This is a genomic window from Serpens gallinarum (assembly GCF_014836765.1).
GTDB classification, from domain to species: Bacteria; Pseudomonadota; Gammaproteobacteria; order Pseudomonadales; family Pseudomonadaceae; genus Serpens; species Serpens gallinarum.
This window is the reverse complement of the sequence record NZ_JACSQG010000003.1, coordinates 288358-345295: the sequence shown is the minus strand read 5'-3', so window position 1 is coordinate 345295 and position 56938 is coordinate 288358. Positions and strand designations below refer to the sequence as shown.

The window sequence follows — 56938 nt, the reverse complement described above, 5'->3', positions numbered from 1 at the left end:
CGTAACCGACACGCTAGGCGTTGCGCTCGACGCCTGCGATGGCCCAGGCCGCGCGGCGTCCGTTGAAGATGCAGTTGCTCAGGAAGGTTCCCTCCAAGGAGCGTATTCCGCTGATCCCGCCGCCGCCAAAGCCGGCGGCTTCGCCAGCCGCATACAGGCCGGCAATGGGTTGCCCTTGGCCGTCCAGCACCCGTGAATCCAGGTCGGTCAGCATGCCGCCCATGCTCTTGCGGCTGATGATGCGCTCGCGGATGGCGATCAGGGGACCGGCTTTGGGGGCAAGAATCGGCTGGGCGCGGCAGGTGCGCAAGCGATCGCTGCGCCACTGTCGCAGATGGTGAATGCGGCGGATCTGGTCATCGTTGTGCAATGCCGGTCCGCGCGCCAGCATGGCGTCGTAAGCCTGGATATCAGTCTGCATGCCGTGCAGGTCAACCGTCATCGGCCCCAATGCGGTCATGCGTTCGGCCAGTTGCTCCAGGGTGTCGGCGCTGATCACGTCCGGGCAGTGATCCAGCATCCAGCGCACCAGTGCCTTGTTGCCGGTGAGGGTCTGCCAGATCAGCGACACGAGTTTACGGTCGCGGAACAGCGGGTTGCTGTCAGTACCGGAAATGGCCATTTCCTTGATCGCGATGCGCCAGTTCATCACCTGCCAGCTGTATTGATCGGGCAAATGGCCAATGCGCTTGCACAGATCATGGGTGTCGAAGCCAGTGACCAAGGGCTGCGGGCCGATGCGTCGGCCACGGCTGTCCAGCCACAGCGCAGAGCGCGGTGGAATCAGGCTCAGGCCATGATCGGGGTACTGCGGCTCGGGATGGGCAATGCCGGCGGCGTAGTTCCACATCTGACCGAGATTGACTACCTGACCGCCCAGAGCCTGCACGCGATCGTGCAGGGCGCCATCGGCGCTGGGCGGAGTGCCCATCAGCAGATCGCTCGGGCAGGGACCGTAGGTTGTGCTGTCCCAGTGCTGGCGCACCTTGGCCGGATTGCCGTTGATGCCGCCGCTGCAGATCACTACATGCTCGGTCTGAACACGAAAGTCGCCGTGCGGTCCTTTGCCGGAACAGCCGACTACGGTTGAGCTTTGATGCTCCAGGGCTTCAACCCGGTGATCAAACAGGCACTCCAGCAGGTGCGCCTGGGGATGATTGAGCAAACGCTGGGCCAGCGTTTGCACCACGCCGCGTCCGCAACCCCAGGCCACGTGGTAGCGGGGCAGCGAGTTGCCATCGCCGTGATTGCCACGCTCCACCCACTGCACGGCAGGGAAGAAGCGAATGCCGTAACCGTGCAGCCAATCGTAAATATCGGTGCGGTTACGTTCGGCATACAGCGCCGCCCAGCGCGAGCCCCACGGGTCATTGCTGGTAAATTGCGCGGCGCGCAGCCAGTCTGAATAGAGCAGCTCGGCCGAGTCGTGGATGCCGTTGCGTTTCTGCTCGGGCGTTTCGCTGAGCAGCATGCCGCCGAATGCATCGTTGGCCTGGCCGCCGCAGGCTTGGCGCGTCGCGGCATCGAGCAGTATCACGCGCTTGCCTTGGTCAAGCAGTTCCAGGGCCGTACTGATGCCGGCGAGTCCGGCACCTATGACCAGCACCTCGGTGCGGTACAGGGTTTCGCTCATAACCACTTCTCTATTCTTGTTGTGCTGCGAGCATAGGCAGAGCCCTTGAGCACGTCCTGACATTTCGCGAATGGAAAGTTGACATTTTGCGAAGAGAAGGGGAGCGTGGTGGTGTCTTCAGCTCAGGTGCAACCATGACTCAGATCGCCCGCAGCGCGGTTTTCATCGGCTTCGATAGCCTGTGTCGCGATAACGGCCTCAACCCCTACGACGTGCTCAAGCGTTGTGCGCTCGATCCGGTGGTGCTGCGCCGCCGTGATCTTTACGTGCCCTATGCGCGCTTTGCCCAAGCCCTGAGCCTGGCGGCCACGGAGTCCGGCAATCCGCTGTTCGGCTTGCAGCTCAGCCGCTATCACGACTATTTGGTGCTGGGGCCCTTCGGCCTGTTGCTGGCCCAGGCGGAAAGCTTTCCCGAGGTGCTCAAGCTGACCCAGAAATACGTGCACTTGCACGCCCAGGGCATTGAGTTGTCGGTGGTGGAGCAGGAGGACGCCCTGGAAGTGCGTTATGCAGTGGCGTTGCGCGAGCGGGTCGATCTGCGTCAACTGCTGGAGCTGGGCATGGGTGTGGTGCACCGCTCGCTGGCCAGCCTGTTCGGTGATGCCTGGCGACCGGGCAGGGTGGGCTTAAGTCATGAAGCGCAGACTGAGCCCTGCCACTACGAGGCGTTCTTCGGCTGCGAGGTGACGTTCGCGCAGCCGCATAATGGCTTTAGCGCCGAGCCGGCGATTATTCATCAGCGTCCGGTGGAACAGCGCAGCCAGCTTAAATCCCATCTGATCGGCCAATTCACCGATGCCGACAGTGCGCCCCAGGATGTGGTGGCACAGACCAGTTTTGTTCTGGAATCGATTCTGACCACCGGCGAAGCCAGCCTGCCTGTGGTGGCGCGCCTGCTGGGCCGCCATCCACGCATGCTGCAGAACGCGCTGCAAGCGCAGGGACAGACGTTTCGCCAGGTTCTGGATCAGGTGCGCTATGGCGAAGCGCAACAGCAATTGCGCCACTCGGAACAGTCGATCACCGAATTGGCCTTGCAGTTGGGCTATGCCGATGAAACGGCATTTTCACGGGCTTTCAAACGTTGGAGTGGCAAGTCGCCACGGGCGTGGCGGCAAGCGGCAGCTGACAGTGAGCTGTGACGCCATGAACGCATGAACGCATGAGCGCGGAGCGTCGGTACCGCGCGAGAGCGGGGTGGTTCAGTCGAAACCGCCAGGCCCGGCTTTAATGCGGGGCCTGGCGTTGAGCATTGATCAGCCGTTAATGGCGTCGTTCAGCGCCTTGGCCGGCACGAACTTGACCACTTTCTTGGCGGCGATGGACATGGTCGCGCCGGTTTGCGGATTGCGGCCGGTACGAGCCGGGCGTTCGCTGACCTTGAGTTTGCCAATCCCCGGCAGCGTCAGCTCTTCGCCGTGTTCCAGGGCATCACTGACAATGGCGCTGAGCTGTTCGAGCATGGCGCGCGCAGTAGCCTTGGGGACGTCGGTGGACTCGGCGATATCGGTAAGCAATTGGTCTTTGGTAATGGCCATGGGACTGAGCTTCGCTTCGGTTAAGTGAGCGCGAAGTCTACCCTGCACATAGTGGCTCGGGAATTCAAAAAAAAACGTGGTGCGAGGTAGTGGCCCTTCGCGGTGACGGCTGAGCGCGCAGGCTACTCTACGACAGGATTCTTCGAGTTGGGCTGCCACTCAAGAGCAGCAGTGATCGAACCATGGGAGATGCACCATGAGCCTGCAGGCTAAAGCCGTTGCGTTTCAAAGACTTCACGCGGAGAACCCGCCCCTGATTTTGCCCAACCCCTGGGACGCGGGCAGTGCTCGCCTATTGACCGCCATGGGATTCAAGGCGCTGGCCACAACCAGCGCCGGATTGGCCTTTAGTCTGGGAGTAAAGGATTCGGCGGGGATGCTGACCAGAGCGCAAGTGCTCCAAAATGCCGCCAGCATCGTTGATGCGACGTCGCTCCCGGTCAGTGCAGACTTGGAAAACGGCTTTGGCGATTCACCCGAAGACGTCGCACAGACCATCAGGATGGCCGCTGAGGCAGGTCTGGTAGGGGGCTCGATTGAGGACGCGTCCGGAGAGAAATATCACCCCATTTATGACTTCAACCATGCGGTGGAGCGCATTCAGGCCGGGGTGGAAGCTGCCCGCAACTTGCCTTTCCCGTTCACCTTTGTTGCCCGTGCAGAGAATTTCAGCGTGGGCCGCTGTGATCTGGACGACACGATTCGCAGGCTTCTCGCCTTCGAGAAAGCGGGCGCGGACGTGTTGTATGCGCCTGCATTACCCACGCTTGAGGCCATACGTATGGTCTGTACGGAAGTCCAGCGGCCGGTCAACGTGGTGATAGGGTTTGGCGGAATCGTCTTTAGCGTCGCCGAATTGGCTGACGCGGGCGTGCGCCGGATCAGCTTGGGAAGCTCGTTGGCCCGGGCTGCCTTGGGAGGCCTGGTGCGGGCGGCACAGGAGATCCAGCAAACGGGCACCTTCGCGTTCATGGCCGAGGCGATCACCTTCGCTGAAGTGAATGACCTGATGGCACCCAGCAACGAGTAGCGAAGTCCCGAGTGGGGTGGGTGCCGTTACGTTGCTGTTTGATTCGCAATGCTCACCAGTGTCAATAGCTGGCTTTCCAGCTCGGCAAACTGCCCCTCGACCTCCGTTCCCCGCACCCACTCCCCATTCAGACTTTTCAGCAGGCCCAGGCGCAGTCGCCCGGTGGGCGACCACTCCAGCACCTGCGCGTCCTGAAAGTAGAAGCGCTGCCCCACAAGGGGATACAGCGCCTTGAACAGGCTTTCTTTCGCGGAAAAGGTCAGGCTGATCAACCAGGGGTGTAACGCCGGATCGAGCTGTTGCAGGCGCAACAGTTCATGGCTGGTGAGAATTTCCCCGGCCAGGCGCTGGCTGCGCTCGGGGCTCAGCAGTCGCTCCAAGTCCATGCCGAGGCCGCGCCAGTTGTTGGCATGGGCCACCAGGGCGGCGGCATGGCCGGCGCTGTGAGTGATGGAGCCGACGATGCCCGCTGGCCACTGTGGCGCGCGGTCCTCACCCACGGCAGGAACGCTGGCGTGCCCGGTCAGCTGCCAGAGGGCGTGCCGGGCACACAGGCGTCCGGCCAGGTATTCGCACTGGCGTTTGCTGGCGCCCGGAACGGCGGGGATCTCGCAGCGGGCGAAATCGTCGGCGCTCAGCCGACTCGCGTCGAAGCGGGTACTGACCAAGTAGGCGCCGGACAAAGGCTGGGGAAGCGGCCAGTGAGGTTGCAGCGGTTTACAGCAGTCAGGAATCAGTGTGTTCATGGGTGAATTTTGCATGGCGCCGTTCAAGACGTCACCGCGCTCTGTCGGTGGTTGCGGCGAAACTCGCCCGGTGTCTGCCCACACCAGCGCTTGAAGGCGCGCTGAAAGGCTTCGGCCGAGGAAAAGCCGAGCAGGTAGGCGATTTCGCCAAACGTCAGCTCGGTATCGCGGATGTAGGTCATCGCCAGATCGCGGCGGGTATCGTTGAGAATGCTGCGAAACTGCGAGCCTTCCTCGGCCAGCTTGCGGCGCAGTGTCCAACTGGGCAATTGCAGGCGGTTGGCGACTTCTTCGAGGTCCGGCTCGCGGCCATTGAGCAGCGGGCCGAGCAACTGGCCGACGCGCTCGGTCAGGCTGCGGGTGCGGGTCAGTTGCTGCAGCTCGGCTTCGCAGATTTCCAGCAGGTGATGCCAGGTGCTCGGACAATGGGCCGGGTTGCGCAGTGCCAGTGTGGCCTGGTTCAGACGCAGGCGGTTGTGCTCGGCGGCGAACTCCACAGGGCCAACGAACAGTTCGGCGTAACGCTCGGCATAGTCGGGTGCAGCAAATTCGATGTCGACTTTCTCCGCTCGCAGCGGCTGGCCGGCCAGTATTCCCAGCTGGGTCAGCCAGCCGGCCAGCAGCGAGTCGACCACGAAGCGGTTGTAGGCGTTATAGGGGCTGATCGAGTAGAAGCTCAGCCAGGCGCCGCCGGCGTCTTCAACGAAGCTTGATTGACCACGATAGTTTGAGGCGTACAGCGGTTCGAAGCGAATCAGCGTGCGCGCCGCCTCGCGCACCGTAGGCGCCTGGGCGGCGGTGACACCGGCCAGACCGACCTGGCCGATATGGCTGAGACGGCCCATGTCCAGGCCCAGGCCGGGTTGCCCGCAGAGCTGGATGGCGGCGTGGCCGAGGCGCATGTAGCGCGGAATCGACAGTCGTGCGCGCGGTACGGCCAGGCGCGCCGCATCCAGTTCGTATTGTTCCAGCAGTGGGGCGGGATCGTGGCCATGCAGGCGGACAGCGGCGGCGAGACTGTGCACGCTGCCCACCGAGAGATCCCCGAGGCGCACCCGCTGCAGTTTCACGGCCTGACCCACTGGTTGAGGACATGGCTGCCGGGGGCCTGGCTGGCTTGCGGCGCCTGCTCAGGCGTGAGTTGCACGCTGCGCGGCGCGCCGCCGATCGGCCAGCTCAACTGGCCGCGCAAAAACAGCGGTGGGCTGCTGCGCCCATCCGGCAATTGCACCTGGCTCTGTGGCCAGCCGGGCTGCCAATCGCGTTCGATGCGGTAATGCAGGCCGGCGACCACCACGTCCTGCACGTCGGTGGTGCGCGACTCCCAGGGCCAGTCTTCTAGGTAGGGCTGGCCGCTGATGCGCCCGTCAGGGCCGAAGACCAGGCTGATGGTGCGCAGCGGACCATCGCCGCTTTTGAGCAGGCCATTTTCGATATGAGGCTCGGGTAGCAGGATCGAGCCGGCCAGCAGCGTCACGCCATAGTCACGGGCCAGGTTGGCGAACAGCTGCTGGTAATCGCTGGCCATGCGCTCGGCTTTCATGCGCAGCAAGGCTTCGTCTAGGCGGTCGGCGTCGAGGTTGCGCAGCAGTACTTCCAGCGCCAGGACGGGATTGCCCAGCAACAGCCAGTTGCGCACCTGCTGCCGGGTGCGTGCGCGGTAAAACTCGGGCTTTTCATCGACGGCCAGCAGCCAGGTGCCGATGTGCTCGGGCAGTACGACCAATGTGCGTGGGCCGAGTAGGCCGGCGTTGCCGGCGTTATCCAGGGCGGCGACGAGTTTCAGGCGCAGGTGCGCAGGACTCTGGTAATCAAGCGGGAACAACTGCGGACGGATGATCAGCAGATTGCCATGGGCGGTCTGTGCCGGCGGATCGCCCAGCAGTTGGCTGCGCAAATCGGACAGGTAATGGGCGCTGGGGCGCTGTTCGGCCCAGACGAGGAAAGCGGCCAGCAAAACGCCGCCGATCATCAGGGAAAGCAGGAGAGTCACGAGTTTGCGCATCATGGGCGACAGGGTAGGCGGAGCGGGCAGGCTTGCCAAGGCGTGCTGTTCATTAGGATCAGTAAGTTGTCAGTTTCGATCATTGAGCCGGGTGCGCCTGCTCCTTATCGTCGGTTGCATAACAAGCGCCTTCCTGACGAGGCGCCAAAACCGTGATTGATTGAGGGAAAATTGCCATGACTGCAGCTCGCTACCCGCACCTGCTTGCCCCGTTGGACCTGGGCTTCACCACGCTGAAAAACCGCGTTCTGATGGGCTCCATGCACACCGGCCTGGAGGAGCAACCCAACGGGTTCGAGCGCATGGCCGCGTATTTTGCCGAGCGCGCCCGTGGCGGTGTCGGCCTGATGGTGACCGGCGGTATCGGCCCGAACGTGGAAGGCGCGGTGTACTCCGGCGCAGCCAAACTCACCACTGTTGAAGAAGCGGAAAAGCACAAAATTGTCACCCAGGCCGTGCACGAGGCGGGCGGTAAGATCTGCATGCAGATCCTCCACGCCGGTCGTTATGCCTACAGCCCGAAGTCCGTGGCCCCAAGCGCTATCCAGGCGCCGATTAACCCGTTCAAACCGCGCGAACTGGATGAAGAGGGCATCGAGCAGCAGATCCAGGACTTCGTGAATTGTGCCACCTTGGCTCAGCAAGCCGAGTACGATGGCGTCGAGATCATGGGGTCGGAAGGCTACTTCATCAACCAGTTCCTCGCTGCGCACACCAACCAGCGCACCGACCGCTGGGGTGGTAGCTACGAGAACCGCATGCGCCTGGCGGTTGAGATCGTGCGCCGCGTACGCGAGGCTGTGGGCCCCCACTTCATCATCATCTTCCGTCTGTCGATGCTCGACCTGATTGAAGGCGGCAGCGTCTGGGAAGAAATCGTCACCCTGGCCAAGGCCATCGAGGCCGCTGGCGCGACCATCATCAATACCGGTATCGGCTGGCACGAGGCGCGCATTCCGACCATCGCCACCAAGGTGCCGCGCGCGGCCTTCACCAAGGTCACGGCCAAGCTTCGCGGCGCGGTGCAGATTCCCCTGGTTACCACCAACCGCATCAACACCCCGGAAGTAGCCGAACAGGTGCTGGCCGACGGCGACGCGGACATGGTGTCCATGGCCCGTCCGTTCCTGGCCGACCCGGAGTTCGTCAACAAGGCGGCCGCAGGGCGCGGTGACGAGATCAACACCTGCATCGGCTGCAACCAGGCGTGCCTGGACCACACCTTCGGCGGCAAGCTGACCAGCTGCCTGGTCAACCCGCGCGCCTGCCACGAGACCGAATTGAACTACATTGCGGTAGCCCAGGCGAAGAAGATCGCCGTGGTTGGCGCCGGCCCGGCGGGTCTGTCTGCCGCCACCGTGGCGGCCGAGCGTGGCCACAGCGTGACGCTGTTCGATGCCGGCAGCGAGATCGGTGGCCAGTTCAACGTTGCCAAGCGTGTGCCGGGCAAGGAGGAGTTCTACGAAACCCTGCGCTATTTCGGCAACAAGCTGAACTCCAGCGGCGTACAGGTGCAGCTCAACACTCGGGTCACGGTTGATGACCTGCTCAAGGGTGGCTTTGACGAAATCATCCTGGCCACCGGTATCGCGCCGCGCACGCCGGCGATCCCGGGCATCGAGCACCCCAAGGTAATCGGGTATCTGGACGCCATACTTGAGCGCAAGCCGGTCGGCCAGAAAGTCGCGGTGATCGGCGCTGGCGGCATCGGTTTCGATGTGTCTGAATTCATCACTCACGACGGTGCGTCCACCAGCCTGGACCGCGAAGCGTTCTGGAAGGAGTGGGGCATCGACCTGGGGCTGGAAGCCCGTGGCGGTGTCGCCGGCGTCCAGCCGAAGCCGCCAGCACCGGCGCGCGAGGTGTACCTGCTGCAGCGCAAGAAAACCAAGGTCGGCGACGGCCTGGGCAAGACCACCGGCTGGATTCACCGCACCGGGCTGAAGAACAAGCAAGTGAAGATGCTCAACACGGTCGAATATCTGAAGATCGACGACGCCGGTCTGCACGTCAGCATCGCCGGCGGCGAGCCCCAGGTGCTGCCGGTAGATACGGTGATCATCTGCGCCGGCCAGGAGCCGCTGCGTGAGCTGCACGCTGGCCTGGTCGCCGCCGGGCAGAATGTGCACCTGATTGGCGGGGCGGATGTGGCCACTGAGCTAGATGCCAAGCGCGCCATCAACCAGGGATCGCGACTGGCCGCTGAACTTTAATTCGCTGATGTTGTCGTCGCCGTCGGTCGATCTACGATCGGCGGCGAAAGGCGATGCCAAGCAGTACACACCCCCGCGATAAGGGTTTCTCCTAGACTGCCCGCCTGATAAATGGACGCTCTGCCGCGAGCCGAATACGCCGGTAAGTGGCAGCGCGTGTCCGGCGCCGGGAGAAATGTATGAAGCCCCAGCACAAACCGCAGATGGTCGAGGCCGTGATGTTTTTCAATCATCGCGGCATCTGCAAAGAAATGCTGTTTCCCGAATTCGAAGCGGTTCTCGACCGCGTCGTTCACCTTAAAGACTTCGCCGACCAGCAGGTACGGGTGGTCTTTATCCTGATCGATCCGCGCCTGCACATTCGCGCGGCGGTGTTCTTCCTGATCGACTTCGACACCCATGGCAACGCCGACACCGGCTGGAACATGCCGTTGCGTCATATCGCCGATCATGCTGGTCGTGGCCCGGACTTGGGTGGTGGGCCTATTCGACTGGCCTGTCGCAGCCAGTGTCCGGTGTCCTGGCACCAGATGCACATGTGGGATCCAAATCTCAAACCCGGGCAGAGTGATCTGGTGTTGCTGCGCGATGCCGTGCGCCGGAACAACCTGGGGTTGTTGGCGGAAGAGCCGCAGCTGGCCTCCGTTGCCGGGCACGATGCGGTCAAAACAGTTGATTTCGAGCATCGCCAACGAACCGCGCAATTGATTCGACAGCAGCGTTTGCGCCTCAACAGCCTGGCCCGCCAGCATGAGGAAGAATTGGCGCGCTTGCGCCTGGCGGGGGAGCAGCAGCAGATTTTGCTTCGCCAGGAAGCCGATGATCTGCAACAGGCGCTTGCCCAGCAGGAACAACTCAACGCCTCGCTCAAACAGCGCTTGCACAGCCAGGCCGATGGATTCCAGAAAGCCCGCGAAGAGTTGAGCCGTCAGTTACGCCTGCTGGAAACCCATGATCGCAGTGAGGCCGAGGTGCTGCGCGGCCAGTTCGAGGTAGAGTTGCAGGCGCGTATCGCGGCGGCCGTGGCCGAGCACAAGGAACAACTGTCGATCCTTGAAGTGGAGCTGGGCTATCGCAACGAGCTGGACAACCAGATGCAGGATGAAATCGACCGCCTCACGCGCGAGCGCGACCAGTTGGCTGGGCAAGGTGACCAGTTGCAGCGTCTGGCCAAACTGGGCGTTATGTTCGTGGCCTATCACCCTGGCGCCGGCCATTTGACCATCAGTGCGCAGGACATTACTCGTTACCAGCAGGACCCGCAGGCCTACGTGGCGGCCAAGTGTTTCGTCTCAGCCGATCATTACCGGGACTGGCTCGAGCATTACCAAAACCCTGCGTGCAGCGGGACGCTCACCAGCGGCGAGCGCTGCGGCATGCCGGTCGACCGTGTGGATACGCCGAGCCGCTTTGTTCGTGGGGAAAGCAACTGCTGCTCACGTCACAAGGCCAGTGCGTGCACGCGCACCAGCTGACTCCGTTGCGATGTGTGGCTGTGCCAACTGCTAAGCCGCGTCTTTTCCTACAGATTGCCCGCCTGGCCTTTTTACCGCAGCATTGCAGATCTTTTTGCAGGCGTATGCGTGTGGACCTTCCCGACTGGACGCCCCGGGCTCCGTTACACCCCCTGAAACTGGACTGGCTGGCGCGCGCGGGCGTCGATGTGGCGGTGTTGCGTCTGGACGTGATCGATCCGCTGCTGAGCGGCAACAAGTGGTTCAAGCTCAAGCCGTATCTACAGGCTGCCAAGGCGGCGGGCCGCGCCGGGCTGATAAGTCTGGGTGGCAACCATTCCAACCATCTGCACGCCGTGGCGGCTGCCGGCGCACGCTTTGGGTTTGCCACGGTGGGCCTGTTGCGTGGCGAGCCGTGCGAGACGCCGACGGTGCGCGATCTGCAAGCATTCGGCATGCAGCTGCACTGGCTCGGTTACGGCGGTTATCGCGCGCGGCACCGGGCGGATTTCTGGCAACCCTGGTTGGAACGCTATCCCGCTCTGCACCCGGTGCCGGAAGGCGGCGGCGGGCTGCCCGGTGCGCAGGGTTGCATCGAACTGGTCGACATGGCGCGGCGGCAAATGGCTGGGCTCGGCTGGAGCGATTACCACGCGTGGTGGCTGGCTGCCGGGACCGGCACGACGCTGGCCGGTCTGGTGCTCGGCGAGGCAGGGCAGTGTCCGGTGTACGGTGCCTTGGCGGTGCCGGACGATCATGGCGTGGCCCGACGCTTAACAGAAACGTTCGCGGCGGCAGGCGTGGCGGACGCCGGTTATCACCTCCTGGATGCCAGCCGGGGCGGCTTTGCCCGGGTGGATGCCGAGCTTGCCACCTTCATGCGCGACAGCGAGGCGGGCAGTGGCGTGCACTTCGAACCGCTGTATACCGCCAAAGCGCTGCTGGCCTTGCGAGGGCAGGTGGATGCGGGATATTTCGCAGCCGGTACCCGGCTGGTTTTCGTGCATACCGGCGGCATGCAGGGGAGACGGGCGCTGCAGGCGAAGCTGGACCGGCTTTCGAGTTCAGCGGGTTGAAAACGTTGGGCGAGCACTCCGGCAGTATTCGATTCCATTACCTGAGCGAGACCGCTAGGGCTTATACGCCTGTAACAACGTCCGGCCATTGGTCAGGCATGACGAAGACCCGCTCGGCCTCCTGCCAGTCACCCCTCGTTCTTTCCTCAAGACGTACTAGCAACTGAGCCGGCGCCTGTTCGGGTAGCTGCTCGAGCCAAGAGAGGAGTTGCGCCGGGCTCCAGAGCTCATCGACGGTCAGCCGTGCCGGAGCCAGCCAGGCCTGGCGTGGCAAGGTTTGCCAGCAGCCGGGAGCGGCCTGGTCGAGAAACTCGGTAATTTGTTGGCGGTATAGCCAGCGTCCTCGGCAATGGCCGGGCTGAGCGCCGCTCGGCGCCGTGCAGCCTTGCGGCCAGGGATAAAAGAGATAACCGCCCAGCCAGAACGCGGCCTGTACCGGGTCGGGGCGAAGGTCGGCGAGGACTTCGCGACCTTGGCGGCTGTTGGACATCGGTAGCTGATGTCGATGCAGGTGACTGAGCTTAAGATCCAGTCGGTCCTGACTGCCGGGGCCCAGCCAGCGTGCCGGATCGCTGCCGTCACCGTGCTGCGGACCGAGGTAAAGCTTGATAGCCAGCTCCAGGTGATGCACGCCTTCGGCATCGCGCAGCAGCAGGTCGAGTTCGCCGAGGGTACGGCCGCCCAGCCGGATCGGCAGATTGGCGGCCAGCAGTTCGACGCCCGGCGCGGCGCGCAGGGCGAACTGCCAGAGGCGTTCGTAATACAGGCCGAGACGGCGCAAAGGGCTGCGATCCAGCCACTCCAGCAATGGCTGAGGATTTTGCTCCAGGCCGCGCAGCCAGTCGGCGAGCTGCCCCGGCTGATGCGCCCAGGGGCTGGCGCTCAGTGGATGGCGCTGGGGCCAGAGCGTGTCGGCCAACAGCGGCGGTGAGATCAGCGTCCAGGCCAGATCGCGCACCACGGGTTGGCGCAGTTCATCGAGCAGACCGGCGAGGGAGAGGAAGGGTTGCATGTGGTCGAGCATAGCCAACTGCCGTTGCACACCTCCAGCGATCAGCGTTATTCGTGGCTTCGGGCGCTATGGCGGCTGTTGGCCAAGGTACATGTCCTCCGGCGCGCGAGGGCGACCCGATTTAAATGATCGCGGTTGCTGGTTTGCCGCTGCTACAGGCTTTCACCCATAATCCCGGCATCATTTACCGCGCGCCGCCGTCAGGAGTCCCATGGAGCAGTTTCGCAATATTGGCATTATCGGCCGCCTGGGCAGCTCGCAGGTGCTGGATACCATTCGCAGGCTCAAGCGCTTTCTGCTGGATCGCCAGCTGCATGTAATTCTCGAAGACACCATTGCCGAGGTGCTGCCAGGGCACGGCTTGCAGACCAGCACACGCAAAAGCCTGGGTGAGGCGTGCGATCTGGTCATTGTGGTCGGCGGTGATGGCAGCATGTTGGGCGCGGCCCGGGCGTTGGCCCGCTACAAGGTGCCGGTGCTGGGCGTCAACCGAGGCAGCCTGGGGTTTCTCACCGATATTCGCCCGGACGACCTGGAGGAGAAGGTTGGCGAGGTGCTGGACGGGCAGTACAGCGTGGAAAGCCGCTTTCTTCTAGAAGTCGAGGTGCGTCGGCATACCGAGCCGATCGGTCAGGGCGATGCGCTCAATGATGTGGTGCTGCACCCTGGCAAGTCGACGCGGATGATCGAATTCGAATTGTATATCGACGGACAATTCGTCAGCAGCCAGAAGTCCGACGGCCTGATCATCGCCACCCCGACCGGTTCTACCGCCTATGCGCTGTCCGCCGGTGGGCCGATCATGCATCCCAAGCTGGATGCCATCGTCGTCGTCCCGATGTACCCGCACACGCTGTCCAGCCGCCCCATCGTGGTGGATGGCAATAGCGAACTGAAAGTCGTCGTGTCGCCCAAGCTGCAGATCTATCCACAGGTCTCCTGTGACGGCCAGAACCACTTCACCTGTGCGCCGGGCGATACCGTGACGATTCGCAAGAAGGCGCAGAAGCTGCGGCTGATCCATCCGCTGGACCACAACTACTACGAGATCTGCCGCACCAAGCTGGGCTGGGATAGCCGCCTGGGCACCACCGAATGACGATGCTCGACCCGGCGCGCGGCTATGACCTGATTGGCGACGTGCACGGCTGCGCCAAGGCGCTGGAGCGCTTGCTGAATCAGCTCGGCTACCGAAAGGAAGCGGGCGTCTGGCGGCATCCGCGGCGCATGGCGTTGTTTCTCGGCGACATCATTGACCGTGGCCCGCATATCCGTGAAGCGTTGCATGTGGTGCGCGACATGGTCGAGGCGGACCAGGCGCTGTGCATCATGGGCAATCATGAATTCAGTGCGCTGGGCTGGAACACACCGGTCCTGCCCGGCAATGGGCGTTATTTCGTACGCGAGCATACGCCGCGTAATGCCCGGCTGCTGCATGAGACCCATAGCCAGTTCGCCGCCTATCCAGCCGAATGGAAGGGGTTTCTTGGCTGGTTCCAGACGCTGCCGCTGTTCATCGATGGCGGCTTTTTCCGCCTGGTGCATGCGTGCTGGGATAACGAACTGATCCATATGCTGCGCGCTCGAGACCCGCAGGGCCGAATCGATCGGGATTTCGTGCGCGCGGCCGGACGACCGGGCAGCTTCGCCTCCCAGGTCTGCGAGCGGCTGTTGCGCGGAATGGACATGCGCTTGCCTGAAGGGGTGGTGCTGACCAGCCGCGAGGGCTTTCCCCGTTCCTTTTTCCGTACCAAATTCTGGGAGGAGAACCCGCAGACCTACGGGGATATCGTCTTCCAACCCGAGCCTTTACCGGAAGACGTGGCGCAAACTCCGCTGTCATCGCGGCAGAAACGTGAACTGCTGCGTTATGGTGCCGATGAGCCGCTGTTATTCGTCGGCCATTACTGGTGCAGTGGTCGGCCGGCACCCATTCGCCACAATCTGGCGTGTCTGGATTACAGCGCGGTGCTGTCTGGTCGCCTGGTGGCTTATCGCCTGGATCAGGAGCGTCGGTTGCAGACCGATAAATTCGTCTGGGTCGATGTCAAGCGTGAGGAGGCTCCACGATGAGTCCGGTAGCAGCCCTGCGTACCCCTCTGGACACCGACCTGAGCGGTTTTCTCGCCATGCTGCAGCGCCTCGACGTGCCCTGCCGGGTCAGTGAGGAATCTGGCGTGCAGGTGTTGTGGGTGCCGGGTGAGGCCCTGGCCAAACAGGTACGTGAGCTTTACACGCAATACCCCCAAGGTGATCCGCAGTTGGTAATCGAACCGCCCCGGCAAGACGCTCCGAGCCTTGTGCAACGCTTGCGCGCCACGCCGCTCACAGCAGTGATGCTGCTGCTGACCCTGGCGGTGTTCGCTTTTACCTGGGCCGGTGAGAACCTGCAAACGATCCGCTGGTTGAGCTTCACCGACTACGGCATCACCGAGGAATACATTTATTTCGCCAACCTGGAATTCACCCTGAAAAGCGGTGAGTGGTGGCGGCTGTTCACGCCCATGTTCGTGCATTTCGGCTGGCTGCACCTGGCCATGAACAGCCTCTGGTACTGGGAACTGGGCCGGCGCATCGAGGCGCGCCAAGGATCCATGATGCTGCTCGGGTTTACGCTGTTGTTCAGCCTGGTCTCCAATCTGGCCCAGTATGGGTTTGGCGGCGTAGGCATTTTTGGCGGTTTGTCCGGGGTGCTCTACGGGCTGTTGGGCCATTGCTGGTTGTTCCAGAAACTGGCGCCCTGCGCAGCCTACCGATTGCCGCCGGGTGTGGTGGTGCTGATGCTGGCATGGCTATTGATCTGCCTATCGGGTCTGGTGACGGTGCTGGGCCTGGGCGCCATTGCCAATGCGGCCCATGTCGGAGGGTTGCTGGTGGGATGTGCCACGGGGCTTTTGGGCGGCTGGCTTGCGCGACACGGCAGGAGGACGAAGGCCTAGAGTCCCGTCTTTTCCCTTAATCGGTACAGCCCGGTAGAATGCTTGGAATTTATTTTGGGAGCCGACCATGTCCTTTATCCAAGCCATCGAAAACATCACCCCCGAGATCTACGAAAACCTCAAGCAGGCCGTCGAGATCGGAAAATGGGGCGACGGGCGACTGTTGTCAGTGGAACAAAAAGAGCTTTGCCTGCAGGCAATGATCGCCTGGGAATTGAAGAATCTGCCCGAGGAAGAGCGTACCGGCTACATGGGTGGCCAGGAGTGCGGCTCGAAGAAGAAAAAAGCCGCCGAGCTGGTCAGTGACCTGTTTGCGCCGGCCTCCGGAACCCGCCACTGATGCAAGAGCTGGCACGCGGTGCGCTGGAGAAAATGGCGGTCGAACTGGGCGAACAGGCACAGTATGCGTTGCGCCTCGGTGAAGAACGGGTGCCGGTCAATCCCTTGATCGGCAAGAGCTTGCGCCTGGAGTACCTGGGCGCCATCAATTGCACCCATTGTGGACGCAAGACCAACAAGAGCTTCAGTCAGGGATACTGCTATCCCTGCTTCAAGAAACTGCCGCAGTGCGACACCTGCATCATGAGCCCGGAGCGCTGCCACCACGAGTTGGGCACCTGCCGCGATCCGCAGTGGGGCGAGCAGTTCTGCATGACCGATCACGTGGTTTACCTGGCCAATTCCTCGGGCATCAAGGTCGGTATCACGCGCGGCACCCAGCTGCCCACCCGCTGGCTCGATCAGGGCGCCAGCCAGGCGTTGCCAATCTTGCGTGTGGCGACCCGGCAGCAATCCGGGCTGGTGGAAGACTTGTTGCGTTCCCAAGTGGCCGACCGTACCAATTGGCGCGCCCTGCTCAAGGGCGATGCCGAGCCGGTGGACCTGCCGGCAGTGCGCGAACAGGTCTTCGAGGCCTGCGCCGAGGGACTTGAATCGCTGCAGGGGCGTTATGGCTTGCAGGCGATCCAGCCGTTGAGGGATGCCGAGGTGGTGGAGATCCGCTATCCCGTCCAGGCGTATCCGAGCAAGATCGTCAGCCTGGACCTGGAAAAGACCCCGGTGGTCGAAGGCACCTTGATGGGTATCAAGGGTCAGTATTTGATTCTGGATACCGGGGTGATCAACGTTCGCAAGTTCACTGCGTATTCCGTCGCGGCAAGCAGTAGCCGTACTATTTAACGAATGCACTTCCACCTGGCGTAGAAGTCATCGGATTTTTACTTGCCGCTTGAAGTTACCGCTTGACGCTCTCAGAGGTTCCCATGCGTACCGAACAGCCGAAAACCATTTATCTCAAGGACTACCAGGTACCCGAGTATCTGATCGACGAGACCAGCCTGACCTTCGAGCTGTACGAGGATCACAGTCTGGTGCATGCCCAGCTGGTGATGCGCCGCAACCCTGAGGCCGGCCCGGGGCTGCCGCTGCTGGTGCTCAACGGCCAGAATATGGAGCTGTTGTCGCTGCGCCTCGACGACCGCGACCTGACGGCCGCTGACTACTTGCTCAGCCCCAGCGAACTGACAGTGCAGCCGGACAGTGCCAGCTTTACCCTGGACAGCACGGTGCGTATCCACCCGGAAACCAACACCGCGCTGGAAGGGCTGTATAAGTCCGGCACCATGTTCTGCACCCAGTGCGAGGCCGAGGGCTTTCGCAAGATCACCTATTACCTCGACCGCCCGGACGTGATGAGCAGCTTCACCACCACAGTCAGCGCTGACAAGCAGCGCTACCCGGTTCTGCTGTCCAACGGCAACCCGATTGCCAGTGGCGACGGTGACAACGGTCGCCACTGGGCCACCTGGCAGGATCCGTTCAAAAAACCGGCTTACCTGTTTGCGCTGGTCGCCGGTGACCTCTGGTGTGTGGAAGACACCTTCACCACCATGAGCGCCCGTGAAGTCGCCCTGCGCATTTACGTCGAGCCGGAAAACATCGATAAGTGCCAGCACGCCATGGACAGCCTGAAGAAATCCATGCGCTGGGACGAAGAGGTGTATGGCCGCGAGTACGACCTGGACATCTTCATGATTGTTGCGGTCAACGATTTCAATATGGGCGCCATGGAGAACAAAGGCCTCAATATCTTCAACTCCAGCGCCGTGCTGGCCAAGGCCGAGACCGCCACCGATGCCGCGCACCAGCGCATCGAAGGCATCCTGGCCCATGAATACTTCCACAACTGGTCCGGCAACCGCGTGACCTGCCGTGACTGGTTCCAGTTGTCCCTCAAGGAAGGCTTTACCGTATTCCGCGACGCCGAATTCAGTGCCGACATGAATTCGCGCACGGTCAAGCGCATCGAAGACGTGGCCTATCTGCGCACCCACCAGTTCGCTGAAGATGCCGGCCCCATGGCCCATCCGGTGCGCCCGGATTCCTACATGGAGATCTCCAACTTCTACACCCTGACCGTGTACGAGAAGGGTGCCGAAGTGCTGCGCATGATCCACACCCTGCTCGGCGCCGAGGCGTTCCGCAAGGGTTCCGACCTGTACTTCGAACGCCATGACGGCCAGGCAGTGACCTGCGACGACTTCATCAAGGCCATGGAAGATGCCAGCGGCGTCGACCTGACCCAGTTCAAACGCTGGTACAGCCAGGCCGGCACGCCGCGTTTGGACGTTCGCGAGGCCTATGACGCCGCCGCGCAGACCTACACTCTGACCTTCAAGCAGAGCTGCCCGGCTACCCCTGGCCAGCCGGAAAAGCAGCCGTTTGTCATCCCGGTGGAATTGGGTCTGCTGAACGCCCAGGGCGTTGAATTGCCGCTGCGTCTTCAGGGTGAGGCCGAGGCCCTGGGCACCAGTCGCGTACTGTCGCTGACCGAGGCCGAGCAGTCATTCACCTTCGTGGATATCGCCGAGCAACCGCTGCCCTCGCTGCTGCGAGGTTTTTCCGCGCCGGTCAAACTGAGCTTCCCCTACAGCCGCGACCAGTTGATGTTTCTCATGCAGCACGATTCCGATGGATTCAACCGTTGGGAGGCCGGACAGCAGTTGGCGGTGCAGATCCTGCAGGAGCTGATCGCCCAGCATCAGGCCGGCAAGGCCCTGGAGCTGGATCAACGCTTGATTGCTGCGCTACGCACGGTTCTGGAAAACGATCAGTTGGATCAGGCCATGGTTGCCGAAATGCTCAGCCTGCCCGGTGAAGCCTACCTGGCGGAAATCAGCGAAGTGGCCGATGTGGAGGCGATTCACGCTGCCCGTGAGTTCGCCCGCAAGCAGATCGCCGCCGAGCTGTTCGAGCCGCTGTGGGCGCGTTACCAGGAAAATCGCGCCATTTCCCGTGAGCGAGCCTATGTCGCCGAGGCTGCAGAGTTCGCGCGCCGCGCCCTACAGAACATTGCGCTGTCGTATCTGATGGAAAGCGGCAAGGATGAGGTGCTGGCCGCGTGCCTGGAACAGTTCGAGCAGACTGACAACATGACCGAGCGCCTGCATGCCATGGCGGTCCTGGTCAACTCGCCGTTCGAGGCGGAAAAGGCCGCCTCGCTGGCCAAGTTTGCCGAACATTTCAAGGACAACCCGCTGGTCATGGACCAATGGTTCAGCGTGCAGGCCGGCAGCCCGCTGCCCGGCGGCTTGGCGCGCGTTCAGCAGTTGATGCAGCATCCGGCCTTCAACCTCAAGAACCCCAACAAGGTGCGGGCGCTGATCGGTGCTTTCGCTAATCAGAACCTGATCAATTTCCACGCCGCCGATGGTAGCGGTTACCGCTTTCTTGCCGATCAGGTGATTGCCCTGGATGGCTTCAACCCGCAAATCGCCGCCCGCCAGTTGGCGCCGCTGACTCGCTGGCGCAAGTACGACGCGACTCGTCAGGCGCTGATCCAGGGTGAGCTGAAGCGCATTCTGGCCAGTGGAGAGCTGTCGGCAGATGTCTACGAGGTGGTGAGTAAAAGCCTCAACTGATCATCCCGCAAGATGACCAAAGCGTTACCCGTTGTTGGGTAACGCTTTTTTTGTGCCGTTTTTTTTATGCATACCCGCTCATTCATTGCTCCAGGGCAATATGTGGTGGTGGCCACTCATTTAATATCACGCCTGGGGTGATTACACCCCATGGAAACCATCAGGTTTCAGCCTCTTGCCGATAGCGGTGAGAAACCATGCCCTACACCTCCCTGATTCTCGTGCTGGGGTTTCCTGCCGCGCCGGCGAGGAAGCACTAAGGAGCAACATGAGCACTACCGCCAAACGACAGATGTCTGTCCAGACCAAGATCAACCTGGCTTTGCTGTTGGTGCTGAGCCTGCTCATGCTCGTCTCTCTGCTGTATGCGGCCAGTACCGAGAAGCGACTGGTACTGCAAGTAGTCGAGCAGCAGACCAAGGACGCCGCCGACTCCTATTTCGACAGCATCAACACCATGATGCTGACCGGCACCATGGCTCAACGCAGCGTGTTGCGCGACAAGATTCTCGCCCGCCCTGGCGTTGTCGATGCACGCATCATCCGCGATGAGGAAATCACCCGCGTCTTCGGGCCCGGTTACGATCACCAGGCGCCTGCCGATGCCATGGACCGGCGCGCGCTGGCCGGGGAATCGGTCATCGATGTGAGGGAAAACGCCAATGGTCGTCTCCTTACGGTGATCAACCCGATCATTGCGCAGAAGGACTATCGCGGCACCGATTGCCTGGCGTGTCACCAGGTCAGGGAAGATGCCGTGGTGGGCGCTGTGCGCATCAGCTATGACCTGTCCAAGCTGGACGCCGAGGTCGATCGCAATATTCTGATTTCGGCCCTCATACAGCTGGTCCTGCTGGTGGCTGGTGTGGTGATCATGGGTTATACGGTGCGTCGGGTAATCATCAGCCGCATCACCGCCATGCGTCACACCATGGAGCACATGGCCCGTGACGAGGACCTGAGCCTTGCTGTGAAGGTGCAAGCCCAGGATGAGATCGGTGCCATGGGGCACGCCTTCAACGAGATGATCGGCAAGTTCCGTCAGAGCCTGGGAGCTGTGGCCGGGGTCACTGACAAGCTGGGTAATGCCTCGCAACGTGTCTCCAGGGTTGCGGAAAAGACGCTGAGCGCCGTGATGGAGCAGCGCACCGAAACCGATATGGTCGCCTCGGCGATGAACGAGATGAGTGCCACCGTCCAGGAAGTGGCAAAAAATGCCAGCCAGACGGCCACCGCTTCACGCAGTGCCGACGACGAGACGCGCGCCGGTGTGCAAGTGGCCGACGACGCGCTGAAGGGCATCGAGATCTTGATTCGCGAAATCGAGAAAGCTGCTGGCGTCATCCAACGGGTGGAAAACGATAGCGCGAAAATCGGCATGGTCGTGGGGGTGATCAACGGCATCGCCGAGCAGACCAACCTGCTGGCCCTCAATGCGGCCATCGAGGCGGCGCGGGCGGGTGAGCAGGGCCGTGGCTTCGCCGTCGTGGCCGACGAGGTGCGCACGCTGGCGTCTCGCACCCAGCAGTCCACAGAAGAAATCCAGGCAATGATCGAGCAGCTGCAGGGCGGCGTGCGCAATGCGGTGAATGCCATGGAAGGGGCGCAGTCCCAGGCTCGCTCCGGTGCTGACTTCGTTGCCAGGGCGGCGGATAGCCTGAGTGCCATTGCCAATGAAGTTACCCTGATCAATGACATGAACGCCCAGGTGGCGACCGCCGCCGAAGAACAGAGCGCGGTGGCCGAGGAGATCAACCGTAACATCATCTCCATCAGCCAGAGCGCAGATACTACGTCCACCGAGGCGACCCAGAACTCGCAGATCAGCGAAGAACTGGTACGCCTGGCGGCGGAACTGAACCGCCTGGTGGCTCGCTTCAAGCTCTGAATGAGCTGGGGTCAAACTGCCGAAACTGTGTCAGTGTGGATGGAGAGCTACCCGGTTCGCTGGGTAGCTCTTTTTTTTGTGCGTGTCAGCGCAGAGGAGTGGCTACCTAGTACTCAGCATTCATTGGCTGATATTCGTCTTGCGAATCTATGCGCCAAAGCACCTGCCAAGGCTCTAGAGTGGTGGTGTACTCCGGCGTGTGCGGAGATCGGTGGTCCAATAATAAAAAAGAGGTCTGTCCCATGCAGAACCCACACCAAGCAGTCAACGCGTGGCGCGTGTTGTTTCTATTGTTCCTGGCAAATCTGTTCAACTTCTTTGACCGAACCATCCCGGCGATCATCAACGAGCCGCTACGGCTGGAGTGGAACCTCAGCGATTTTCAGCTAGGCCTGCTTGGTACTGCATTCACCATCGTTTATGCGCTGGCGGGCCTTCCACTAGGCCGTATGGCCGATACCGGCGCGCGGCGCAAAATCATGGGCTGGGGGCTGATCGCCTGGAGCGGCCTGACCGCGGTCAACGGTATGGCCTGGAATTATTGGAGCTTCCTGTTGGTGCGCATGGGTATCGGGATTGGCGAGGCCAGCTATGCGCCGGCGGCCAATTCACTGATCGGTGACTTGTTTCCTGCCCATAAGCGCTCCCGGGCGATGGGGATCTTCATGCTGGGGTTGCCGCTGGGCCTGCTGCTGGCGTTTTTTACCATTGGCTACATGGTCGAGCTCTTCGACAGTTGGCGCGCGCCCTTCTTCATAGCCGCTGTCCCGGGCATCGTGCTGGCGCTGTTCATTTTTCTCATCAAGGAGCCCAGGCGGGGCGCGGCCGAGGCGGTGGTGGTCTCGCAAGCCAAGGTCGACAAACCGATGCGCAAGGTGTTGGCCATTCGCACCTTCTGGTGGCTGATGCTGGCCGGGTTGTGCTTCAACTTCGCCACCTATGCCTGCAACGCCTTCATGGTGCCGATGATGATGCGTTATTTTGGGGTGCCGCTAAGTTCCGCGGCGATGGCCACCGGGGTCATCGTCGGCCTGACCGGATTGCTCGGGCTGACGCTGGGGGGCTGGATTGCCGACCGTATCCATCAGAAATGGGCGCGCGGGCGGCTGCTGTTTGCCACCCTGAGCATGCTGATCGCGACGCTGACTACAGGCTGGGCCCTGCTGGCGGGGCAGATCGATTTCGCGCTCTTCGTGGCGGTCTTCAGTATCGGCTGGCTGTTTTCTTACAACTTTTATACCTGCGTCTACACCGCCCTGCAGGATGTGGTCGAACCACGTCTGCGGGCGACCGCCATGGCCCTGTTCTTTGCCGGTCTTTACCTGCTGGGGGGCGGCCTAGGCCCTGTCGTCGTGGGGCTGCTGTCCGACTACTACGCGCACGCAGCCATGCTCAGCGCCGGTGCCAGCGAGATGACCGAAGCCTTCAAGTCCATCGGGCTGCACGACGCGATGCTGCTGATCCCCATCAGTCTGTTGCTCACCATGGGACTGTTGTTCCAGGCATCCCGTGGTTTCCAGCAGGACGCTCTGGCCATGCGTAACGGCCTGGTTGAAGCGGCGGCCTGAGGCCATTGGTCCCGTATGGATGTAGCGCCTTTCCGGTGGAAAGGCTTTGTTCAATGTGTCAGGAATTCAGTTATGCCGTCACAACCCCAAGCGCTGCGTAGCGACTACCCCTATCTGCAGTTGATCACAACCCGCTGGCACGACAACGATATCTACGGTCACGTCAACAATGTGACCTATTACGGTTTTTTCGACAGCGCGGTAAACACCTACCTGATCGAGCAGGGCGGTCTGGATATCCATGAAGGCGACGTGGTCGGTTTTGTGGTCAGTTCTGCCTGCGATTACTATGCCTCCTTGGCATTCCCGGACCGCATCGAGGTTGGGCTGCGGGTCGCTACGCTGGGGAACAGTTCAGTGCAGTACGAGCTGGCGGTCTTCAAGCACGGAGTCGAGGAAGCCTGTGCAGCAGGGCGCTTCGTGCATGTGTTCGTCGACCGGCAGAGCAATCGACCCGTGGCGATTCCTCCGTATCTGCGTGATGCATTGGTCAGACTGCAAGCTTGAGGTTGATTTTACCTGCCTACTGCACATCTTCTCTCAAACTGTCGATTGGGCCATCAATCATGGTGATGGCTTAACAAAAGATAACGTTGCGCCGATTGTCAGGGCTTTTCAAAGCTGCCTAGGATAGGCAGACCGTCAAAAATGACGGCATTCCAAAATAACAATAAGGGGAGAACGCTGTATGAGTGAGCCCGTTGTGCGGCGCACTAATGCCGGCCTGCGTGCGGATGCCTTCCGCGTGTCGGCATTCAATTTCCATTCGCCGCTGGCGAGAGCGCTTTCTCTGTGCGGGATGATTTCTGCCCTGGCCCTGTTGGCCACGCCCGCCATGGCGCAAGGGGACGAGTTGCAGTACGCCCTGGAATCACCGAAGGCCGTGAGCAGTCTGGCGCTGGATATCGTGCATGCGGGTGCCCGTCTGGTCACCGTCGGCGAACGCGGACATATTCTGTTCTCCGATGACAATGGGGTGAACTGGGTTCAGGCCCGGGTGCCCACCCGTCAACTTCTCACCGCCGCTACTTTTGTCGACGACCACTATGGCTGGGTTGTCGGACATGATGCGCAGATTCTCGCCACCCGTGATGGCGGTGCCACCTGGCAGAAACAGTTCGAGGATCTCGAGCGTGAAGCACCGCTGCTGGATGTCTGGTTCGAGAATCGCCAGCACGGCTTGGCCGTTGGGGCCTACGGCGCGCTGCTGGAAACCCGCGATGGTGGGCAAAGCTGGGAGGATGTCAGCGACCGTCTCGACAACGACGACGCTCAGCACCTCAATGCCATCGCCGCCGTGAAGAATGCCGGGTTGGTGATCGTCGGCGAAATGGGTGCCCTGTTCCGCTCCGCAGACTGGGGCGAAACCTGGGAGCGTCTGGAAAGCCCATACGACGGCTCGCTGTTCGGTGCGCTGGGCACTCAGCAGGCGAACACCCTGGTGATCTATGGCCTGCGTGGCCATCTTTACCGTTCAACCGATTTCGGTGCTAACTGGAAATCCGTGCAGGTGAATGTGCCTGGCAATGGTTCGCTGGAATTCGGCCTCAGTGGTGGCTCGTTGCTAACGGACGGCACGCTGGTCATCGTCGGACACGGGGGCAGCGTGCTGGTCAGCCAAAATGATGGCCGCAGTTTCTCGGTCTTCAACCGCCCCGACCGTCAGTCTCTTTCCGCCGTGAGTGCGGATCAGAACGGTCGTTTGCTGCTGGTCGGACAGGGTGGTATCCACCGCTCCGGCAGTACTGCCGCCCAATTGGCCGAACACCACTAAGTCCGGGGATTTTTCATGAGCACTCATCGCCAGAACCACGCCGGTCTGCTTGAACGGCTAATTTTTAACAACCGGCTGGTGGTGATCTTCGCCTGCCTGTTGGTCACTTTGTTTCTGGGCTTCCACGCCTTGCAGGTCAAGCCCTCGACCAGTTTCGAGAAAATGATTCCGCTGGAGCATCCGTACATCCAGAAGATGCTCGAGTTTCGCGATGACCTGGCCAACCTTGGCAATACCGTGCGTATCGCCGTGGCGGCCAAGGATGGCGATATTTTCAGCCAGGAGTACATGGAAACGCTGCGGCAGATCCATGACGAGGTGTTTTACATTCAGGGCGTCGACCGCTCCGCGCTGAAGTCACTGTGGAGTCCCAGCGTGCGCTGGACCGAAGTGACCGAAGAGGGTTTCGATGGGGGCGAAGTTATCCCCCAATCCTATGACGGCTCCGCCGCCAGCCTCGAACAACTGCGCAGCAACGTTCTGAAATCCGGGCAGATTGGCCGCCTGGTAGCCAACGATTTCAAGTCGAGCATCATCGACGTGCCGTTGCTGGAAACCTTTGCCGACCCGCAGGACCAGAGCCGCATCCTGCAGCTGGACTATCAGCGTTTCTCCCATGACCTGGAAGAAAAGATCCGCACCAAATACCAGGCAGAAAACCCCAATGTGGAAATCCACATCGTCGGCTTCGCCAAGAAGGTCGGCGACCTGATCGACGGCCTGATGATGGTGGTGCTGTTCTTTGGCGTCGCCTTCCTGATCACCATGGTGCTGCTCTTGCTGTTCACCCACTGCATGCGCAGTACCATTTCCGTACTGGTCACCACGCTGATTGCGGTGATCTGGCAGTTGGGCCTGATGAACCTGGTCGGCTTCGGCATCGACCCCTATTCAATGCTTGTACCGTTCTTGATCTTCGCCATCGGTATTTCCCATGGTGTGCAGAAAATCAACGGTATCGCGCAGCATTCCAGCGGTTCGGACAATGCCCTGACCGCCGCGCGGCTGACCTTCCGTCAGCTGTTCCTGCCGGGGATGATCGCCATCCTGGCCGATGCGGTGGGCTTCATCGCGCTGTTGATCATCGATATCGGTGTGATCCACGAACTGGCTATCGGCGCCTCGATCGGCGTGGCGGTCATCGTCTTCACCAACCTGATCCTGCTGCCCGTGGCCATTTCTTACCTGGGTATCAGCAAGTCGGCGGTACAGCACAGCAAACGCTATGCGGCCAACGAACACCCGTTCTGGCGCCTGCTGTCCAATGTGGCCCATCCGATGGTGGCACCGATATCCGTGGTGCTGGCGCTGGCCATGGGGATTGGCGGCTTCTGGTACCAGAAACAGCACTTGCAGATCGGCGACCTCGACCAGGGCGCGCCGGAGTTGCGCCCTGACTCGCGCTACAACCAGGACAACAACTTCATCATCAACCACTATTCGACCAGCTCGGACGTATTGGTGGTCATGGTAAAGACCGACGCCGAAGGCTGTTCGCGCTACGACACCCTGTCGGCCGTTGACGAGTTGATGTGGAAGATGGAAAACACGACCGGTGTGCAATCGGCCGTATCCATGGTCAGCGTCTCCAAACAAGTGATCAAGGGCATGAACGAGGGCAGCCTGAAATGGGAAGCCCTGTCGCGCAACGAGATCATCCTGAACAACTCCATCGCCCGCGCCGAGGGGCTGTACAACACCGATTGCTCGCTGGCGCCGGTGCTGGTGTTCCTCGAAGACCACAAGGCCGCAACCCTGAAACGGGTCACCGCCGAAGTGGAAGCGTTCGCGGCGCAGAACAACCGCGACGGCCTGCAGTTCCTGCTGGCCTCCGGCAACGCTGGGATCGAGGCGGCCACCAACGAGGTGATCGCCACCTCCGAGCTGACCATCCTGACCCTGGTGTACATCTGCGTTGCCGTGATGTGTCTGATCACGTTCCGCTCCATTGCCGCAACCATCTGCATCGTGCTGCCGTTGATCCTTACCTCGATCCTCGGTAACGCGTTGATGGCCTTCCTGGGCATCGGCATGAAGGTTGCGACCTTGCCGGTGATTGCACTGGGGGTGGGTATCGGCGTGGACTACGGCATCTATATCTACAGCCGCCTGGAAAGTTTCCTGCGCGCTGGACTGCCGTTGCAAGAGGCCTACTACGAGACGCTGAAATCCACCGGCAAGGCGGTTCTGTTTACCGGGTTGTGCCTGGCCATCGGCGTGGCCACCTGGATGTTCTCGGCGATCAAGTTCCAGGCCGACATGGGCTTGATGCTGACCTTCATGTTCATCGTCAACATGATTGGCGCGCTGTTGCTGCTGCCGGGTCTGGCACGTTTCCTGATCCGTCCGGAGAAGCTGGCCGGCAAGGCGGGAAGCTCGCTGTTCGCTCACTGATCTCTTCGTAGCATGAAAAAACCGCAGCCCAGCTGCGGTTTTTTTTGGTTCCTTTATGGATCCTGCAGACCGTGCCTTGCGATGACTCGGTGGCGTAGGGGCACGATCCGCGGCCCCCAGAGTTGGGCGGGCAAGCGAAGTATCCTCGACTGGACCGTCAAGCCGGTGCGGCTCCCAAGCACGTCAGCAGCCCAGTCGTAGGGAGTGTTGGCAATCAGACAACCGGTAGGAATGTTTGGACTGCCCTCGCGTCCACTATGTCGATGATCCAACGGGGCACGTCGAGGTGGGTATGAGCGAGGCGTTGCAGGGTATGGTCGAGGCGCTCTATCGCGAGGAATCGCGGCGCGTTCTGGCGACCCTGATCCGCCTGCTCGGTGATTTTCAGTTGGCAGAGGAGGCGTTGCAGGAAGCCTTTGTCGCGGCGGTCGAGCAATGGCCGCGCAGCGGCGTGCCGAACAACCCCCGTGCCTGGCTGGTGTCCGCAGGGCGCTTCAAGGCCATAGACCAGTTGCGCCGCCAGGCACGGTTCGGTGCCTCGCAACCGGAGCTGCTGCGGCAATTGAGCGAGCAGGTCTGGGAGAGCGAGGTCGAACAGCCCAGCGTCGAGGATGATCGGCTGCGGTTGATCTTTACCTGCTGCCATCCTGCGTTGAATGGAGATGCTCAGGTAGCGCTGACGTTGCGGGAAATCTGTGATCTGAGCACTGAGGCTATTGCCAGCGCTTTTCTCGTGTCGCCGTCCACCATGGCCCAGCGCATCGTACGCGCCAAGCACAAGATCCGCACGGCCGCCATTCCTTATGAGGTGCCCGCACAGGCCGAGCTGCCGGAGCGGCTGGATGCGGTGTTACGGGTGCTTTATCTGATCTTCAACGAGGGTTATTTCGCATCTTCGGGCGACAGGCTTGTGCGTAGCGAGCTGTCGGGCGAGGCGATACGTTTGTGTCGCCTGCTGATTGAGTTATTGCCCGAGCCCGAAGTCATGGGGCTGCTGGCGCTGATGCTGTTGCACGAGGCGCGGCGTCCGGCGCGCGTTTCGTCCACGGGGGAGCCGGTGTTGCTGGATGTTCAAGACCGCGCGCTATGGGACCGCGGGTTGATCGACGAAGGACAGGCGCTGGTGGAACGTACGCTGCGCTCCCAGCGATTCGGCGTCTACAGCCTGCAGGCGGCGATTGCCGCCGTGCATGCGCAGGCCTTGAGCAGTGAGGCCACCGACTGGGTAGAAATCGTTGGTCTGTACGATGCGTTGTTATTGCTCTCGCCATCGCCAGTCATCGAGCTGAATCGCGCCATGGCTGTTTCGCGCCGTGACGGTGCTCAGGCCGGTTTGCAGGTGGTCGATCAGCTGCTGGCGCAAGGCGAGCTCACGGGCTACTACCTGGCTTGGTCGGCGCGCGCCGATTTGTGCAGGCGGCTGGGCTTGGTGCGCGAGGCCCAGGAAGCCTATCGGCAGGCCTTGCAGAGGGTTCGGCAAGCACCGGACCGGGCTTATTTGCAGCATTGCCTGCGGCAGTTGGAAAATCTGCGATGAACCGGGCGAGTGATTGTCGAATTTTCCCTGGGCCAATCGACCAAACAGTGAGTGCGTCCATTACCAAGGAGGTTGCCATGAAATACCTCTGTCTCGTCTACAGCGACGAACAGTTGTTGCACAGCTTGCCTGACAGCCCGCGGGATGAGGAGTGCCAGGCGTGCGGAGATGCGTTGCGCAGTAGTGGCCGGCTGATTGCGGCAGAAGCGCTGGAATCGGTAAGAACCGCAACCACGTTGCGAATGCGCAATGGCCAGCTGTCCATCACCGATGGCCCCTTCGCGGAAACCAAAGAGCAGTTGGCGGGCTTCTACTTGATAGAAGCTCGGGATCTCAATGAGGCCATGCAGATCGCTGCACGGATTCCGCCGGTGCGTGTCGGGGCTGTGGAAGTGCGTCCGGTACGTACGTTGAACGTGCCCGCGGATGTCCCTACTGCTTTCGAGAGGAACTGACTATGAAATTCACCGCTAGCGAAACCATGAGCGAGTCCGAAATCCGTGTCTTGCTGGAGCATTGGAGTCACTCGGTGCGCTCCGGGTACATTCACGGCATCGTTGCTCACTATGCGCCGGATATCCTCGCCTTCGATGCCATCGCGCAACTGCAGTTCAAGGGGCTTGAGGCGTATCGCAAGCACTGGGAATACTGCATGACAATGTGCACCGGACCCATGACCTTCGAGTTGCACGACCTGAAAATCAGTGCCGACGCCGAGCTGGCGTTTGCCTATGGCCTATGCCGGTGTGGCGGAACCAACGAAAAGGGCGAGCAGCAGTCGGGCTGGATGCGTTTTACCGGCGCATTTCGCAAGCTCGACGGACAATGGCGCACTGTGCATGAACACTGGTCGACGCCTTTCGACATGGAAAGCGGTAAGGCATTACTTGACCTCAAACCCGAATGACGAGAACACGACCATGAACGTCAAAGCGATACCAGATGGCTATGCCGGCATCACGCCCTATCTGAGCATTCTTCACGCGAGTGAGGCCATTGAGTTCTACAAGCAAGCCTTTGGGGCCCAGGAAGTCATGCGCCTGGATGGGCCCGATGGGCGGGTAGGGCATGCTGAACTCAAGGTGAGCGAGGCGCGCTTTATGCTGGGTGAGCCGTGGGACCCTGCCGTTGCCGGCGCGCCGCGGGATTTTTCCGCGCTGGGGCTGTACCTGTATGTGGACGATGTCGATGCCTTCTTCAATCAGGCCGTGGCCGCCGGTGCCGAGGCGCTGATGCCGCCCCAGGACATGTTCTACGGCGATCGCTCCGGCAGTCTGCGCGATCCGTATGGCTATGTGTGGTCGCTGGCCAGCCATGTCGAGGATGTAGCACCAGATGAGTTGAAGCGGCGTGCCGAGGAGATGTTCAAGCAGGGGCCTTGTCCGGAGAAGACGTAAGCCAGGGTGCGCCTAAGGCAATCGGAGATGGATGCCGCGCGATTATCCTGCTGCTGCGGCATGTGCCCTCTGGGCAGATACGTGGGCGCTGTGTAGGCTAGGTTTTTTCGTAGCGCTTTTGTGCTACGTGGGCATAAGGAGTCGCTCACCTTGTCTCTGGCCACCTTGAAAAAGCCTGCTTTCTTGTTGGCGCTGTTGATATTGATAGTCTTGTCGCTGGTGGTCTGGCGCCAGTGGCAAGGTCCGCAGTTGCCAGCGTATCAGGTTGAATCCCGCCCTTTGGTGCAGCGCGTGGTGGCCAGCGGTGAAGTCAGCAGTCAGTCGCTGGCGCGCGTTGGCAGTGAGCTGACGGGTGTGGTCAAAGCGCGCCATGTGCGTGAGGGCGATCAGGTTCAACCGGGTACCGTGTTGATCGTGCTGCATGACGAGGACCAGCAGGCGCGGGTGCGCGAAGCCGAGGCCGCGCTACGGCAATTGACCGACTCCAGTCGCCCCCAGGCCGTCGCGGCGCTGCGCGAAGCGCAAAGCAATCTTGATCAGGCAAGCCGCGAACTGCAGCGCCGCGATGCCTTGTTCGACCGCAAATTACTGTCCAGCGAGGCCCGCGAGCAGGCGCGCAACACTGAGGTTGCACGCCGCGTGGCGCGAGACCGGGCCAAGCTGCAGGTCGATGCCCTGGCAGTCGGGGGCAGTGAAGAGCAGCAACTGCTGGAGCGGTTGGCCCAAGCCCGCGCTACCCTGGCGAAAACACGAATACTGGCCCAATACGCCGGAACCGTGCAGACCCGCCAGGTCGAGCCGGGCGATCTGGTCAGGCCGGGCGACATCCTGTTGGAAATCGCACGCGCCGACAGCCGCGAGATTCTGCTGCCCCTGGATGAAAAGAACCTGGCGCCCTTGGCGCTCGGCCAACGCGCCAAGGTGATTGCCGATGCCTGGCCGGAGCGTGTCCTGGACGCCCGCGTCAGCTACCTGGCGCCGGCAGTGGACGTGGCGCGCGGCACCCTCGATGTGCATTTGCAGCTGGAAAGTCCCGCCGATTTTCTACGCCAGGGCATGACTGTCTCGGTGAATATCGAAACCGCGCGCCGCGATCAGGCGCTGGTGGTGGCCAACGATGCGCTGCGCAGCCGTGACGGACCTCATGCTGAGGTGCTACGAGTGCGTGACGGGCAGGTCGAGCGGGTTGGCGTGCGCCTGGGGCTGCGCAGCATTGCTCTGAGTGAAGTGCTTGAGGGATTGCAGTCCGGTGACTGGGTGCTGGCCGCCGATGCCGAGGAAGGGCAGCGCGTGCGCGTATCGCCCCAACCACTGCCGGCCGGCGTGGTGCAGTAAGTCATGAATTTGATCGACGCCCTGTGGTTCGAATGGAAGATTGCGCTGCGCTTTCTGGCCGACAACCGCATGCAGACGCTGCTGATCATCGTCGGCATTACCGTAGGCTCGGCGGTGATCGTCTTTATCACGGCGCTGATTACCGGCCTGCAGGCAAATATTGTCGAACGCACCCTGGGTACCCAGGCGCATATCCGTATGTTGCCACCCGATGAGGTGAACCGCGTTGTGCCCGTCCCGCCGGGCACGGTTGCCTTGGTGCTGGAAAGTCCTCGCGCGCAGCGTTTGCGCTCCATCAGCAATTGGCAGGATGTGCGTGATGCTCTCGACGAGCAGCCGCAACTGCTCGCTGTGTCGCCGCTGGTCAGCGGCCCGGCCATGGCTCGACGCGGCGTGGCGCGTATGTCGGTGGCGCTGCTGGGAATCGAGCCGGAACGCTACGAAAAGATCATTCCCGTCAGCCATGACCTGATCGCCGGGCGCTTCGACGTCAGCGCCGGTAATGCCGTGGTGGGCAGTGAGTTGGCCAAGGACCTGGGGCTGGGTATCGGTGACAAGCTGCGCCTGGATGCCGGGGAGGGTCGCGAGGCCATTGTGATGGTGACCGGGATCTTTGAACTGGGTGTGCGAGAACTGGACTCGCGCTATGTCTATCTCGACCTGAAGCAAGCCCAGAGCCTGCTCGATTTGCCTGGCGGTGTGACGGTCATCGACACTACCGTGCGAGAGATTTTCCAGGCGCAGGTCATTGCCGAGCGCCTGGCGCGACTCACGGGTTTGCAGGCGGAAAGCTGGATGGCCACCAACGGCCAGTTGCTCAATGCGCTGCGCTCGCAAAGCATGACCACGCAGATGATCCGTCTCTTTGTCGGCCTGTCGGTGGCCTTCGGGATTGCCAGTGTGCTGGCGGTCAGCGTGGTGCAGCGCACCCGTGAAATCGGCATTCTGCGTGCCATGGGCAGCCCCCGTCGGCAGATCCTGCGGGTGTTTCTGGTGCAGGGCGGCCTGCTCGGCTTGGTGGGTTCGGGGTTTGGCGGGCTGGTCGGCTGGTCGCTGATTCAGGTGTTCAATATTTTCGGCCCCAAGCTGTTCATCATCAATGTCGACGCGAGCCTGGTGCCGATCGCCATGGCGGTGGCCACGGTGACCGGCGTGCTGGCCGCCGCGGCGCCTGCACGGCGCGCCGCACGTTATGATCCGGCGGTGGCGATCCGCTATGTCTGATCCCGAAGACGTCTTGCGCCTGACGGGGCTGCGCAAGGCATATAACCCCGGCACACCGCTGGAATTAGAAGTGCTGCACGGTCTGGACCTGCGCCTGCAACGAGGCGAATTGACAGCGCTGATCGGGCCCAGCGGCTCGGGCAAAAGCACCTTGCTCAATGTCATCGGCCTGCTGGATTCACCCACGGACGGCGAGCTGTACCTGCTCGGTCGACCGACCCGCGACATGAACGACGAAGCCCGCACCCGCCTGCGCAACGAAGCCATTGGCTTCGTGTTTCAGTTTCACCACCTGATCTCGGCGTTCAGCGTGCTCGACAATGTGCTGATGCCGCTGATGATCCGCCATGGCAAACCGACCGCGGAGGACATCGAATTGGCACGCGGCCTGCTGGCCGAGGTGGGGTTGGCGGATTTCGCCGGCCAGAAAGCCAACCAGCTGTCCGGTGGACAGCAACAGCGCGTGGCCATTGCTCGTGCTCTGGTGACGCGCCCGGCCTTGCTGCTGGCCGACGAACCCACCGGCAACCTGGATACCCGGACGGCGGAAAGCGTTTTCGAGCTGTTTCGCCGTATCAACCGCGAATACGGCTGCGCGGTGCTGGTCGTTACCCATGACCCACGCTTGTCCAGCAGTTGCCGGCGCAGCATCGAGCTGGTGGATGGACGAATCGTCAGCGACAGTGGTGAAGCCTTCAATCAGCCCTGAAGGGCAACTGCCTGTCAGAGCTGAATTTTCAGCGGTTTGAAGTCCAGCACCCTGAGCGTATCGGTCGTCAGTAGATCGGTGGGCTTGCCATTCAGGAGCGCGGTGGCCTGTTCGACCTGAATGACCAGGTCGCTACCGCACAGCGCTTCGCCTTCCAGGTAGGCTTCAGCGTAACGATCGGCCGAGGATTGACCGAACTGATCAATCTCCAATTCACCGCTGAGGATGGTTTCCCCGGCCGGGTTGAGTCCGGACACGCTGAGGCGCAACTCACTGACGTCTTGCAGATCGCTGTCGAAGGAGAACACCGCGGCGCATTGGCCCTGACCGGCCCACACCGTGTTGGAGTGCCACACCTCAAGGGCGTGAAGCGGTGCGCTGAGCAGTGCACCGGTTATGCAGAACAGGGAGACAAGAAGCTGTTTCATGCGTGGGTATTCAATTCCAGAATGACGATACCGTCACAAGGCGACCACGGTGCGCAAGCGCTTAAACAGCATGACGGCGGCGACCACCACACCGCCGGCGAGAATCCCGAACAGCGCACTGAGCAGCGTCGGGGTGAGGATCGAAACAAGACCGCCAGCCGGTAGGTTGCCAGCCAACTCAGCGCTGTGCTGAATGACGTGATGCACGGGCGCCAGGCCATGCACCAGGATCGAGCCGCCGACCATGAACATGGCTGCGGTGCCGACGATAGACAGGGTTTTCATCAGATATGGCGCCGTCGCAACAATGCCGCGCCCGATGGACTGGGTAAGTTGAGAGGTTTTCTGGGTGAGCAGCAGGCCCAGGTCATCCAGCTTGACGATGCCGGCCACCAGCCCGTAAACCCCGACCGTTATGACCAGGGCAATGCCGCACAGCACTATGACTTGCTGCACGAAGGGCGCCCCGGCAACGGCCCCCAGGGTGATGGCGATAATTTCCGCTGACAGGATGAAGTCGGTACGCACTGCACCTTTGATCTTGTCGCGTTCAAACGTGCGCATGTCGACGGCGGGGTCGGCGATGGCCTCGATTCGCTGTTGGCGTTCGGTGGCCTCCTCTGTGGGGCTGTGCAATAGCTTGTGAGCGATTTTTTCAAAGCCTTCGTAACATAGGAACGCACCGCCGATCATCAGCAGCGGGGTGATCGCCCAAGGAAGGAAGAAACTGATCAGGAGCGCGGCGGGGACCAGAATGACCTTGTTGAGTAGCGAGCCCTTGCACACCGCCCAGACGACGGGCAGTTCGCGCTCGGCATTGACCCCGCTGACCTGTTGGGCATTGAGGGCAAGGTCGTCCCCGAGGACCCCGGCGGTTTTCTTCGCGGCCACCTTGGTCATTACCGACACGTCGTCGAGGAGGGTGGCGATGTCGTCGATTAGCGCGAGCAGACTGGATCCGGCCAAGGGAATGTCCTTGATGGGAAGGTCGATACCTACAGCGTAGCGATTGCCAGGGCGTATGAATCACCGGCGACGAGCGGTGCCCGTCCATTGCTACTCCTCTGTCTGATGGGTAGTCGAGGTTGCCCCTGCCGGCTGCAGGCGGGCACGCAGTGCCTGGTCCCAGGGCGGAAGCTCACCAAAACGCTCGCGCATGAAACCCAGCAACAATCGGGTGCGTGAGTGGGTTTCCCGGTTGAGGTTGAGGGCATAGATGCTGCTGGGTTCTGGGGCCGGCAGACCATCCGGGCAGAGCACAGGCACCAGTTCGCCGCGCAGTAGGTGCTCACTGACCAGCCAGGTCGGCAGGTGGGCGATACCCAGGCCGGCGAGGGCGCCATATACCAGGGTTTCGGCATTGTTGGTGCTCATGCGCTGACGGCGAGGTCGGAATTGCTGCAATTGTTCATCCACCATAAAGCGCCAGGCGTACTGTGGCGTCAGGCCGTCCCAGTCGAGACCATCATGCTCCAGCAACTCGCTGGGGTGGCTGGGAATTCCGCGACGTTCCAGATAGGCCGGGCTGGCGCAGACCACGCGGATCAGCGGTGCAAGGGGTGTGGCAATCAGGCGGGTGTCGGCCACCGGGCCGATGCGTAGCACCAGATCAACCTCGCCCAAGTGGTCGCCGCGCAGATCGACAAAGCTGTCGATCAGGCGCAGCTGTACATCGAGGCCCGGGTACAGCTGCAGAAACTCGGCGATGACTGGGGCCAGGCGACGGCGTCCGAAGGGGGCCGGGGCATCGATGCGAATCTGACCTTCCGGAACACTGCTCAATGAGACGGCCTCTGCACGTGCCTGGTGCAGTTCACTGAGAATGCGTTGTGCCCGCTGCGCAAAAGCTAGGCCGGCCGGTGTCACCCGGATTGCGTGGGTGCTGCGCAGGAACAGACTGCTGCCGAGGGACTTTTCCAGCGAGTCGATGCGCCGGGCTACGGCAGAAGGGGTCAGCGGATGACGGCGAGCGGCGGCAGAAAAACTGCCGCATTCCAGGACATCAAGAAACAGGGTCAGTTGGTTGGTGAGCTGATCGGGATTCATGGCTATCGCTTATGCAAAAAACGCAAAGCCATTGTGCGCGATAGCACGTTTCCAGAATAGCGGCCGCTGGCTAGCATGGCGGCCTGATTTAAAGGAGTCTTCATGAATTTGCTCGATCTGCTCATCAATCTGGTTCTTGGTCTGTTGCTTGGTACGGTGGGTGGGTTGTTCGGCATTGGTGGCGGGTTGATTGCCATCCCGGCGCTGGGTGTGCTGTTCGGGCTGGATCAGCAGATGGCCCAAGGCACGGCGCTGGTGATGGTGGTGCCCAACGTGCTGTTGGCGGTGTGGCGTTACAACCAGCGTAACCGCATTAACCTGCGCTATGCGTTGACCTTGGGGATCACCAGTTTCTTCTTCGCAGTGATCGGGGCCAAATGGGCGGTGACCCAGGATCCCGGTTTCATGCGCAAGGCATTCGTGGTGTTTCTGATCCTGCTGGCGGCCTACAACTTCACGCGGATTTATTTCCGTCCTCAGGCGGGCAGCACTACCTTGCGTTATCCCTGGCCCTGGCTGGCGCCACTGGGTGCGGTGGCCGGCGCGGCCGGAGGGTTGCTGGGCGTGGGTGGAGCTGTGGTGGCGACACCGGTGCTGACCAGCGTGTTCGGCACCACCCAGGTGATGGCCCAGGGGCTGTCCTTGGCATTGGCTATTCCGAGCACGTCAGTGACCCTGGTCAGCTACAGCCTGCACGGCCAGGTCGACTGGCTCATGGGCATACCGTTGGCCATCGGCGGACTGCTCAGCATCAGCTGGGGCGTGAAGCTGGCCTATGGCTTGCCCGAGCGCAAATTGAAACTGCTGTTCTGCGGTTTCCTGGTGATTTGCGCGGTGGGCTTGGGTCTCAAGGCCTGAATCCCATCCGGCATGGCGCTTAACACGCCATGCCAGGTTTTTTTGCTCAGATCAAAGCCGGAACCCCTCGACGATATGCTCGGCCAAGGTCTCGCTGACTGGCGAGACGTTGTGCGGGTTGCGCAGCAGCACAATGCTGCTTTGCGGTAATTTCGGCAAGCCATCGGCTTCGCCGAGAACGCGCAAATCCGGAGGGATCACGCTCTGCATCTGGGCGGTTACGGCGAGGCCGGCGCTGACCACGGCCATGATCGCCGAGAGGCTGGGGCTGGTATAGGCAACTCGGTAATCGATTTCCTGGGCGTCCAGCGCGTTGCAGGTCCAGGCGCGGCAGAAGCAGTCGTTATTGAACATCGCCAGGGGAAGCGGCCGCTGTTCATGCACATCGAAGCCGGGCGCCTCGAGCCAGAGCAAAGGGTCCTGACGCAACAGTTGTCCGATTTCATCGCCTGGCTTGCGGGTGACGATGGTTAAGTCCAAGTCCTGGCGTTGCAGCAACTGGGTAGATGACTCGCAATGCACTTCTACCTGGACCAGCGGGTAGGCCTGGGCAAAGCGCGACAGGATGCCGGGTAAAAAACGCATCACATAATCGTCAGGGGTGCCGATGCGTACCGCGCCGACCATATGCGGCTGGCGCAGGGTGGTGATCACTTCACCCTGCAGCTTGAGGATGCGCCGCGCGTAGCCGAGCAGTACCTGGCCTTCGGCGGTAAGCCGAACCTGACGACCGTCGCGCTCGAACAGCTGGCGTTCCAGCACGTCGTCTTCCAGGCGCTTCATCTGCATGCTGATGGCTGATTGCGTGCGATTGACCACATCCGCCGCGCGGGTGAAGCCACCGTGGTCGGCGATGGCGACGAAGCTGCGCAGCAATTCGGTATCGATGCCGGGGTAGGTGGCCATTGATCAATCCTCCAGATGGATAGCATAAGAAACATTCGTTGGATTGATCTTAGGCCCGGCGAGAAACTGTCGCCAACCCACTCGGAGGGCAGACAGATGAAAGGTCAAAAAGGTTATATCCACGTCATCGACATGCGGCGCAACAGCGGTGCCTCACTGTCGGCGCTGGCGTCCGGAGCGGCCCGGCAGCTGCGCCGCTGGCATCAGCTGTACCGCCAACGGCAACAACTGGCAGCGCTCAGCGATGCCACCCTCAAGGACATCGGCGTAAGCCGCGCGGATATCGAAGTGGAGAGCCAGCGGCCATTCTGGGATGATCCGCTGAAACATTGAGCCACGCACGTGGTCAGCGAAAACAGTGACGGAGCCCTGCCTGGCGGGGCTCCGTTTTTTGATGCTCGGATTGATGGAATGTGATGTGTTGATGTGTTCTTGCCCAGATGGTCTCGAGGCTCAGCCATGACCGGCAGCCGGAAAAGTGCGGATGGTTTTTTGTTCCAGGTGATGCTGGGTTTGTGCGTGATCTGGGGTTTCCAGCAGGTGGCGATCAAACTGGCGGCCGCCGATGTGGCGCCCGTACTGCAGGCGACCCTGCGCTCGGGCATCGCAGCTTTTCTGGTCGCCTTGCTGATGCTCTGGCGGGGCGGTTGGAGCGCCATGGGCCGGGACAATCTGGGCGCCGGACTGTTGGCCGGTGTGCTGTTTGCCCTGGAGTTTTTGTTCATTGCCCTGGGGTTGCGCTACACCTCCGCCTCGCACATGGCGGTGTTTCTCTATACGGCACCGATCTTTTCCGCCCTGGCACTGCACCTGCTGTTGCCCAGCGAACGGCTGCTGCCGCTGCAATGGCTGGGCATTGGCGTGTGCTTCATCGGTATCTGTCTTGCGTTCGGCGGCAGCGTGCTCAGCACGACTCTCGACCGCCACATGCTGCTCGGCGATGGTCTGGGGCTGTTGGCGGGGCTGTCCTGGGGACTGACCACCGTCGTGGTGCGCAGTTCTCGGCTGTCTGAAGCACCGCCGGCGCTGACCTTGTTCTATCAGTTGGCCGTGGCTGCCGTGCTATTGGCTGGGATTGCCATCGCGTTGGGTGAAATCACTTCCACACGGATAACCCCGGTGGCGATTGCCAGCGTGCTGTTCCAGGGCGTGGTGGTGTCGTTCTTCAGTTACTTCGCCTGGTTCTGGCTGATGCGCCGCTATTTAGCGTCCAACCTGGCGGTTTTCTCGTTCATGACGCCGCTGTTCGGGGTGGGCTTTGGCGTGCTGGTGCTGGACGAGCCGTTGAGCATCAGCTTTTTGGGCGGGGCGGTCTTGGTGCTGCTGGGCATCAGCCTGGTGAGCAGTGGTGCCTGGTTGCGTAAGCGGTTCGCTTGACGGTTACTGGGCTATGCCGCCGACACGACTGGATGGAGAGATCCCACCCAGTCTCGCAAAAGGCTAGCGGCGAATCTGCTTGAGGTTTTCGGCAATCATAAAGGCCAGTTCCAGGGATTGGTCGGCATTCATGCGCGGGTCGCAGTGGGTGTGATAACGGTCCGACAAGCCCGCCTCGGTGATCGGTCGGCTGCCGCCGATGCATTCGGTGACGTTCTGGCCGGTCATTTCGATGTGGATGCCACCGGCATAGGTCCCTTCAGCGTGATGCACAGCGAAGAATTGCTGCACTTCGGTGAGAATTCTTGCGAAGTCGCGGGTCTTGTAGCCGCTGGACGCCTTCATGGTGTTGCCGTGCATAGGGTCGGAGCTCCACAGCACCTGTTTGCCCTCCCGCTGTACGGCGCGGATCAGCGCGGGCAGGTGCTGCTCCACATTGCCTGCGCCCATGCGCGCAATCAGGTTGAGGCGGCCGGGGTCGTTGTCCGGATTGAGGATGTCGATCAGGCGAATCAGCTCGTCTGGGTCCATGCTCGGGCCGACCTTGACGCCGATCGGGTTGCCGACGCCGCGCAGGAATTCTACATGGGCGCCGTCCAATTGGCGGGTGCGATCGCCGATCCACAACATATGCGCCGAGCAGTCGTACCAGTTGCCGGTGAGGCTATCCTGGCGCACGAAGGCTTGCTCGTAGTTGAGCAGTAACGCCTCATGGGCGGTGAAGAAACTGGCCTCACGCAGCTGCGGTGCGCCGTCCAAGCCGCAGGCGCGCATGAAGGCCAGGGTTTCATCCAAGCGGCCGGCCAACTGCTGGTATTTCTCAGCCAGGGCCGAATTGGCGATGAAATCCAGGTTCCATTGATGCACTTGGTGCACATCGGCAAAGCCGCCCTGGGCGAAGGCACGTAGCAGGTTGAGGCTGGCAGTGGACTGGTGATAGGCCTGCAGCAGCCGCTCGGGGTCGGGTACGCGGCTTGTCTCGTCAAAGCCTATACCGTTGACGATATCGCCACGGTAGGCGGGCAGGGTGACATCGCCGATGGTTTCGCTGCCGGAAGAACGCGGTTTGGCGAACTGGCCGGCCATGCGTCCGACCTTCACTACCGGGCAGCCGGCGGCGAAGGTCATGACGATCGCCATTTGCAGCAAGACCTTGAAGGTGTCGCGAATCTTCGCAGCAGAAAATTCCGCAAAGCTTTCCGCGCAATCGCCGCCCTGGAGCAGAAAGGCCCGGCCTTGGGTGACTTCGGCGAACTGACGGCGCAGTTCACGGGCTTCACCAGCAAATACCAGCGGCGGATAGCTGGCCAGGGTTTGTTCAACCTGGGCCAAGTGGGCCGCATCGGGGTATTCGGGTTGCTGCTGGATGGGGCGGGTTCTCCAGCTTTCAGGACTCCAGGCTTGCGACATCAGGGTACTCGCTGTGGCGGATCGGAAAGAGCGGCATGGTAACCCGATCAGGGCTTTGGCGATGTTGATCTTTGACAGATTGGCGCAGTGCCAGCGTGGTTTGCGGCACACGCAAACGCGAGGCTGGCGGCTGATCAAGTCAGGCAGACAGGTCTCCGGCGGGTTGTGCCGATTGTGTTTCTGTCCTGCTTCCGCAAGCATAGGCAGTCTTTGGGTCCGCCAGCGGCGGACGACATATCCAGCAGGTCAGGCGGTCAATGAAACCTATTCTTCTGGTGCTGGCGCATCGGGCACAGGCTATTTCCATAGTGGCGCGGCGATTGGGCGGTACAGTGGGCTGTTGTACACCGTGGCATCCGGAGGTGCGTCCGTGAACGAAAGTGATCAGCGCGAAGAAGTACTACTGGCCGAGGTGCATGATGCCTTTGGTGTGGTGCGGGTGGTGGAGGTGGGCGAGTATCGCTTTCTCGAATTTGGCGATGCCGTCGAGCAAAGCTGCGTATTTACGGCCGATCCAGCCTGGCTGGAATATGACTACACCCGCGCCATGTTACTCGGCGCGCTGTGCCACGCGGCGCCGGAGTCAGCGCTGTTTCTTGGTCTTGGCGCCGGCAACCTGACCCAGGCGTGCCTGAAATTCCTGCCACTTGAGGATGTCGAGGTCATTGAGCTGCGCCCGGACGTGCCGCGCCTGGCCATTGAGTACTTGGGACTGGATGATGATCCACGCCTGACCATTCGAATCGGCGATGCCTTGAAATTGCTGGAAAGCGCGGAAACCACCGATTTGCTGTTCGTCGACCTCTACACCGATCAGGGGCCAGGCGCCGGGCATCTGGCCTGGACCTTCCTCGAGGCGTGCCAGGCCAAGCTGAATCCGGACGGCTGGCTGGTGATCAATCAGTGGGCCACCAATGACGGCAAACCGCTGGGCGCACCCTTGTTGCGCGGATTGTTCCATCGCCATTATTGGGAATGCCCGGTCAAGGAAGGCAACGTGGCGTTGCTGGTGCCGGCTGACCTGGATCAGGAGCTGGATATGCAAGGCCTGCGGGCACGTGCTGAAGCATTGGCGCCGCGTCTGGGTTACAGCCTGGACACGTTGTTGGACGCCTTGCGGCCAGCCAGTTGAGGTGATCCATAATGGCGCATTGCTATGCGCGGGGTTTTGTTGGGTGCACCTGATTGGTGCGTAGCGTTCCCTGTGTTTGCTGTTTGGGTGCGTGTAAGTGGGCTGGTCCGGTAGTTGCTATGTCCTTTTGTGATTGCTATCGCAGTAAGGAATCTGCATGACCCATTCTCGTAATTCACAGGCACACCTGAGTCCGGCCGAGCGCGGCTGGCTACCCTGGACCGGAAAGACCGGCAAGTTGGCAATGAGCTGGTCATGTTGGTTGAATCGGGGTATTCAGCCTCAGTTGGAGCAGACGTTTGAAGGCATTGCCCAGGTGCGGGTCAAGCGTCTTCAGCAATGGACGCAAGGTTACTGGGAGCAGTTGACCGAGCTGGCTGAGAACCTCGCGGTATGTTTTCCGGCGATCGACCGCGCCACGCTGGTGAGTAAGCTGAATCATGTGCCCGACTGCGCTGAATTGTTCGTGGTGGACAGCGAGGGCAGTGTGCTAGCGTCCACGTGGGAGGAGCATGTTGGTCAGTCTGTGCGTCACACCAAAGCGTTAGCCCAGGGGCTACGCCAGCCCTTTTTGCACGGCCCGTACTGTGATCCGTTGACCGAGCGAATCGGGCCGACCACGTCGTCGTTTCACGATGCTGTGACCGTGATGTTCTATCAGCCGATCCGAGTCGCCGGACGCGTGCTTGGCTGCCTCTGCGCGCGGGTGCCGAACGATGTGCTGGGCGATTTGATCCAGCGCGAGGCCGGGCATGTGTTCCCCGAATCTGGCGATAATTATCTGTTCATGGTGGAGTCTGTCTTCGCACCGGAAATCACTGCCGGTACGGCCTTGTCGCGTTCGCGCTTCGAAGACGGCACCTTCAGTCACGGTGAGAACCTCAAGGCAGGTGTGCATACCGCCTGGGGCCTGGTGCGAGTGCGTCGACACACCGAACTGGAGCTGCGCTTTACCGACCCGGCTACGGGTCAGTTGCATCCCGGCGTGCGGGATACCATCGCTCACGGAAGCAATCTGTTCGTGACTTATCCGGGGTATGCGGACTACCGCCATGTGCCGGTCATCGGTAAGGGCCTGAGTTTCCAATTGCCGGGTTCGCCGGACCGCTGGGGCATGATGTGCGAGGCCGACCTGGAGGAGGTGTATCGCAGGCGCTCGTTGAGCACGGGGTTGATGAAGGTTTACCTGGTCACGGCACTCGTGTTGTTTGTCATCCGCAGCGCTCTGCACCATTACAGCGGCTTGTCTTTGCTGGCATTGGATGCGCTCGATGCCGGCCTGGTCGTACTGGGTGCGGGCGCTTTCGCCCTGTTTGGACCGAGTCGGCTGGAAGCCCGAATGCAGGAGATGACCGAGCTGATCCGGACCCTGGCTGAAGGCGAGGGCAATTTGAAGCAGCGCCTGGATACCGCGCGTCTAGGCAACGATGAGACCGGCGATATGGGGCGTTGGATCAACAGTTTCCTCGATAGTCTGGATGGAGTTGTTGGTCAGGTGATTCAGGTCACTACCCGCGTGCGCCAGGATAACGATGTGATGCTCGCACGCAGCAGCGAGGCGGGGCACACCACACGCGACGTTGCCGAAACGGTGCATGAGCTGCTGTTGCTGGTGGAGGAGCAGCTGGGTCAGATCCAGCAGGCGTCAATGACGGCTGAAGAAATGCAACAGGCCATGGATGAAGTGATGGTAGGCGCCCGCGAGCGCCTTGAGAGAGTGCGCCAGGGTACTCAGTCGATCCGCGGCGTGGTCGAGCATTCGGCGCAGAGTGTGCGGTTGCTCGATAGTCGTATGGCGGAAATCGACAAGTTCGTAGGGATCATCGGTGATATCACCGCGCAAACAAATTTGCTCGCCCTCAACGCAGCGATTGAGGCAGCGCGGGCAGGCGAGCATGGTCGCGGTTTCGCCGTGGTGGCGGGAGAGGTGCGTACCTTGGCGCAGCGAACGGCCCAGGCTGCGGAAGAAATCGGCCGCATGGTCGGCAGCTTGCAGGCTGAAACCCGACGGGCCGTGGCCTTTATGGATGAGGGCATACAGAACGTCGACAACAGCCTGGCGCTGAACGAAACAGCCTCCACCGAGACCGCCCAGCTACAAGTTGCTGTTGAGCGCATCTTCGAAATCATCCATCAGCTCAAGGAGCGCAGCCTGCACTACGGGCAGACCATCAGGGGTGTGGAACAGGCTTCGGCAGACATGGGGTCGACCCTCGGTGTCTTGAATGACAGCGCCGAGCGAGTGCGGCAAACCACTCGCAAACTGCAACAGTTGGTGGGCCAATTCCGAGTGAGCGGCCACTCTCGCTTTGGGTAAGCGTCTTGCGCCGTAACGAAGAATTCCAAAGAAAATTATTGGGCGGGTAGAATCACGCCCCTGTTTTGACACTCGATGAGATCCGTAGCCATGAAGTGCCGCGCGGGTTGTGGTGCCTGCTGTATTGCTCCCTCCATCAGTTCGCCCATTCCGGGCATGCCCAATGGCAAAGCCGCTGGCCAGCGATGCCTGCACCTGACCGAGGAGAATCTATGTGGAATATTCGATCAGCCCGGACGGCCGTCCGTGTGTGCCGCGTTTCAGGCGGACAGAGCGGTTTGTGGTGACAGTCGGGAAGAGGCCATCCAGCTGTTGGGCTGGCTGGAACAAGCAACTGCATGACGTAGGCGTAGCGTAAGTCCGATTATGCTGGGTGATGAACTCAAGAAGAAGGAAAAACAACATGGGAAACGTTCATTCCTTATCTCTGTGCATAGGGCTGGCCTTGCTGGTTGCGGGAGTGGTGCAGGCAGAAGATTGGCAACTGGCGAAGGATGAAGGGGGCATACAAGTGTATCTGGCGCCTGTCGAGGGCTCGAAGTACAAGGCTTATCGTGGTGTGGTGACCATCAACGCCGATATGGCCAAGGTCAAGGCGCTGCAAGATGATGTGGCAGGCTCATGCTCATGGATCCATGAGTGCAAGAAGCAGGAATTGATCAAGCAGGAGGGTGGGAAAAGCTGGACTCACAGTTATTTCAATACGCCTTGGCCGGTAACACCGCGGGATTCGATTATCGAAGTCAGTACCGAAACGACCCCTGACGGTGGGCTGGTTCGCCATCTCTTGGGCGTTCCCTCTTATCTGCCAGAAGAGAAGGGTTATGTGCGTGTTGCCAAGGTCGATGGGCTGTGGAAACTCGAGCCAAAGGGTGACGATGCGGTGCAAGTGACCTACCAGTTGCATACCGAGCCAGGCGGCAGTGTTCCGTCCTGGCTGGCCAACAGCTTTGTCGTTGATGCGCCATTCAACACACTGAAAGGATTGCGCGACCTGGCTGAAAAGCCCTGAGGTCAACGTGCGTTGGCTGGGGCGGCGCACGTGATGAACCTCCGCCCATAAAAAAGGCTGCCGAAGCAGCCTTTTTTATGGGTGCGTGTTACGTGCGCTCGTTTAGCGGAGCGAAATCACGCGGTGTTGCACCTGTGTACAGTTGACGCGGACGGCCGATCTTCTGGCCGCTTTCGATCATTTCCTTCCAGTGCGAGATCCAGCCAACGGTACGCGACATGGCGAAGATCACGGTGAACATGCTGGTCGGGATGCCGATAGCCTTGAGGATGATGCCCGAGTAGAAGTCAACGTTCGGATACAGGTTGCGCTCGGCGAAGTAGGGATCCTTGAGGGCGATTTCTTCCAACTTCATCGCCAGTTCAAGCTGCGGGTCGTTGATGCCCAGCTCGCCCAGTACTTCGTCACAGGTCTGCTTCATGACCTTTGCGCGCGGGTCGAAGTTCTTATACACGCGGTGGCCAAAGCCCATCAGCTTGAACGGATCATTCTTGTCCTTGGCTTTGGCCAGGAACTTATCGATGTTCTCGACGGTGCCGATCTCGTCCAGCATGGTCAGCACGGCTTCGTTGGCGCCACCGTGTGCCGGGCCCCACAGCGCGGCGATACCAGCGGCGATACAGGCAAACGGGTTGGCGCCAGTGGAGCCTGCCAGACGAACGGTGGAAGTCGATGCGTTTTGTTCATGGTCCGCATGCAGGATGAAAATGCGATCCATGGCCTTTGCCAACACCGGGCTGATTGGCTTGATCTCGGCCGGGGTGTTGAACATCATGTGCAGGAAGTTTTCCGCGTAGTTCAGATCATTGCGCGGGTACATGATGGGCTGACCCATCGAGTACTTGTAGGTCATGGCGGCAATGGTCGGCATCTTGGCAATCAGGCGATGCGCGGAGATCTCACGGTGCTGCGGGTTATTGATGTCCAGCGAGTCGTGATAGAAGGCAGAGAGCGCACCAACAATGCCGCACATGACAGCCATCGGGTGTGCGTCACGACGGAAGCCATTGAGAAAGGACTTCAGCTGTTCATGAACGATGGTGTGGTTCTTGATGGTGTTGACGAATTTGGCCTTCTGCTCGGCGTTCGGCAGTTCGCCGTTGAGCAGCAGGTAGGAGGTTTCCAGATAGTCGGATTGCTCGGCGAGCTGTTCGATCGGATAACCGCGGTGCAGCAGGATGCCCTGGTCGCCATCAATATAAGTGATTTTCGACTCACAAGAGGCGGTCGACATAAAACCTGGGTCAAAGGTGAAACGACCCGTGGAGGTCAGGCTACGGACGTCAATTACATCAGGGCCTACGGTGCCAGTAAGAACGGGCAGTTCTACGGGGGCAGCGCCCTCGATGATCAACTGCGCTTTTTTGTCAGCCATGAATGGCCTCCTAGTTTTGCTTGGAATCATCAGACGGCCCCCCATCAGGGCCGGCATCACTATAGAGCGATAAGCTTGAAAGTCAATTTGCGCAACCCCATATGAATGAAGGAATTTTTCTCCTTATCCATTGGGTGGGGGTGCTTTTTACGCGAATTGCAAATGGATGGCTATTCGCCCTTGGTGGAGGAGGGCTGCGTTGTTATTAGTGGGCTAACTGTCTATACTCTGCGACCGGCCGCCAGGGGCTTTGCGCCTGTGTTTCTGGTGGTTGTCACTCCCAGTGGGTTGGTACCTGACCAGTGCACTTCCCGACAACTATGCCCTGTTTTTTAGGGCTCTCAGTGTGAAAAGAAGCCGTGAATAGCCAACGACCTGTAAACCTAGACCTTAGGACAATAAAACTCCCTGTCACTGCTTACACGTCCATTCTTCACCGTATCTCTGGAGTCATCCTTTTCCTTGGCCTTGCCGTGATGCTGTTTGCACTCGACAAGTCCCTGGCTTCCGAGGAAGGCTTCGCAGAGGTGAAGGCGTGTCTGACCAGTCCGCTGGCCAAGTTCGTGACCTGGGGTCTGCTGTCCGCTCTGCTGTATCACTTGGTGGCCGGTACGCGCCATCTGTTCATGGATGCCGGTGTCGGTGAGACGCTGGAAGGTGGCAAGGCGGGTTCCAAAATCGTCATTGCCCTGTCCGTTGTGTTGATTGTCCTGGCTGGGGTGTGGGTATGGTAACCAACGTCACAAATTTTTCGCGTTCGGGCCTCTATGACTGGATGGCTCAGCGTGTTTCTGCTGTTGTTTTGGCGGCATACTTTGTATTTTTGATTGGTTTTCTGCTGGTCAATCCGAACCTGGGCTATGCCGAATGGCACGCTCTGTTCTCCCACAATGCAATGCGCATCTTCAGTTTGCTGGCCATGTTGGCGATTGTCGTGCATGCCTGGGTTGGCATGTGGACCATCTCGACTGACTACCTGACCCCGATGGCGTTTGGTCGTTGGGCGACTGTGTTGCGTTTTTTCTTCCAGGCAGCATGCGGCGTGCTTCAGTTCGTGCTGTTCGTCTGGGGTGTGCAGATTCTGTGGGGTATCTGATTCATGTCTAGCATTCGCACTCTTTCTTATGACGCCATCATCGTTGGTGGCGGCGGCGCCGGCATGCGTGCCGCGCTCCAGCTGGCGCAAGGTGGTCACAAGACCGCTGTCGTGACCAAAGTGTTCCCGACTCGTTCGCACACCGTTTCCGCCCAGGGTGGCATTACCTGTGCCATCGCTTCGGCCGACCCGAACGACGATTGGCGCTGGCACATGTACGATACCGTCAAAGGCTCCGACTACATCGGTGACCAGGACGCTATCGAATACATGTGTTCCGTAGGCCCGGAAGCCGTGTTCGAGCTCGAGCACATGGGGCTGCCATTCTCCCGTACCGAGCAGGGCCGCATCTATCAGCGTCCGTTCGGTGGCCAGTCCAAGGATTTCGGTAAGGGTGGCCAGGCCGCCCGTACCTGCGCTGCGGCCGACCGTACCGGTCACGCCCTGCTGCACACGCTTTATCAGGCCAACCTGAAGGCCGGCACCTCGTTTCTCAACGAGTGGTACGCGGTCGATCTGGTCAAGAACCAGGATGGTGCCATCGTCGGTGTGATCGCGATCTGCATCGAAACCGGCGAAACCGTCTATATCCGCTCCAAGGCCGTGGTTCTCGCCACTGGCGGTGCCGGTCGCATTTATGCCTCCACCACCAACGCCCTGATCAACACCGGTGACGGTGTGGGCATGGCGCTGCGTGCTGGCGTGCCGGTGCAGGACATTGAAATGTGGCAGTTCCACCCGACCGGTATTGCCGGTGCTGGCGTGCTGGTGACCGAAGGTTGCCGCGGCGAGGGTGGTTACCTGATCAACAAGCATGGCGAACGCTTCATGGAGCGTTACGCTCCGAACGCCAAGGACCTGGCTGGCCGCGATGTCGTGGCACGATCCATGGTCAAGGAAATCCTGGCTGGCAACGGTTGCGGTCCGGATGGCGATCACGTGATGCTCAAGCTTGATCACCTCGGCGAAGAAGTGCTGCACAGCCGTCTGCCAGGCATCTGCGAGCTGTCCAAGACCTTCGCCCATGTCGACCCGGTTGTCGCTCCGGTTCCGGTTGTGCCGACTTGTCACTACATGATGGGTGGTGTCGCCACCAATATCCATGGTCAGGCAATCACCCAGGATGCCAATGGCAACGACAAGATTGTCGAAGGCCTGTTCGCCGTAGGCGAAGTGGCGTGCGTTTCCGTGCACGGTGCCAACCGTCTGGGTGGCAACTCGCTGCTTGACCTGGTGGTGTTCGGTCGTGCGGCCGGCATTCACCTGGAAAAGGCTCTGAAAGAAGGCGTCGACGCGCGTGGCGCCAGCTCGAGCGATATCGATGCTTCCCTCGCTCGCCTGGCGGGTGTCAACGAGCGCAGCACCGGTGAAGACGTGGCTCCGCTGCGTAAAGAACTGCAGAACTGCATGCAGAACTACTTCGGTGTATTCCGTACCGGCGAATACATGAAGAAGGGCATCGCTCAGTTGTCTGACCTGCGCGAGCGTATCGCCAACGTCAAGATCAATGACAAGAGCCAGGCCTTCAACACCGCGCGCATCGAAGCGCTCGAGCTGCAGAACCTGCTGGAAGTGGCCGAAGCGACTGCAATCGCAGCCGATACCCGGACCGAGTCTCGTGGCGCTCACGCTCGTGAAGACTTTGAAGAGCGCGACGACCAGAACTGGCTGTGCCACTCCCTGTACTTCCCGGGTGAGAAGCGCGTTGCCAAGCGTGCCGTCAACTTCGCGCCGAAGACCGTCCCGGCATTCGAGCCGAAAGTACGTACTTATTAAGGGTGATGGATATGTCGCTGCCCAAGACTTTGCAAGTTAGCGTTTATCGCTACAACCCAGAACGTGATTCGTCTCCGTTCATGCAGGAATTCAATGTCGAGATCGACGGCAAGGACATCATGGTCCTTGACGTGCTGGCGCTGATCAAGGAACAGGACGAAGGGTTCTCCTACCGTCGTTCCTGCCGTGAAGGCGTTTGCGGCTCCGATGGCATGAACATGAGCGGCAAGAACGGCCTGGCCTGTATCACTCCGCTGTCTGCCGTGGTGAAGGGCAACAAGCTGGTGATTCGCCCGCTGCCCGGTCTGCCGGTCATTCGTGACTTGGTCGTCGATATGAGCATCTTCTACAAGCAATACGAGAAGGTGCAGCCGTATCTGCAGAACGATACCCCGGCTCCGGCCATCGAGCGCCTGCAGACCCCTGCGGAGCGCGAGAAGCTGGACGGACTGTACGAGTGCATTCTGTGCGCGTGCTGCTCCACTAGCTGCCCGTCGTTCTGGTGGAACCCGGATAAATTCCTGGGTCCGGCTGCTTTGCTTCAAGCTTACCGTTTCCTGGCCGATAGCCGGGATACCAAGACTGAAGAGCGTCTGGCTGCAATGGATGACCCGTTCAGTGTCTTCCGTTGCCGCGGCATCATGAATTGCGTGAGTGTGTGCCCAAAGGGTCTGAATCCGACCAAGGCCATCGGTCACATTCGCAACATGTTGCTGCAGAGCGGTACCTGATACAAAAAGCGCGCTGTACCCGTTACACCTACGCTGTCGGCTTATCCCGGCAGCGTAGTTTTAAGCGGGGTTGAAGCTCACAAAGCCTTGACCCCTTTGAAAGTACTGAATTATCAGGGGCATCCGGGCAAGAACCCGGCTATCGCGGGTCCCGTGGGGCTTACTTGAAGCCGCTTCAGAGCTCAGGCACGCCGTACTGCGGTCTCACGCCGATGGAGTCCCCTTACCGAGGGTGACCAAGCATGCAAGAAAGCGTAATGCAGCGCATGTGGAACAGTGCCCACCTTTCTGGTGGTAACGCTGCCTATGTGGAAGAGCTTTATGAGCTCTACCTGCACGACCCCAATGCTGTGCCTGAAGAGTGGCGCACGTATTTCCAAAAACTGCCGACCGATGGCAGTCCCGCCACCGATGTAGCGCATTCCACCGTGCGTGATCATTTCGTTCTGCTTGCCAAGAATCAGCGTCGCGCGCAGCCGGTATCGGCCGCGAGTGTCAGCAGCGAGCACGAAAAGAAGCAGGTTGAAGTCCTGCGCCTGATCCAAGCCTATCGCACACGCGGCCATCAGGCCTCGAAGCTGGATCCGCTCGGGCTGTGGGAACGTGCCGTGCCTGCCGATCTATCGGTCAGCCGTTACGCGTTGACGGATGCTGACCTGGATACCACATTCCGTACCGGTGAATTGTTCATTGGCAAGGAAAAGGCAACTCTGCGGGAAATTCACCAGGCCCTGCAAGAGACGTATTGCCGCACCATTGGTGCCGAATTCAACCACATCGTTGATTCCGAGCAGCGCAACTGGTTTGCCCAGCGTCTGGAAAGCGTACGTGGTCGTCCGACCTTCTCTGCTGACGTTCAGGGCCACCTGCTCGAGCGTCTGACTGCAGCTGAAGGCCTGGAGAAATACCTGGGCACCAAGTACCCAGGTACCAAGCGTTTTGGTCTGGAAGGCGGTGAAAGCCTGATCCCAATGATGGATGAGATCATCCAGCGTTCGGGTTCTTATGGTCTCAAGGAAATCGTCATTGGCATGGCCCACCGTGGCCGCCTGAACGTGCTGGTCAATACCTTCGGTAAAAACCCGCGCGACCTGTTCGACGAATTCGAGGGCAAAAAGGTCGAAGGCCTGAGCTCCGGCGACGTCAAGTATCACCAGGGGTTTTCCTCCAACGTGATGACTCCCGGTGGCGAAGTTCACCTGGCGATGTCGTTCAACCCTTCCCACCTGGAGATCGTTTCTCCCGTGGTCGAGGGCTCTGTGCGCGCCCGTCAGGATCGTCGTAACGACCCGATCGGCGACAAGGTGCTGCCGGTTTCCATCCACGGTGACGCGGCGTTCGCCGGTCAGGGCGTGGTTATGGAAACCTTCCAGATGTCGCAGATTCGCGGCTTCAAGACCGGTGGCACGATCCATATCGTGATCAACAACCAGGTCGGCTTCACTACCAGCAACCCGGCGGATGCTCGTTCCACCGAGTATGCAACCGACGTGGCGAAGATGATCGAGGCGCCGATCCTGCACGTGAACGGCGATGATCCGGAAGCTGTGCTGTTCGTGACTCAGTTGGCCATCGACTATCGCATGCAGTTCAAGCGCGATGTGGTCATTGACCTGGTTTGCTACCGTCGCCGCGGTCACAACGAGGCCGATGAGCCGAGCGGCACCCAGCCGCTGATGTACCAGAAGATCGCCAAACAGCGGACCACTCGTGAGCAGTATGCCGATGCCCTGGCGCAGGCCGGTGTACTGAGTGCCGAGCGTATCCAGGCAAAGATTGACGAGTACCGCACCGCGTTGGACAACGGTCAGCATGTGGCCAAGAGTCTGGTGCTGGAGCCGAACGAAGAGCTCTTCGTTGATTGGAGCCGTTATCTGGGACATGCCTGGACTGCTCGCCACGACACTCGCGTGCCGCTGGACAAGCTGCGTGAGATCGCCACTGGCCTGACCCGTATCCCGGAAGGCTTTGTGATGCAGCGCCAGGTTGGCAAGGTCTACGAAGATCGTCAGAAGATGACCGCCGGTGCGATGCCGATCAACTGGGGTTATGCCGAGACTCTGGCCTACGCCACCTTGCTGCATGATGGCCATCCGATCCGTATGACCGGCCAGGATATCGGCCGCGGTACCTTCTCGCACCGCCACGCGGCGCTGCATAATCAGAAGGACGCCGGGACTTATATCCCGCTGAAAAACCTGTTTGAAGGTCAGCCGCGTTTCGACTTGTACGATTCCTTCCTTTCCGAGGAAGCCGTGCTTGCGTTCGAATACGGTTACGCCACTACCACGCCCAACGCGCTGGTGATCTGGGAAGCTCAGTTCGGCGACTTCGCCAACGGTGCACAGGTAGTGTTCGATCAATTCATTTCCAGTGGCGAACACAAGTGGGGCCGTCTGTGCGGTCTGACCGTGTTGCTGCCGCACGGTTTTGAAGGGCAGGGCCCGGAGCACTCCTCCGCGCGTCTGGAGCGCTTCCTGCAGTTGTGCGCCGAGCAGAACATGCAGGTCTGTGTGCCGACTACCCCTGCGCAGATCTACCACTTGATGCGTCGTCAGGTCATTCGTCCGCTGCGCAAGCCGCTGATCGTGCTGACGCCCAAGTCGCTGCTGCGCCACCCGCTGGCAATCTCGACGCTGGAAGATCTGGCTGAAGGTTCGTTCCAGACCGTAATCCCGGAAATCGACGCTCTCGATCCGTCCAAGGTCGAGCGTCTGATCCTGTGTTCCGGCAAGGTGTACTACGACCTGCTGGCCAAGCGTCGTAACGAAGGTCGCGAAGATGTCGCCATTGTTCGCATCGAGCAGCTGTATCCGTTCCCCGAAGAGGATCTGGCCGAAGCCATCTCGGCCTACAAGAACCTCAAGCGCGTCATCTGGTGTCAGGAAGAGCCGATGAACCAAGGGGCCTGGTATTGCAGCCAGCACCACATGCGTCGTGTCGCAAGTGCTCACCAGAAGGGCCTGTTCCTTGAATATGCCGGCCGTGAAGCCTCTGCCGCACCTGCCTGTGGTTACGCATCGATGCACGCTGAACAGCAAGAAAAATTGCTTCAAGACGCCTTCGCGGGTTAAGCCCTCGTCCAGAAGAAAACGAATAGATAGGAATTTTGCAAATGGCTATTGAAATCAAAGCCCCGTCTTTCCCGGAATCGGTCGCCGATGGCACCGTTGCCACGTGGCATAAAAAGCCGGGCGAAGCCGTCAAGCGCGACGAGCTGATCGTTGACATCGAGACCGATAAGGTTGTGATGGAAGTGCTGGCCGAAGCCGACGGTGTAATTGGCGAAATCGTCAAGGGCGAGGGTGAAACCGTGCTGTCCGGCGAACTGCTGGGCACCCTGAACGCCGGTGCTGTTGCCGCAGCTCCGGCCGCTCCTGCTGCCGCCGCTGCGGCTGCTCCGGCAGCAGCGCCTGCTGCCGCTGGCGGTGAGCAGATCCTGTCGCCCGCTGCGCGCAAGATCGCTGACGAAGCCAACATCGACCGCAACAGCATTGCCGGCACTGGCAAGGGCGGTCGTGTCACCAAGGAAGACGCCGTTGCCGCTGCTGCTCAGCCGGCTGCCCCAGCAGCTGCCAAGCCGGCTGCTCCGGCCGGCGACGCGCCGATATTTGCCGCAGGCGACCGCGTCGAGAAGCGTGTGCCGATGACCCGTCTGCGCGCCAAGGTAGCTCAGCGTCTGGTCGAAGCACAGTCCACCATGGCCATGTTGACCACGTACAACGAAGTCAACATGAAACCGATTATGGACCTGCGCAAGAAATACAAGGACCTGTTCGAGAAGAAGCACAACGGCGTACGCCTTGGCTTCATGTCCTTCTTCGTCAAGGCCGCTGTTGAGGCGCTGAAGCGTCAGCCGGGCGTCAACGCCTCCATCGACGGTAACGACATCGTTTATCACGGCTACCAGGACGTCGGCGTTGCCGTATCCAGCGACCGTGGCCTGGTGGTACCGGTGCTGCGTAACGCCGAGTTCATGAGTCTGGCCGAGATCGAAGGCGGCATCGCTGCCTATGGCAAGAAAGCCAAAGAAGGCAAGCTGACCATTGAAGAGATGACCGGTGGTACCTTTACGATCTCCAACGGTGGTGTCTTTGGTTCGCTGCTGTCCAGCCCGATTGTCAACCCGCCGCAGTCGGCTATTCTCGGCATGCACAAGATCCAGGAGCGCCCGATGGCCGTTGATGGCCAGGTCGTGATTCTGCCAATGATGTACCTGGCCCTGTCCTACGATCACCGTCTGCTTGATGGCAAAGAAGCCGTGACCTTCCTGGTGACCATCAAGGAACTGCTGGAAGACCCGGCACGCCTGCTGTTGGACATCTAATCGAAGACCGCACAAGGCAGAACCCGGCAAGACCGGGCTCTGCTGCTTCTGCCTGAAACATTCAAAGAGGAAACGTCATGAGTCAGAAATTCGACGTCGTTGTAATCGGTGCGGGCCCTGGCGGCTATGTGGCTGCGATTCGGGCTGCTCAACTGGGTCTGAAGACTGCTTTGGTCGAAAAGTACCAGGGCAAGGAAGGCAAGACCGCCTTGGGTGGCACCTGCTTGAACGTAGGTTGCATTCCTTCCAAGGCGCTGCTGGACAGCTCCTACAAGTTCCATGAAGCCCGCGAAGGCTTCAAGGTTCACGGCATTACCACCGGCGACGTCAACATGGACGTACCGGCGATGGTCGGCCGCAAGGACGTAATCGTCAAAAACCTCACCGGCGGTGTTGCGGCGCTGATCAAGAGCAATGGCGTGACCCTGTTCGAAGGTCACGGAAAGTTGTTGGCGGGCAAGCAGGTTGAAGTCACCAAGCTCGACGGCAGTGTTGAAGTCCTGGCAGCCGAGAACGTGATCCTGGCCTCTGGCTCGAAGCCAGTAGACATCCCGCCGGCCCCGGTCGATCAGGACATCATCGTTGACTCCACCGGTGCCCTGGATTTCCAGAGCGCTCCGGCCAAGCTGGGCGTGATCGGTGCGGGTGTGATCGGTCTGGAATTGGGTTCGGTATGGGCCCGACTGGGCTCGGAAGTGACTGTGATCGAAGCCATGGACAAGTTCCTGCCGGCTGCCGATGATCAGGTTGCCAAGGAAGCCCTGAAGATTCTCACCAAGCAGGGTCTGAACATCCGCCTGGGTGCCCGTGTCACTGGCTCGGAAATCAAGGGCAAGCAGGTCACTGTGAAGTTCACTGACGCCGCCGGCGAACAGGAACTGACCTTCGACAAGCTGATCGTCGCTGTTGGCCGTCGCCCAGTGACCGCCAATCTGCTGGCCGCCGACAGTGGCGTGACGATGGATGAGCGCGGCTTCGTGTTCGTCGACGACTTCTGCGCGACCAGCGTACCGGGCGTTTATGCCATCGGTGACGTGGTGCGCGGCGCGATGCTGGCCCACAAGGCCTCGGAAGAGGGCGTGATGGTTGCCGAGCGCATCGCTGGTCACAAGACCCAGATGAACTACGACCTGATCCCGGGCGTTATCTACACCCATCCGGAAATCGCCTGGGTCGGCAAGACCGAGCAGCAGTTGAAGGCCGAAGGCGTTGACGTCAACGTCGGTGTCGCTCCGTTCGCAGCCAGCGGCCGTGCAATGGCCGCCAACGAAACCGCCGGTTTCGTCAAGGTCATTGCCGATGCCAAGACCGATCGCGTTCTGGGCGTGCATGTCATTGGCCCAAGCGCTGCAGAGCTGGTTCAGCAAGGCGCCATTGCGATGGAATTCGGCACCAGCGCCGAAGACCTCGGCATGATGGTCTTCTCGCACCCGACCCTCTCCGAGTCGCTGCATGAGGCGGCTCTGGCTGTAAACGGTCATGCCATTCACGTGGCTAACCGCAAGAAGCGCTAAGCGTAAAAGGTAGTCGCAGAACTTCATTCTGCGATCTGAAAAATCCCCATAGGTGCAAGCTTATGGGGATTTTTTTTATTTACTTGATTTCAGTGGTTGGTCTTTCTATGCGGGACTCAGTAAAGTCTCTGGGTTTAGCGCGATAAACCGCTCTAGATTGACTATGTTTTCCCGATCAGCACGTCGGGAAGGGTGCCCTGAAGATAGCGCGGCATCCCTTGCGCAATACCAACAATTCTCAAAAAGATGGTAGGTAAGCATGAATCTTCACGAGTATCAGGGTAAGCAGCTTTTCGCTGAATACGGCCTGCCGGTGTCCAGGCATTTTGCCGTGGATACCCCGGAACAGGCTGCCGAGGCTTGCGACAAGATTGGCGGTAGCGTCTGGGTGGTAAAGGCCCAGGTGCACGCTGGCGGACGAGGCAAGGCCGGCGGAGTGAAGCTGGTGAAAAGCCGGGAAGAAGCCCGGGATTTCGCTGCCCACTGGCTGGGCAAGCGCCTGGTGACCTACCAGACTGACGCCAACGGCCAGCCGGTGAGCAAGATTCTCGTCGAGTCCTGCACCGATATCGGTCAGGAGCTCTACCTCGGCGCAGTGGTTGATCGTTCCACACGGCGCATCGTTTTCATGGCCTCCACCGAAGGTGGCGTGGAAATCGAAAAAGTTGCCCACGATACTCCTGAGAAGATTCTCAAGGCGACCATCGATCCGCTGGTCGGCGCATTGCCGTTCCAGGGGCGCGACCTGGCGTTCCAGCTCGGCCTGAAAGGCGACCAGATCAAACAGTTCACCAATATCTTCCTGGGCCTGGCCAGGCTGTTCCAGGACTACGACCTGGCGCTGCTGGAGGTTAATCCGCTGGTGATCAAGGCCGACGGGAACCTGCACTGCCTGGACGCCAAGATCGGCATCGACGGTAATGCGCTGTACCGCCAACCCAAGCTGCGCGGCATGCATGACCCGTCCCAGGACGATCCTCGCGAAGCTCACGCGAGCAAGTTCGAACTCAACTATGTAGCGCTGGATGGCAACATTGGCTGCATGGTCAACGGTGCCGGCCTGGCCATGGGCACCATGGACATCGTCAATCTGCATGGCGGCAAGCCGGCCAACTTCCTGGATGTGGGCGGTGGCGCGACCAAGGAGCGCGTCAGCGAAGCCTTCAAGATCATTCTTTCCGATAGCAATGTGAAGGCCGTGCTGGTGAACATCTTCGGCGGCATCGTGCGTTGCGACATGA

General features: G+C 60.6%; 50 protein-coding genes and 1 pseudogene (1 of these 51 cut by a window edge). 39 read left to right on the top strand and 12 right to left on the bottom strand.

All coding sequences use genetic code 11. From position 1 onward, the window contains the following. Nucleotides 1–13: 13 nt before the first annotated feature. Nucleotides 14–1633, bottom strand: a complete 1620-nt coding sequence (locus H9642_RS09065) for an FAD-binding dehydrogenase (protein ID WP_251836107.1) — start codon at nucleotides 1631–1633, stop codon at nucleotides 14–16. A gap of 134 nt (nucleotides 1634–1767) precedes the next feature. Between H9642_RS09065 and H9642_RS09060 the strand changes: the two genes are divergently transcribed. After that, complete coding sequence (locus H9642_RS09060; protein WP_251836106.1) at nucleotides 1768–2775, top strand: AraC family transcriptional regulator; 1008 nt, start codon at nucleotides 1768–1770, stop codon at nucleotides 2773–2775. A 114-nt stretch (nucleotides 2776–2889) separates the two neighbouring features. Here the strand turns inward: H9642_RS09060 and H9642_RS09055 are convergent, their stop codons facing one another. Next, on the bottom strand, nucleotides 2890–3171 hold the full coding sequence (locus H9642_RS09055; protein WP_251836105.1) for an HU family DNA-binding protein: 282 nt from the start codon (nucleotides 3169–3171) through the stop codon (nucleotides 2890–2892). 196 nt (nucleotides 3172–3367) lie between these two features. Between H9642_RS09055 and H9642_RS09050 the strand changes: the two genes are divergently transcribed. Beyond that, nucleotides 3368–4201 (top strand): isocitrate lyase/PEP mutase family protein, encoded by an 834-nt coding sequence (locus tag H9642_RS09050; protein ID WP_251836104.1) that lies wholly within the window; start codon nucleotides 3368–3370, stop codon nucleotides 4199–4201. A gap of 26 nt (nucleotides 4202–4227) precedes the next feature. Here H9642_RS09050 and H9642_RS09045 read toward each other — a convergent pair whose 3' ends face one another. From H9642_RS09045 to H9642_RS09035, 3 genes are read right to left on the bottom strand one after another with little or no spacing between them, the layout of a single operon-like run. After that, nucleotides 4228–4947: a 4'-phosphopantetheinyl transferase family protein gene (locus H9642_RS09045; RefSeq protein WP_251836103.1), complete on the bottom strand. Its 720-nt coding sequence runs from the start codon at nucleotides 4945–4947 to the stop codon at nucleotides 4228–4230. A 23-nt stretch (nucleotides 4948–4970) separates the two neighbouring features. After that, complete coding sequence (locus tag H9642_RS09040; protein ID WP_251836102.1) at nucleotides 4971–6017, bottom strand: AraC family transcriptional regulator; 1047 nt, start codon at nucleotides 6015–6017, stop codon at nucleotides 4971–4973. Continuing rightward, nucleotides 6014–6955, bottom strand: a complete 942-nt coding sequence (locus H9642_RS09035; RefSeq protein WP_251836101.1) for a carbon-nitrogen hydrolase family protein — start codon at nucleotides 6953–6955, stop codon at nucleotides 6014–6016. The genes H9642_RS09040 and H9642_RS09035 overlap by 4 nt, the downstream gene beginning before the upstream one ends. A gap of 173 nt (nucleotides 6956–7128) precedes the next feature. Between H9642_RS09035 and H9642_RS09030 the strand changes: the two genes are divergently transcribed. The 3 genes from H9642_RS09030 to H9642_RS09020 all read left to right on the top strand — a co-directional run bounded on the left by H9642_RS09030 (nucleotide 7129) and on the right by H9642_RS09020 (nucleotide 11695). Beyond that, the gene (locus H9642_RS09030) at nucleotides 7129–9165 is read left to right on the top strand and encodes an NADPH-dependent 2,4-dienoyl-CoA reductase (RefSeq protein ID WP_251836100.1); all 2037 of its coding nucleotides are present in this window, start codon (nucleotides 7129–7131) and stop codon (nucleotides 9163–9165) included. Nucleotides 9166–9344: 179 nt separating this feature from the next. Next, on the top strand, nucleotides 9345–10640 hold the full coding sequence (locus tag H9642_RS09025; RefSeq protein ID WP_251836099.1) for a chromosome partitioning protein ParA: 1296 nt from the start codon (nucleotides 9345–9347) through the stop codon (nucleotides 10638–10640). Between the two features lie 104 nt (nucleotides 10641–10744). Next, nucleotides 10745–11695 carry a 1-aminocyclopropane-1-carboxylate deaminase/D-cysteine desulfhydrase gene (locus tag H9642_RS09020; RefSeq protein WP_251836098.1) on the top strand — a complete coding sequence of 317 codons (951 nt, stop codon included), beginning with the start codon at nucleotides 10745–10747 and terminating at the stop codon, nucleotides 11693–11695. A gap of 61 nt (nucleotides 11696–11756) precedes the next feature. Here H9642_RS09020 and H9642_RS09015 read toward each other — a convergent pair whose 3' ends face one another. Further along, a complete protein-coding gene (locus tag H9642_RS09015) occupies nucleotides 11757–12719 on the bottom strand; it encodes a DUF1853 family protein (RefSeq protein WP_251836097.1) in 963 nt (320 codons plus the stop codon). Between the two features lie 199 nt (nucleotides 12720–12918). Here H9642_RS09015 and H9642_RS09010 point away from each other — a divergent pair, with 199 nt between their 5' ends. From H9642_RS09010 to H9642_RS08925, 19 genes and pseudogenes are all read left to right on the top strand, one after another. After that, nucleotides 12919–13806 (top strand): NAD(+) kinase, encoded by an 888-nt coding sequence (locus tag H9642_RS09010; protein ID WP_251836096.1) that lies wholly within the window; start codon nucleotides 12919–12921, stop codon nucleotides 13804–13806. A 2-nt stretch (nucleotides 13807–13808) separates the two neighbouring features. After that, nucleotides 13809–14780: a metallophosphoesterase gene (locus H9642_RS09005; protein ID WP_251836164.1), complete on the top strand. Its 972-nt coding sequence runs from the start codon at nucleotides 13809–13811 to the stop codon at nucleotides 14778–14780. After that, complete coding sequence (locus tag H9642_RS09000) at nucleotides 14777–15646, top strand: rhomboid family intramembrane serine protease (protein WP_251836095.1); 870 nt, start codon at nucleotides 14777–14779, stop codon at nucleotides 15644–15646. Before H9642_RS09005 ends, H9642_RS09000 begins: the two co-directional genes overlap by 4 nt. Nucleotides 15647–15713: 67 nt before the next feature. Beyond that, complete coding sequence (locus H9642_RS08995; RefSeq protein WP_251836094.1) at nucleotides 15714–15986, top strand: YeaC family protein; 273 nt, start codon at nucleotides 15714–15716, stop codon at nucleotides 15984–15986. Then, nucleotides 15986–16825: a DUF2797 domain-containing protein gene (locus tag H9642_RS08990; protein ID WP_251836093.1), complete on the top strand. Its 840-nt coding sequence runs from the start codon at nucleotides 15986–15988 to the stop codon at nucleotides 16823–16825. Before H9642_RS08995 ends, H9642_RS08990 begins: the two co-directional genes overlap by 1 nt. A gap of 83 nt (nucleotides 16826–16908) precedes the next feature. After that, nucleotides 16909–19566: an aminopeptidase N gene (pepN, locus tag H9642_RS08985; RefSeq protein ID WP_251836092.1), complete on the top strand. Its 2658-nt coding sequence runs from the start codon at nucleotides 16909–16911 to the stop codon at nucleotides 19564–19566. A gap of 268 nt (nucleotides 19567–19834) precedes the next feature. Next, nucleotides 19835–20593, top strand: a pseudogene (locus H9642_RS18455) (HAMP domain-containing protein); the annotation flags it as partial. Continuing rightward, nucleotides 20570–21454, top strand: coding sequence for a methyl-accepting chemotaxis protein (locus H9642_RS18450; protein ID WP_433962690.1), 885 nt, complete (start codon nucleotides 20570–20572; stop codon nucleotides 21452–21454). The pseudogene H9642_RS18455 and the gene H9642_RS18450, both read left to right, overlap by 24 nt. A 242-nt stretch (nucleotides 21455–21696) precedes the next feature. Beyond that, entirely contained in the window at nucleotides 21697–23022 is a 1326-nt protein-coding gene (locus tag H9642_RS08975) for a spinster family MFS transporter (RefSeq protein ID WP_251836090.1), read from the top strand. 72 nt (nucleotides 23023–23094) lie between these two features. Next, nucleotides 23095–23529, top strand: coding sequence for an acyl-CoA thioesterase (locus tag H9642_RS08970; RefSeq protein WP_251836089.1), 435 nt, complete (start codon nucleotides 23095–23097; stop codon nucleotides 23527–23529). Nucleotides 23530–23710: 181 nt separating this feature from the next. Beyond that, nucleotides 23711–24796, top strand: coding sequence for a WD40/YVTN/BNR-like repeat-containing protein (locus H9642_RS08965; RefSeq protein ID WP_251836088.1), 1086 nt, complete (start codon nucleotides 23711–23713; stop codon nucleotides 24794–24796). 15 nt (nucleotides 24797–24811) lie between these two features. Then, complete coding sequence (locus tag H9642_RS08960) at nucleotides 24812–27190, top strand: efflux RND transporter permease subunit (protein WP_251836087.1); 2379 nt, start codon at nucleotides 24812–24814, stop codon at nucleotides 27188–27190. Nucleotides 27191–27482: 292 nt separating this feature from the next. Then, nucleotides 27483–28727 (top strand): RNA polymerase sigma factor, encoded by a 1245-nt coding sequence (locus tag H9642_RS08955; RefSeq protein WP_251836086.1) that lies wholly within the window; start codon nucleotides 27483–27485, stop codon nucleotides 28725–28727. Nucleotides 28728–28804: 77 nt separating this feature from the next. Further along, a complete protein-coding gene (locus H9642_RS08950) occupies nucleotides 28805–29182 on the top strand; it encodes a YciI family protein (RefSeq protein WP_251836085.1) in 378 nt (125 codons plus the stop codon). 2 nt (nucleotides 29183–29184) lie between these two features. Further along, nucleotides 29185–29634 (top strand): YybH family protein, encoded by a 450-nt coding sequence (locus H9642_RS08945; RefSeq protein ID WP_433962687.1) that lies wholly within the window; start codon nucleotides 29185–29187, stop codon nucleotides 29632–29634. Nucleotides 29635–29647: 13 nt separating this feature from the next. Continuing rightward, nucleotides 29648–30124: a VOC family protein gene (locus H9642_RS08940; RefSeq protein ID WP_251836084.1), complete on the top strand. Its 477-nt coding sequence runs from the start codon at nucleotides 29648–29650 to the stop codon at nucleotides 30122–30124. A gap of 150 nt (nucleotides 30125–30274) precedes the next feature. Then, nucleotides 30275–31459, top strand: a complete 1185-nt coding sequence (locus H9642_RS08935; RefSeq protein WP_251836083.1) for an efflux RND transporter periplasmic adaptor subunit — start codon at nucleotides 30275–30277, stop codon at nucleotides 31457–31459. Between the two features lie 3 nt (nucleotides 31460–31462). Further along, the gene (locus H9642_RS08930; protein WP_251836082.1) at nucleotides 31463–32683 is read left to right on the top strand and encodes an ABC transporter permease; all 1221 of its coding nucleotides are present in this window, start codon (nucleotides 31463–31465) and stop codon (nucleotides 32681–32683) included. Continuing rightward, on the top strand, nucleotides 32676–33392 hold the full coding sequence (locus H9642_RS08925) for an ABC transporter ATP-binding protein (protein WP_251836081.1): 717 nt from the start codon (nucleotides 32676–32678) through the stop codon (nucleotides 33390–33392). Before H9642_RS08930 ends, H9642_RS08925 begins: the two co-directional genes overlap by 8 nt. Before the next feature lie 14 nt (nucleotides 33393–33406). On the opposite strand, the gene H9642_RS08920 is transcribed toward H9642_RS08925, so the two are convergent. From H9642_RS08920 to H9642_RS08910, 3 genes are all read right to left on the bottom strand, one after another. Beyond that, the gene (locus tag H9642_RS08920; protein ID WP_251836080.1) at nucleotides 33407–33820 is read right to left on the bottom strand and encodes an IrmA family protein; all 414 of its coding nucleotides are present in this window, start codon (nucleotides 33818–33820) and stop codon (nucleotides 33407–33409) included. 33 nt (nucleotides 33821–33853) lie between these two features. After that, nucleotides 33854–34786, bottom strand: a complete 933-nt coding sequence (locus H9642_RS08915; RefSeq protein WP_251836079.1) for a DUF808 domain-containing protein — start codon at nucleotides 34784–34786, stop codon at nucleotides 33854–33856. A 90-nt stretch (nucleotides 34787–34876) separates the two neighbouring features. Beyond that, complete coding sequence (locus H9642_RS08910; protein ID WP_251836078.1) at nucleotides 34877–35866, bottom strand: LysR family transcriptional regulator; 990 nt, start codon at nucleotides 35864–35866, stop codon at nucleotides 34877–34879. Nucleotides 35867–35974: 108 nt separating this feature from the next. Here H9642_RS08910 and H9642_RS08905 point away from each other — a divergent pair, with 108 nt between their 5' ends. Next, entirely contained in the window at nucleotides 35975–36724 is a 750-nt protein-coding gene (locus H9642_RS08905; RefSeq protein WP_251836162.1) for a sulfite exporter TauE/SafE family protein, read from the top strand. Nucleotides 36725–36775: 51 nt separating this feature from the next. On the opposite strand, the gene H9642_RS08900 is transcribed toward H9642_RS08905, so the two are convergent. Next, entirely contained in the window at nucleotides 36776–37630 is an 855-nt protein-coding gene (locus H9642_RS08900; protein ID WP_251836077.1) for a LysR substrate-binding domain-containing protein, read from the bottom strand. A gap of 96 nt (nucleotides 37631–37726) precedes the next feature. Between H9642_RS08900 and H9642_RS08895 the strand changes: the two genes are divergently transcribed. Both H9642_RS08895 and H9642_RS08890 read left to right on the top strand, forming a co-directional pair. Next, on the top strand, nucleotides 37727–37963 hold the full coding sequence (locus tag H9642_RS08895) for a DUF1127 domain-containing protein (protein ID WP_337955280.1): 237 nt from the start codon (nucleotides 37727–37729) through the stop codon (nucleotides 37961–37963). A 126-nt stretch (nucleotides 37964–38089) separates the two neighbouring features. Beyond that, nucleotides 38090–39007: a DMT family transporter gene (locus H9642_RS08890; RefSeq protein ID WP_251836076.1), complete on the top strand. Its 918-nt coding sequence runs from the start codon at nucleotides 38090–38092 to the stop codon at nucleotides 39005–39007. Between the two features lie 63 nt (nucleotides 39008–39070). Here H9642_RS08890 and H9642_RS08885 read toward each other — a convergent pair whose 3' ends face one another. Beyond that, the gene (locus H9642_RS08885; protein ID WP_251836075.1) at nucleotides 39071–40417 is read right to left on the bottom strand and encodes a class II 3-deoxy-7-phosphoheptulonate synthase; all 1347 of its coding nucleotides are present in this window, start codon (nucleotides 40415–40417) and stop codon (nucleotides 39071–39073) included. A gap of 370 nt (nucleotides 40418–40787) precedes the next feature. Between H9642_RS08885 and H9642_RS08880 the strand changes: the two genes are divergently transcribed. The 4 genes from H9642_RS08880 to H9642_RS08865 all read left to right on the top strand — a co-directional run bounded on the left by H9642_RS08880 (nucleotide 40788) and on the right by H9642_RS08865 (nucleotide 44878). Next, on the top strand, nucleotides 40788–41549 hold the full coding sequence (locus tag H9642_RS08880; protein WP_251836074.1) for a spermidine synthase: 762 nt from the start codon (nucleotides 40788–40790) through the stop codon (nucleotides 41547–41549). A gap of 157 nt (nucleotides 41550–41706) precedes the next feature. Beyond that, a complete protein-coding gene (locus tag H9642_RS08875) occupies nucleotides 41707–43866 on the top strand; it encodes a methyl-accepting chemotaxis protein (RefSeq protein WP_251836073.1) in 2160 nt (719 codons plus the stop codon). Nucleotides 43867–43956: 90 nt separating this feature from the next. Then, nucleotides 43957–44208, top strand: a complete 252-nt coding sequence (locus H9642_RS08870; RefSeq protein ID WP_251836072.1) for a YkgJ family cysteine cluster protein — start codon at nucleotides 43957–43959, stop codon at nucleotides 44206–44208. A gap of 61 nt (nucleotides 44209–44269) precedes the next feature. Beyond that, nucleotides 44270–44878 (top strand): START domain-containing protein, encoded by a 609-nt coding sequence (locus H9642_RS08865; RefSeq protein WP_251836071.1) that lies wholly within the window; start codon nucleotides 44270–44272, stop codon nucleotides 44876–44878. An 88-nt stretch (nucleotides 44879–44966) separates the two neighbouring features. Here H9642_RS08865 and gltA read toward each other — a convergent pair whose 3' ends face one another. Continuing rightward, nucleotides 44967–46253: a citrate synthase gene (gene gltA / locus H9642_RS08860; RefSeq protein WP_251836070.1), complete on the bottom strand. Its 1287-nt coding sequence runs from the start codon at nucleotides 46251–46253 to the stop codon at nucleotides 44967–44969. 359 nt (nucleotides 46254–46612) lie between these two features. Between gltA and sdhC the strand changes: the two genes are divergently transcribed. The 8 genes from sdhC to sucC all read left to right on the top strand — a co-directional run. Then, the gene (sdhC, locus tag H9642_RS08855; RefSeq protein WP_251836069.1) at nucleotides 46613–46987 is read left to right on the top strand and encodes a succinate dehydrogenase, cytochrome b556 subunit; all 375 of its coding nucleotides are present in this window, start codon (nucleotides 46613–46615) and stop codon (nucleotides 46985–46987) included. Further along, the gene (gene sdhD, locus H9642_RS08850) at nucleotides 46981–47349 is read left to right on the top strand and encodes a succinate dehydrogenase, hydrophobic membrane anchor protein (protein WP_251836068.1); all 369 of its coding nucleotides are present in this window, start codon (nucleotides 46981–46983) and stop codon (nucleotides 47347–47349) included. The genes sdhC and sdhD overlap by 7 nt, the downstream gene beginning before the upstream one ends. Before the next feature lie 3 nt (nucleotides 47350–47352). Further along, nucleotides 47353–49125, top strand: a complete 1773-nt coding sequence (gene sdhA, locus H9642_RS08845; protein ID WP_251836067.1) for a succinate dehydrogenase flavoprotein subunit — start codon at nucleotides 47353–47355, stop codon at nucleotides 49123–49125. An 11-nt stretch (nucleotides 49126–49136) separates the two neighbouring features. Further along, entirely contained in the window at nucleotides 49137–49856 is a 720-nt protein-coding gene (locus H9642_RS08840; protein ID WP_251836066.1) for a succinate dehydrogenase iron-sulfur subunit, read from the top strand. 242 nt (nucleotides 49857–50098) lie between these two features. Next, nucleotides 50099–52930, top strand: coding sequence for a 2-oxoglutarate dehydrogenase E1 component (locus H9642_RS08835; protein ID WP_251836065.1), 2832 nt, complete (start codon nucleotides 50099–50101; stop codon nucleotides 52928–52930). Between the two features lie 41 nt (nucleotides 52931–52971). Continuing rightward, nucleotides 52972–54183, top strand: a complete 1212-nt coding sequence (gene odhB / locus H9642_RS08830; protein WP_251836064.1) for a 2-oxoglutarate dehydrogenase complex dihydrolipoyllysine-residue succinyltransferase — start codon at nucleotides 52972–52974, stop codon at nucleotides 54181–54183. 77 nt (nucleotides 54184–54260) lie between these two features. Then, on the top strand, nucleotides 54261–55697 hold the full coding sequence (lpdA, locus tag H9642_RS08825) for a dihydrolipoyl dehydrogenase (RefSeq protein WP_251836063.1): 1437 nt from the start codon (nucleotides 54261–54263) through the stop codon (nucleotides 55695–55697). A 259-nt stretch (nucleotides 55698–55956) separates the two neighbouring features. Further along, on the top strand, nucleotides 55957–56938 hold the 5' portion of the coding sequence (gene sucC / locus H9642_RS08820) for an ADP-forming succinate--CoA ligase subunit beta (protein ID WP_251836062.1). The gene runs 188 nt beyond the window's last position; 982 of the gene's 1170 nt are visible here — the first part of the coding sequence; its start codon is at nucleotides 55957–55959; its stop codon lies off the right edge, out of view.

What these genes read in the sequence shown, in the direction of transcription:
- H9642_RS09065 (WP_251836107.1), bottom strand. Translation starts at nt 1,633, where the DNA reads ATGAGCGAAACCCTGTACCGCACCGAGGTGCTGGTCATAGGTGCCGGA.
- H9642_RS09060 (WP_251836106.1), top strand. Translation starts at nt 1,768, where the DNA reads ATGACTCAGATCGCCCGCAGCGCGGTTTTCATCGGCTTCGATAGCCTG.
- H9642_RS09055 (WP_251836105.1), bottom strand. Translation starts at nt 3,171, where the DNA reads ATGGCCATTACCAAAGACCAATTGCTTACCGATATCGCCGAGTCCACC.
- H9642_RS09050 (WP_251836104.1), top strand. Translation starts at nt 3,368, where the DNA reads ATGAGCCTGCAGGCTAAAGCCGTTGCGTTTCAAAGACTTCACGCGGAG.
- H9642_RS09045 (WP_251836103.1), bottom strand. Translation starts at nt 4,947, where the DNA reads ATGAACACACTGATTCCTGACTGCTGTAAACCGCTGCAACCTCACTGG.
- H9642_RS09035 (WP_251836101.1), bottom strand. Translation starts at nt 6,955, where the DNA reads ATGATGCGCAAACTCGTGACTCTCCTGCTTTCCCTGATGATCGGCGGC.
- H9642_RS09030 (WP_251836100.1), top strand. Translation starts at nt 7,129, where the DNA reads ATGACTGCAGCTCGCTACCCGCACCTGCTTGCCCCGTTGGACCTGGGC.
- H9642_RS09025 (WP_251836099.1), top strand. Translation starts at nt 9,345, where the DNA reads ATGAAGCCCCAGCACAAACCGCAGATGGTCGAGGCCGTGATGTTTTTC.
- H9642_RS09020 (WP_251836098.1), top strand. Translation starts at nt 10,745, where the DNA reads ATGCGTGTGGACCTTCCCGACTGGACGCCCCGGGCTCCGTTACACCCC.
- H9642_RS09015 (WP_251836097.1), bottom strand. Translation starts at nt 12,719, where the DNA reads ATGCTCGACCACATGCAACCCTTCCTCTCCCTCGCCGGTCTGCTCGAT.
- H9642_RS09010 (WP_251836096.1), top strand. Translation starts at nt 12,919, where the DNA reads ATGGAGCAGTTTCGCAATATTGGCATTATCGGCCGCCTGGGCAGCTCG.
- H9642_RS09005 (WP_251836164.1), top strand. Translation starts at nt 13,809, where the DNA reads ATGCTCGACCCGGCGCGCGGCTATGACCTGATTGGCGACGTGCACGGC.
- H9642_RS09000 (WP_251836095.1), top strand. Translation starts at nt 14,777, where the DNA reads ATGAGTCCGGTAGCAGCCCTGCGTACCCCTCTGGACACCGACCTGAGC.
- H9642_RS08995 (WP_251836094.1), top strand. Translation starts at nt 15,714, where the DNA reads ATGTCCTTTATCCAAGCCATCGAAAACATCACCCCCGAGATCTACGAA.
- H9642_RS08990 (WP_251836093.1), top strand. Translation starts at nt 15,986, where the DNA reads ATGCAAGAGCTGGCACGCGGTGCGCTGGAGAAAATGGCGGTCGAACTG.
- pepN (WP_251836092.1), top strand. Translation starts at nt 16,909, where the DNA reads ATGCGTACCGAACAGCCGAAAACCATTTATCTCAAGGACTACCAGGTA.
- H9642_RS18450 (WP_433962690.1), top strand. Translation starts at nt 20,570, where the DNA reads ATGGGGCACGCCTTCAACGAGATGATCGGCAAGTTCCGTCAGAGCCTG.
- H9642_RS08975 (WP_251836090.1), top strand. Translation starts at nt 21,697, where the DNA reads ATGCAGAACCCACACCAAGCAGTCAACGCGTGGCGCGTGTTGTTTCTA.
- H9642_RS08970 (WP_251836089.1), top strand. Translation starts at nt 23,095, where the DNA reads ATGCCGTCACAACCCCAAGCGCTGCGTAGCGACTACCCCTATCTGCAG.
- H9642_RS08965 (WP_251836088.1), top strand. Translation starts at nt 23,711, where the DNA reads ATGAGTGAGCCCGTTGTGCGGCGCACTAATGCCGGCCTGCGTGCGGAT.
- H9642_RS08960 (WP_251836087.1), top strand. Translation starts at nt 24,812, where the DNA reads ATGAGCACTCATCGCCAGAACCACGCCGGTCTGCTTGAACGGCTAATT.
- H9642_RS08955 (WP_251836086.1), top strand. Translation starts at nt 27,483, where the DNA reads ATGAGCGAGGCGTTGCAGGGTATGGTCGAGGCGCTCTATCGCGAGGAA.
- H9642_RS08950 (WP_251836085.1), top strand. Translation starts at nt 28,805, where the DNA reads ATGAAATACCTCTGTCTCGTCTACAGCGACGAACAGTTGTTGCACAGC.
- H9642_RS08945 (WP_433962687.1), top strand. Translation starts at nt 29,185, where the DNA reads ATGAAATTCACCGCTAGCGAAACCATGAGCGAGTCCGAAATCCGTGTC.
- H9642_RS08940 (WP_251836084.1), top strand. Translation starts at nt 29,648, where the DNA reads ATGAACGTCAAAGCGATACCAGATGGCTATGCCGGCATCACGCCCTAT.
- H9642_RS08930 (WP_251836082.1), top strand. Translation starts at nt 31,463, where the DNA reads ATGAATTTGATCGACGCCCTGTGGTTCGAATGGAAGATTGCGCTGCGC.
- H9642_RS08925 (WP_251836081.1), top strand. Translation starts at nt 32,676, where the DNA reads ATGTCTGATCCCGAAGACGTCTTGCGCCTGACGGGGCTGCGCAAGGCA.
- H9642_RS08920 (WP_251836080.1), bottom strand. Translation starts at nt 33,820, where the DNA reads ATGAAACAGCTTCTTGTCTCCCTGTTCTGCATAACCGGTGCACTGCTC.
- H9642_RS08910 (WP_251836078.1), bottom strand. Translation starts at nt 35,866, where the DNA reads ATGAATCCCGATCAGCTCACCAACCAACTGACCCTGTTTCTTGATGTC.
- H9642_RS08900 (WP_251836077.1), bottom strand. Translation starts at nt 37,630, where the DNA reads ATGGCCACCTACCCCGGCATCGATACCGAATTGCTGCGCAGCTTCGTC.
- H9642_RS08895 (WP_337955280.1), top strand. Translation starts at nt 37,727, where the DNA reads ATGAAAGGTCAAAAAGGTTATATCCACGTCATCGACATGCGGCGCAAC.
- H9642_RS08890 (WP_251836076.1), top strand. Translation starts at nt 38,090, where the DNA reads ATGACCGGCAGCCGGAAAAGTGCGGATGGTTTTTTGTTCCAGGTGATG.
- H9642_RS08885 (WP_251836075.1), bottom strand. Translation starts at nt 40,417, where the DNA reads ATGTCGCAAGCCTGGAGTCCTGAAAGCTGGAGAACCCGCCCCATCCAG.
- H9642_RS08875 (WP_251836073.1), top strand. Translation starts at nt 41,707, where the DNA reads ATGACCCATTCTCGTAATTCACAGGCACACCTGAGTCCGGCCGAGCGC.
- H9642_RS08870 (WP_251836072.1), top strand. Translation starts at nt 43,957, where the DNA reads ATGAAGTGCCGCGCGGGTTGTGGTGCCTGCTGTATTGCTCCCTCCATC.
- H9642_RS08865 (WP_251836071.1), top strand. Translation starts at nt 44,270, where the DNA reads ATGGGAAACGTTCATTCCTTATCTCTGTGCATAGGGCTGGCCTTGCTG.
- gltA (WP_251836070.1), bottom strand. Translation starts at nt 46,253, where the DNA reads ATGGCTGACAAAAAAGCGCAGTTGATCATCGAGGGCGCTGCCCCCGTA.
- sdhD (WP_251836068.1), top strand. Translation starts at nt 46,981, where the DNA reads ATGGTAACCAACGTCACAAATTTTTCGCGTTCGGGCCTCTATGACTGG.
- sdhA (WP_251836067.1), top strand. Translation starts at nt 47,353, where the DNA reads ATGTCTAGCATTCGCACTCTTTCTTATGACGCCATCATCGTTGGTGGC.
- H9642_RS08840 (WP_251836066.1), top strand. Translation starts at nt 49,137, where the DNA reads ATGTCGCTGCCCAAGACTTTGCAAGTTAGCGTTTATCGCTACAACCCA.
- H9642_RS08835 (WP_251836065.1), top strand. Translation starts at nt 50,099, where the DNA reads ATGCAAGAAAGCGTAATGCAGCGCATGTGGAACAGTGCCCACCTTTCT.
- odhB (WP_251836064.1), top strand. Translation starts at nt 52,972, where the DNA reads ATGGCTATTGAAATCAAAGCCCCGTCTTTCCCGGAATCGGTCGCCGAT.
- lpdA (WP_251836063.1), top strand. Translation starts at nt 54,261, where the DNA reads ATGAGTCAGAAATTCGACGTCGTTGTAATCGGTGCGGGCCCTGGCGGC.